The organism is Corallococcus sp. AB032C (assembly GCF_003668935.1).
Classification (GTDB): domain Bacteria; phylum Myxococcota; class Myxococcia; order Myxococcales; family Myxococcaceae; genus Corallococcus; species Corallococcus exiguus.
The window spans coordinates 1-57342 of the sequence record NZ_RAWP01000063.1 but is presented as its reverse complement, the minus strand read 5'-3'; the positions used below and the strand labels follow the sequence as shown (position 1 = coordinate 57342).

Annotated in this window: 47 protein-coding genes and 1 pseudogene; 20 read left to right on the top strand and 28 right to left on the bottom strand. The window is 68.2% G+C overall.

The window, feature by feature from the left end; all coding sequences use genetic code 11:
• On the bottom strand, window positions 1-358 hold a 358-nt coding region (locus tag D7X99_RS25520; RefSeq protein WP_199756365.1), incomplete at its 3' end, for a thiamine phosphate synthase.
• A 93-nt stretch (window positions 359-451) separates the two neighbouring features.
• On the opposite strand from D7X99_RS25520, the gene D7X99_RS25515 reads away from it, so the two are divergent.
• Genes D7X99_RS25515 through D7X99_RS25505 form a run of 3 tightly spaced genes read left to right on the top strand, consistent with a single transcriptional unit; the run spans window position 452 to window position 1730 of the window.
• Window positions 452-763 (top strand): hypothetical protein, encoded by a 312-nt coding sequence (locus tag D7X99_RS25515; RefSeq protein ID WP_121780049.1) that lies wholly within the window; start codon window positions 452-454, stop codon window positions 761-763.
• Window positions 760-1071 carry a DUF1844 domain-containing protein gene (locus D7X99_RS25510; RefSeq protein WP_121780048.1) on the top strand — a complete coding sequence of 104 codons (312 nt, stop codon included), beginning with the start codon at window positions 760-762 and terminating at the stop codon, window positions 1069-1071. The genes D7X99_RS25515 and D7X99_RS25510 overlap by 4 nt, the downstream gene beginning before the upstream one ends.
• Complete coding sequence (locus D7X99_RS25505) at window positions 1068-1730, top strand: hypothetical protein (protein ID WP_169822750.1); 663 nt, start codon at window positions 1068-1070, stop codon at window positions 1728-1730. Before D7X99_RS25510 ends, D7X99_RS25505 begins: the two co-directional genes overlap by 4 nt.
• A 51-nt stretch (window positions 1731-1781) precedes the next feature.
• Here D7X99_RS25505 and D7X99_RS25500 read toward each other — a convergent pair whose 3' ends face one another.
• Window positions 1782-2327 carry a hypothetical protein gene (locus tag D7X99_RS25500; RefSeq protein ID WP_233613716.1) on the bottom strand — a complete coding sequence of 182 codons (546 nt, stop codon included), beginning with the start codon at window positions 2325-2327 and terminating at the stop codon, window positions 1782-1784.
• Between the two features lie 228 nt (window positions 2328-2555).
• Here D7X99_RS25500 and clpB point away from each other — a divergent pair, with 228 nt between their 5' ends.
• Window positions 2556-5180 (top strand): ATP-dependent chaperone ClpB, encoded by a 2625-nt coding sequence (gene clpB / locus D7X99_RS25495; protein ID WP_121780046.1) that lies wholly within the window; start codon window positions 2556-2558, stop codon window positions 5178-5180.
• Between the two features lie 68 nt (window positions 5181-5248).
• Here clpB and D7X99_RS25490 read toward each other — a convergent pair whose 3' ends face one another.
• The 3 genes from D7X99_RS25490 to D7X99_RS25480 are packed head-to-tail and all read right to left on the bottom strand — an operon-like array spanning window position 5249 to window position 10186.
• Window positions 5249-5989 (bottom strand): glutathione S-transferase C-terminal domain-containing protein, encoded by a 741-nt coding sequence (locus tag D7X99_RS25490; protein ID WP_121780045.1) that lies wholly within the window; start codon window positions 5987-5989, stop codon window positions 5249-5251.
• Window positions 5990-6020: 31 nt separating this feature from the next.
• The gene (locus D7X99_RS25485; protein ID WP_147476260.1) at window positions 6021-9287 is read right to left on the bottom strand and encodes a serine/threonine-protein kinase; all 3267 of its coding nucleotides are present in this window, start codon (window positions 9285-9287) and stop codon (window positions 6021-6023) included.
• An 8-nt stretch (window positions 9288-9295) separates the two neighbouring features.
• Window positions 9296-10186, bottom strand: a complete 891-nt coding sequence (locus D7X99_RS25480) for an RNA polymerase subunit sigma-70 (protein ID WP_158627067.1) — start codon at window positions 10184-10186, stop codon at window positions 9296-9298.
• A 278-nt stretch (window positions 10187-10464) separates the two neighbouring features.
• Between D7X99_RS25480 and D7X99_RS25475 the strand changes: the two genes are divergently transcribed.
• A complete protein-coding gene (locus tag D7X99_RS25475) occupies window positions 10465-11163 on the top strand; it encodes an NADPH-dependent F420 reductase (protein WP_121780042.1) in 699 nt (232 codons plus the stop codon).
• A gap of 45 nt (window positions 11164-11208) precedes the next feature.
• Window positions 11209-11733, top strand: a complete 525-nt coding sequence (locus tag D7X99_RS25470; protein WP_121780041.1) for a 2'-5' RNA ligase family protein — start codon at window positions 11209-11211, stop codon at window positions 11731-11733.
• Here the strand turns inward: D7X99_RS25470 and D7X99_RS25465 are convergent.
• Window positions 11714-12133: an arginine repressor gene (locus D7X99_RS25465; RefSeq protein ID WP_121780040.1), complete on the bottom strand. Its 420-nt coding sequence runs from the start codon at window positions 12131-12133 to the stop codon at window positions 11714-11716. The two genes, D7X99_RS25470 and D7X99_RS25465, sit on opposite strands and share 20 nt — an antisense overlap.
• A gap of 180 nt (window positions 12134-12313) precedes the next feature.
• On the opposite strand from D7X99_RS25465, the gene D7X99_RS25460 reads away from it, so the two are divergent.
• From D7X99_RS25460 to argC, 7 genes are read left to right on the top strand one after another with little or no spacing between them, the layout of a single operon-like run.
• Entirely contained in the window at window positions 12314-13318 is a 1005-nt protein-coding gene (locus D7X99_RS25460) for an N-acetylornithine carbamoyltransferase (RefSeq protein ID WP_120577888.1), read from the top strand.
• A 60-nt stretch (window positions 13319-13378) separates the two neighbouring features.
• Window positions 13379-14305 (top strand): acetylglutamate kinase, encoded by a 927-nt coding sequence (gene argB, locus D7X99_RS25455; RefSeq protein ID WP_120577889.1) that lies wholly within the window; start codon window positions 13379-13381, stop codon window positions 14303-14305.
• Window positions 14302-15363, top strand: coding sequence for a M20/M25/M40 family metallo-hydrolase (locus tag D7X99_RS25450; RefSeq protein ID WP_121754624.1), 1062 nt, complete (start codon window positions 14302-14304; stop codon window positions 15361-15363). Before argB ends, D7X99_RS25450 begins: the two co-directional genes overlap by 4 nt.
• Window positions 15356-16705: an argininosuccinate lyase gene (gene argH, locus D7X99_RS25445; RefSeq protein WP_169820821.1), complete on the top strand. Its 1350-nt coding sequence runs from the start codon at window positions 15356-15358 to the stop codon at window positions 16703-16705. The genes D7X99_RS25450 and argH overlap by 8 nt, the downstream gene beginning before the upstream one ends.
• 40 nt (window positions 16706-16745) lie before the next feature.
• Complete coding sequence (gene argG, locus D7X99_RS25440; RefSeq protein WP_120596252.1) at window positions 16746-17933, top strand: argininosuccinate synthase; 1188 nt, start codon at window positions 16746-16748, stop codon at window positions 17931-17933.
• A 4-nt stretch (window positions 17934-17937) separates the two neighbouring features.
• Complete coding sequence (locus tag D7X99_RS25435; protein WP_121780039.1) at window positions 17938-18999, top strand: DUF1611 domain-containing protein; 1062 nt, start codon at window positions 17938-17940, stop codon at window positions 18997-18999.
• A complete protein-coding gene (argC, locus tag D7X99_RS25430; protein ID WP_120577894.1) occupies window positions 18996-20066 on the top strand; it encodes an N-acetyl-gamma-glutamyl-phosphate reductase in 1071 nt (356 codons plus the stop codon). The genes D7X99_RS25435 and argC overlap by 4 nt, the downstream gene beginning before the upstream one ends.
• Before the next feature lie 55 nt (window positions 20067-20121).
• Here argC and D7X99_RS25425 read toward each other — a convergent pair whose 3' ends face one another.
• From D7X99_RS25425 to D7X99_RS25355, 15 genes and pseudogenes are all read right to left on the bottom strand, one after another.
• Window positions 20122-20802 (bottom strand): hypothetical protein, encoded by a 681-nt coding sequence (locus tag D7X99_RS25425; protein ID WP_121780038.1) that lies wholly within the window; start codon window positions 20800-20802, stop codon window positions 20122-20124.
• Window positions 20803-20824: 22 nt separating this feature from the next.
• Window positions 20825-21622 (bottom strand): tRNA pseudouridine(38-40) synthase TruA, encoded by a 798-nt coding sequence (truA, locus tag D7X99_RS25420; protein WP_120596249.1) that lies wholly within the window; start codon window positions 21620-21622, stop codon window positions 20825-20827.
• 22 nt (window positions 21623-21644) lie between these two features.
• Complete coding sequence (locus tag D7X99_RS25415; protein WP_121780037.1) at window positions 21645-22865, bottom strand: serine/threonine-protein kinase; 1221 nt, start codon at window positions 22863-22865, stop codon at window positions 21645-21647.
• A 33-nt stretch (window positions 22866-22898) separates the two neighbouring features.
• A complete protein-coding gene (locus D7X99_RS25410; RefSeq protein ID WP_121780036.1) occupies window positions 22899-23885 on the bottom strand; it encodes a class I SAM-dependent rRNA methyltransferase in 987 nt (328 codons plus the stop codon).
• A 14-nt stretch (window positions 23886-23899) separates the two neighbouring features.
• The gene (locus D7X99_RS25405) at window positions 23900-25228 is read right to left on the bottom strand and encodes an amidohydrolase family protein (protein ID WP_121780035.1); all 1329 of its coding nucleotides are present in this window, start codon (window positions 25226-25228) and stop codon (window positions 23900-23902) included.
• Window positions 25229-25327: 99 nt separating this feature from the next.
• Window positions 25328-25741 (bottom strand): Imm70 family immunity protein, encoded by a 414-nt coding sequence (locus tag D7X99_RS25400; RefSeq protein WP_121780034.1) that lies wholly within the window; start codon window positions 25739-25741, stop codon window positions 25328-25330.
• An 18-nt stretch (window positions 25742-25759) separates the two neighbouring features.
• Window positions 25760-26224 carry a hypothetical protein gene (locus tag D7X99_RS25395; protein WP_147476259.1) on the bottom strand — a complete coding sequence of 155 codons (465 nt, stop codon included), beginning with the start codon at window positions 26222-26224 and terminating at the stop codon, window positions 25760-25762.
• A 211-nt stretch (window positions 26225-26435) separates the two neighbouring features.
• Window positions 26436-26867, bottom strand: coding sequence for a hypothetical protein (locus tag D7X99_RS25390; RefSeq protein ID WP_121780032.1), 432 nt, complete (start codon window positions 26865-26867; stop codon window positions 26436-26438).
• An 842-nt stretch (window positions 26868-27709) separates the two neighbouring features.
• A complete protein-coding gene (locus tag D7X99_RS42405; protein WP_147476258.1) occupies window positions 27710-28057 on the bottom strand; it encodes a hypothetical protein in 348 nt (115 codons plus the stop codon).
• Between the two features lie 200 nt (window positions 28058-28257).
• A complete protein-coding gene (locus D7X99_RS25380; RefSeq protein ID WP_121780031.1) occupies window positions 28258-28713 on the bottom strand; it encodes a hypothetical protein in 456 nt (151 codons plus the stop codon).
• An 82-nt stretch (window positions 28714-28795) separates the two neighbouring features.
• Window positions 28796-29083, bottom strand: a pseudogene (locus tag D7X99_RS25375) (amidohydrolase); the annotation flags it as partial.
• A gap of 48 nt (window positions 29084-29131) precedes the next feature.
• Complete coding sequence (locus D7X99_RS25370) at window positions 29132-29596, bottom strand: hypothetical protein (protein WP_147476257.1); 465 nt, start codon at window positions 29594-29596, stop codon at window positions 29132-29134.
• A 9-nt stretch (window positions 29597-29605) separates the two neighbouring features.
• Window positions 29606-30244, bottom strand: coding sequence for a hypothetical protein (locus D7X99_RS25365; RefSeq protein WP_147476256.1), 639 nt, complete (start codon window positions 30242-30244; stop codon window positions 29606-29608).
• Window positions 30245-30392: 148 nt separating this feature from the next.
• Window positions 30393-35984: an RHS repeat-associated core domain-containing protein gene (locus tag D7X99_RS25360; protein WP_121780028.1), complete on the bottom strand. Its 5592-nt coding sequence runs from the start codon at window positions 35982-35984 to the stop codon at window positions 30393-30395.
• Window positions 35981-36730 carry a PD40 domain-containing protein gene (locus D7X99_RS25355; RefSeq protein ID WP_158627066.1) on the bottom strand — a complete coding sequence of 250 codons (750 nt, stop codon included), beginning with the start codon at window positions 36728-36730 and terminating at the stop codon, window positions 35981-35983. The genes D7X99_RS25360 and D7X99_RS25355 overlap by 4 nt, the downstream gene beginning before the upstream one ends.
• 807 nt (window positions 36731-37537) lie before the next feature.
• On the opposite strand from D7X99_RS25355, the gene D7X99_RS25350 reads away from it, so the two are divergent.
• Together D7X99_RS25350 and D7X99_RS25345 are read left to right on the top strand one after the other, a co-directional pair.
• On the top strand, window positions 37538-38743 hold the full coding sequence (locus D7X99_RS25350; protein ID WP_121780026.1) for a hypothetical protein: 1206 nt from the start codon (window positions 37538-37540) through the stop codon (window positions 38741-38743).
• Window positions 38744-38759: 16 nt separating this feature from the next.
• Complete coding sequence (locus D7X99_RS25345) at window positions 38760-40238, top strand: hypothetical protein (RefSeq protein WP_121780025.1); 1479 nt, start codon at window positions 38760-38762, stop codon at window positions 40236-40238.
• Window positions 40239-40300: 62 nt separating this feature from the next.
• Here D7X99_RS25345 and D7X99_RS25340 read toward each other — a convergent pair whose 3' ends face one another.
• Both D7X99_RS25340 and D7X99_RS44530 read right to left on the bottom strand, forming a co-directional pair.
• Entirely contained in the window at window positions 40301-40564 is a 264-nt protein-coding gene (locus tag D7X99_RS25340) for a hypothetical protein (RefSeq protein WP_120581294.1), read from the bottom strand.
• A 174-nt stretch (window positions 40565-40738) separates the two neighbouring features.
• A complete protein-coding gene (locus tag D7X99_RS44530; RefSeq protein ID WP_304997788.1) occupies window positions 40739-43588 on the bottom strand; it encodes a fused MFS/spermidine synthase in 2850 nt (949 codons plus the stop codon).
• A gap of 76 nt (window positions 43589-43664) precedes the next feature.
• Here D7X99_RS44530 and D7X99_RS25330 point away from each other — a divergent pair, with 76 nt between their 5' ends.
• From D7X99_RS25330 to mrpC, 3 genes are all read left to right on the top strand, one after another.
• Window positions 43665-44651, top strand: coding sequence for a sensor histidine kinase KdpD (locus tag D7X99_RS25330; RefSeq protein ID WP_120581292.1), 987 nt, complete (start codon window positions 43665-43667; stop codon window positions 44649-44651).
• A 7-nt stretch (window positions 44652-44658) separates the two neighbouring features.
• Window positions 44659-46122: a sigma-54 dependent transcriptional regulator gene (locus D7X99_RS25325; protein ID WP_121780023.1), complete on the top strand. Its 1464-nt coding sequence runs from the start codon at window positions 44659-44661 to the stop codon at window positions 46120-46122.
• A gap of 265 nt (window positions 46123-46387) precedes the next feature.
• Entirely contained in the window at window positions 46388-47134 is a 747-nt protein-coding gene (gene mrpC, locus D7X99_RS25320; RefSeq protein ID WP_014395195.1) for a Crp/Fnr family transcriptional regulator MrpC, read from the top strand.
• A 97-nt stretch (window positions 47135-47231) separates the two neighbouring features.
• On the opposite strand, the gene D7X99_RS25315 is transcribed toward mrpC, so the two are convergent.
• Window positions 47232-48140 (bottom strand): hypothetical protein, encoded by a 909-nt coding sequence (locus tag D7X99_RS25315; RefSeq protein WP_147476255.1) that lies wholly within the window; start codon window positions 48138-48140, stop codon window positions 47232-47234.
• 233 nt (window positions 48141-48373) lie between these two features.
• Between D7X99_RS25315 and D7X99_RS25310 the strand changes: the two genes are divergently transcribed.
• Window positions 48374-50212: a DNA mismatch repair protein MutS gene (locus D7X99_RS25310; protein ID WP_121780021.1), complete on the top strand. Its 1839-nt coding sequence runs from the start codon at window positions 48374-48376 to the stop codon at window positions 50210-50212.
• A gap of 53 nt (window positions 50213-50265) precedes the next feature.
• On the opposite strand, the gene D7X99_RS25305 is transcribed toward D7X99_RS25310, so the two are convergent.
• Complete coding sequence (locus tag D7X99_RS25305) at window positions 50266-51438, bottom strand: thiolase family protein (protein ID WP_120597852.1); 1173 nt, start codon at window positions 51436-51438, stop codon at window positions 50266-50268.
• Between the two features lie 81 nt (window positions 51439-51519).
• Window positions 51520-53910, bottom strand: coding sequence for a 3-hydroxyacyl-CoA dehydrogenase/enoyl-CoA hydratase family protein (locus tag D7X99_RS25300; protein ID WP_121780020.1), 2391 nt, complete (start codon window positions 53908-53910; stop codon window positions 51520-51522).
• Between the two features lie 128 nt (window positions 53911-54038).
• Between D7X99_RS25300 and D7X99_RS25295 the strand changes: the two genes are divergently transcribed.
• Window positions 54039-55793 carry a M1 family metallopeptidase gene (locus tag D7X99_RS25295; RefSeq protein ID WP_121780019.1) on the top strand — a complete coding sequence of 585 codons (1755 nt, stop codon included), beginning with the start codon at window positions 54039-54041 and terminating at the stop codon, window positions 55791-55793.
• A gap of 6 nt (window positions 55794-55799) precedes the next feature.
• On the opposite strand, the gene D7X99_RS25290 is transcribed toward D7X99_RS25295, so the two are convergent.
• Both D7X99_RS25290 and rpmE read right to left on the bottom strand, forming a co-directional pair.
• Window positions 55800-56678, bottom strand: a complete 879-nt coding sequence (locus tag D7X99_RS25290; protein ID WP_120580810.1) for a site-specific DNA-methyltransferase — start codon at window positions 56676-56678, stop codon at window positions 55800-55802.
• A 231-nt stretch (window positions 56679-56909) separates the two neighbouring features.
• Window positions 56910-57158 (bottom strand): 50S ribosomal protein L31, encoded by a 249-nt coding sequence (gene rpmE, locus D7X99_RS25285; RefSeq protein ID WP_120580811.1) that lies wholly within the window; start codon window positions 57156-57158, stop codon window positions 56910-56912.
• Window positions 57159-57342: the final 184 nt, after the last annotated feature.

Genomic DNA, 57342 nt, shown 5'->3' with positions numbered 1-57342 from the left:
CTTCCGTCCCCCGCGCCGTCACGCCCACGTACCGGCCAGGACCCAACAGCTCCCGCGCCGCCTCCGGAGGCAGGTCCTCGTCCCCCACGTGCACCCCGTGCGCGTCCGACAGGAGCGCCAGGTCCACCCGGTCGTTGATGAGACACACCGCGCCTGCCCGCCGGCACAGAGCCACCACCGCTCGGGCCGCCGCCAATGCCTCCCGGGGAGGGGTGTGCTTCATGCGCAGTTGGAGCATCCGGGCACCGCCCTGAAGCAGCTGGCCGGCCTTGTCCACCAGGGGCAGCTCCGGGCGGATGCTGTCGTCGCACAGCAGGTACGGGCCTTGGGGAAGCGGGGGGCGGGGCGAGACGTTCATCGGTTTCCGGGCCTGGGGACACGAGCGTTGACAGGCGCCCCTCCTGCTATAAGGTGCCGCGCTGTTTTCCAAGCAATTCCGAGGATTTGAATCATGGCTGAAGGCATCAACCCGAAGCACCTCGACAAGCGCACCGCCGATCGCTACCAGCGCAGCGGCCAGGTGGACGAGGACGCGTACAAGAAGCACCTCGAGGAGCTGCCGGACGTGGCCGACAAGTCCGTCCCCATCGAGACGCTGATGGATGGCGACATCGAAGACGACTTCGATGACGAGGACGACGACGAGGACACGGACGACGACGCCTCCGACGAGGATGAGTCGGACGACGACGAGGCGGACGAGGACGAGGACAAGGACGAGGCGGACGAGCCTGCTGGCGAAGAGGACAAGGCGTCCGAATGAGCCCTTCGGAGAAGCGGGGTGAGACCTTCGTGATGACGGGGGATGCGAGCCCCGCCTCCGAGGAGTCCCTGTCGTTCAGCACCTTCGTCGTCGGACTGGGTTCCGCCGTCCTCATCCACCTGGGTGGGGCGCCGAACCCGGAGACGGGCCGCATGGAGAAGGACCTGCCTTCGGCCCGGCAGAACCTGGACCTCCTGGCGATGCTCCGCGAGAAGACGCGCGGAAACCTCACCGCGGAGGAGGAGAAGCTGGTGGACAACCTCCTGTCCGACCTTCGCATGCGCTACGTGGAGGCAAGCCGGAAGTGAAGCCTCGTGAAGTCACCCGCCCGGGGGGATTGCCCCGGGGCGTGCGGATCGCCGCAGGGCTGTGCCTGATGCTCTCCACCCTGACGGGGTTCCTCGCCTGCAGCGAGGCCTCCGTCATGATGAACTTCGAGGCCCACCGCGAAGCGCAGCGGGAGCACACCCCCACCATTGCCCTGCTGGGCAAGGACCCCGCCGTCACCCAGGCCATCATGGAGGCGCAGCTCTCCGCGCTCTCCCCCATGCGCGAGTCCCGCGCCCTGGTGCTGACCGGGCTGACGGTGGCCTGCACCCTGCTCTTCTTCGCCTCCAGCCGCATGCTGCGCTCCCCCGACGGCGTCCCCCGGGATGGCTTCCGGCAGCTGCTCGGTGGCGCGGGCATCTTCGCCGCGCTGATGCGCACCATTGACGGGGCCCAGTGGACCGTCGTGGCCCGCCACACCAGCCAGGCCATGGTGGAAGGGCTCAAGGGCCTGCCCGAGTTCCAGGACCCGGCCACGGCGCAGCAGCTCTACGCGCTCGTCCCGTCCCTGATGACCCTCAGCGCGGTGCTCCCCACGGTGCTCGTCGCCGGTGGCTTCGCCCTGCTCGCCCAGTACTTCCGCAGCGAGGGCGTGCGGGACGCCATCGTCACGCTCGACGGGCCGACGGAAGAGCCCTGAAGTCCGGACAGGGCTGACGCGGCGCGGCGCTGAAAGGCCGTCCGTGCTGCTTCAGCCCGCGTCCGTCTCCGCGCGGGGCAACGCGGGCCCCAGGAGCAGCGCCTCCAGGGCGGCCATCGCGTCCGCTTCGGAGCCGGCGGCCGTGCCCTCCAGCGGCAGCACGCGGGCCAGCGGGGCCTGGGGGATGCGCAGGAGCTCGTCCCGCGTCAGCCCGAACACGTACGCCAGGTGCCCCATGGGCCAGCGGGACTGGAGGCGGGCGAAGGCCTCGTCGTCCAGCTCCTCCAGGGGACACGGCAGCTCCGCGTCCTCGTACACCACCTTCTCCCCACCCACCCGGCGGCCGTTGCCGTAGGCAATCACTTCCTCGCCCTCGTCCGCGTCGTACACGTAGGCGTGCACGGTGGCGTTGGCGGCGGCGGACAGGAGGCGGGCCAGGGCGTGGTGCGCCGCGTACCAGTGGGCGCCCTGCCGGCCCTGGGAGAAGGGCCCCAGGAAGGCCAGGCGCACCACCTTGCGGCGGCGGTTGATGGTGACGCGCAGCGCCGTGGCGCCCGGGGCGCTGTCCAACGACAGCGCCTCGCGGGCCAGACGCACGAGCGCCAACCCGGAGAAGGTGTCGAGTCGAACGAGATAGCCGCCGTGCGCGTCCAGAGTGAAGCCCCCGAGGATGGGCGCCGCCTATAACCGACCCCCCCACCCCCTGGCAACTTCGCCACCACGATTACCCGGCCGCTTCCAGCGGCTCAAAGTATTCCAGGGAAATCGCCGGGCATACGGGCAGTGTCGCCTTGCCAAGGGGTCCCCGGCCCTTACGTTGAGGTCATGCGACTCGACAAATACACGGTGAAGGCGCAGGAGGCGATCCAGGAGGGTCAGTCGCTGGCCCGCCGGGCCGACAATCCCCACTACGAGCCGGAGCACCTCGCCGCGGCACTGCTGGGGCAGAAGGACGGCATCGTCGACCCTCTTCTGCGCAAGATTGGCGTGGACGTGAAGCTGTTCGCGGGCCGGCTGGGCGAAGCGCTCCAGAAGCTCCCCCGCATCCAGGGCGGCGAGAGCGCCATGCTCAGCCAGCGCCTGATGAAGACCTTCGACAAGGCCGAGGACGAGGCCAAGGCGCTGAAGGACGAGTTCACCTCGTCCGAGCACCTGCTGCTCGCGCTGACCCAGGACAAGGGCGCCGTCGGCGAGGCCATGAAGTCCTCCGGCGTGACGCGCGAGCGCGTGCAGGCGGGCCTGAAGGAAGTGCGAGGCTCCTCACGCGTGACGAGCGCGGACGCGGAGTCCACCTACCAGGCGCTGGAGAAGTACGGCCGCGACCTCACGGAGTCCGCGCGCGCCGGCAAGCTGGACCCCGTCATCGGCCGCGACGAGGAGATCCGCCGCTGCATCCAGGTGCTCAGCCGCCGCACCAAGAACAACCCGGTGCTCATCGGTGAGCCGGGCGTGGGCAAGACGGCCATCGCGGAAGGGCTCGCGCGCCGCATCGTGGACGGCGACGTGCCGGAGGGCTTGAAGAACAAGCGCCTCATCACCCTGGACATGGGCTCCATGGTGGCCGGCGCCAAGTTCCGCGGCGAGTTCGAGGAGCGCCTCAAGGCGGTCCTCAAGGAGGTCGCGGACGCGGCGGGCGAAATCATCCTCTTCATCGACGAGATGCACACGCTCGTGGGCGCCGGGAAGGCCGAAGGCGCCATGGACGCGGGCAACATGCTCAAGCCTGCGCTCGCGCGCGGTGAGCTGCACTGCATTGGCGCGACGACGCTGGATGAGTACCGCAAGCACATTGAAAAGGACGCCGCGCTGGAGCGCCGCTTCCAGCCGGTGTTCGTGGGCGAGCCCACGGTGCACGACACCATCAGCATCCTGCGTGGCCTGAAGGAGCGCTACGAGGTGCACCACGGCGTGCGCATCCAGGACTCCGCGCTCGTCGCGGCGGCCACGCTCAGCCACCGGTACATCGCGGACCGCTTCCTGCCGGACAAGGCCATCGACCTGGTCGACGAGGCCTCCAGCCGCCTGCGTATCGAAATCGACTCCATGCCCACGGAGATCGACGACATCCGCCGCAAGGTGACGCAGCTGGAAATCGAGCGTGAGGGCCTGCGCAAGGAGACGGATCCGCACTCGCGTGAGCGCCTGGCCACCATCGAGAAGGAGCTCGCGAACCTGAACGAGAAGTTCAACTCGCTCAAGGCCCACTGGGACGCGGAGAAGAAGGCCATCGCGGCCCTGCGCTCGCTCAAGGAGAAGCAGGAGAAGGCGCGCAACGACCAGGCCGCGGCGGAGCGTCAGGGCGACCTGAACCGCGCGGCGGAGCTGAAGTTCGGCGTCATCCCCTCGCTGGAGAAGGAAGTCACCGCGCAGAACGAGAAGCTGGCGGAGCTTCAGAAGAACCAGAAGTTCCTCAAGGAGGAGGTGGACTCCGAGGACATCGCCTCCGTGGTGGCCAAGTGGACGGGCATCCCGGTCTCCAAGCTGATGGAGGGCGAGATGCAGAAGCTGGTCAAGATGGAGGACCGGCTCGCCGAGCGCGTGATTGGCCAGCGCACCCCGATTGAGGCCGTGTCCAACGCCGTGCGCCGCGCGCGCAGCGGGCTGCAGGACCCGAACCGCCCCATCGGCTCGTTCATCTTCCTGGGCCCCACGGGCGTGGGCAAGACGGAGACGGCGAAGGCGCTGGCGGAGTTCCTCTTCGACGACGACACGGCCATGGTCCGCATCGACATGTCCGAGTACATGGAGAAGCACGCGGTGTCCCGGCTCGTGGGCGCGCCCCCGGGCTACGTGGGCTACGAGGAGGGCGGCCAGCTGACGGAGGCCGTGCGCCGCAGGCCGTACACGGTGGTGCTCTTCGACGAAATCGAGAAGGCACACCACGACGTGTTCAACATCCTGCTGCAAATCCTCGACGAGGGCCGGGTGACGGACAGCCAGGGCCGCACGGTGGACTTCCGCAACGCGGTGCTCATCCTCACGTCGAACATCGGCTCGCAGGCCATCCAGGAGGGCATGGCGGGCACGGACACGCTCAACGAGAAGACTCGCGGCGAGGTAATGGAAGCGCTGCGCAGCCACTTCCGGCCGGAGTTCCTCAACCGCGTGGACGAAATCGTCATCTTCGAGCCGCTGCGCAAGAAGGACATCTACCGCATCGTGGACATCCAGCTGGGCAAGCTCCAGAAGCTGCTCCAGGCCAAGCGCCTCACGCTGGACCTCACGGAAGGCGCGCGGGAGTTGCTGGCGGAGCGCGGCTACGACCCCACGTACGGTGCCCGGCCGCTGAAGCGCGCGGTGCAGAAGTACCTGTTGGATCCGCTCGCCATCAAGGTGCTGAACGGCGAGTTCGCGCCGGGCGAGCACATCCAGGCGGACGCGGGCCCCGACGGGCTCACCTTCGCCAAGGTGCTGGTGGACAACTCGAAGGGCGTGAAGCAGGCGGGGTAGCCGGCGGCACGCACCGGTGATTCACGGCGGGCCGCCTTCCCTCACCGGGAGGCGGCCCGTGGTGTTTTTCAGGTGCGGCGGTGCTTGTCGTAGAGCGCGTCGCGCCACGCGAGCAGGTCCGGGAAGCGGGCGGCGAGCCCCGAGTGGGTCCACACCTCACGCGTGCCCGGCCCCATGGGCAGGTGCCGGTCCGCGGGCGGCCCCAGCAGCACGAGCATCGCCGCGGTGGTGATGTCCGCGTAGGTGAAGCCCGCGTCCAGCAGGTAGGGCCTGCCCCCCAGCGCGGCGCGCAGCTTCTCGTAGGAGGGGGCGACGGCGGCCTCGATGGCCTCCGGCGAGCTGTCCGCCACCTGGTGCTTCTTCACCACGTAGCGCATGCCCAGGCGCGCGGAGGGCGCGAACACCGGGCGCAGCCAGCCGGGGACGAACTTCGGCAGCATCTCCGCCTGGGCGCGGGAGTTCGTCAGCATGCGCGGCATGGCGTAGGCGCGCGCCAGGTCCAGCACGTGTTCGCTGGTGTCGTTCCACGCGGTGATGGCGTCCACCTGCGCGGCCGGGAAGAGCGGGCTGCCCTGCCCCACTCCTTCCGCGTGCTTCGCGATGGCGAACGAGCCGTGCGTGGCCGGCTGGGGCGGGTCCACGAGCAGCGGCACGGAGGGCTTCACCCCGGGAGCCACCTGCTTGCGCAGCCAGCGCTCCTGGATGAGGGGGACGTAGTCCTGGTAGCGGTAGGCGACGCGGTGGTGGTCCAACGCCCACCGGGCCTTCTCCGTCCAGCCCGACGAGGTCAGTCCGACGAGGATTCGCATAGGGGGCGGCACCCTAGCAGCCCCGCGCGCCTCAGCGCTCTCGCAGGAACGCGTCCAGTTCGGAGAGCTTGAGCAACCGGGGTTCGGCGGTGGGGAGCACGGCGTCGCGGGCTGCGGTGGCCAGGGCCCGGGCCCGCTCCGGCTCCAGGTGGGCCTTGCGCAGCGTGCGGGCCAGGATGAAGCGGATGTTGGCCATCTCCAGGGGCGGGGCCGCCGTCTGACTCCAGGCCTCCAGGGAGCGCTCCCCCCACTTACGGGCCTCGTCCACCTCACCGCGCGCCAGGGACAGCTCGGCCATCATCTCCTCCATCTCCATGGGAGGCCGGGTCTCTTCGCCCGCGAGCTTGTGGTGCAGGGCCAACAGCTCGCGCGCCACGTCCCGGGCCTCGTTGAGCTGCTTCGCCCGGGTGAGGGTCACGGACAGGACGCGCAGCGATTCTCCCAGCTCGGTCTCCCCCTTGAGCTCCCGCACGATGGCCACGCTGCGCTTCGCTTCCGCGACGGCGCGCTCGGACTGCCCCAGCCGCATCCAGGATTCCGCTCGGCACCGCGACGGCGCCGCGAAGATGGGATCGCTGCGGCCATCGGCCCGGGCCGCAGCCACCTCCTCTTCCATCTCCTGGAGCAGCACCTGGGCGTCCGCCACCCGGCTCTGGTTCATGAGGATCTGGGACAGGTTGGTACCGGAGCGGATCCGGAAGATGGAGCCCTTGGGGAACAGCTGTTTGTAGATGACCCGGGCTTCCAGCATGCGGCGCTCGGCCTCTTCGTAGCGCCCCATGCGGAAGGCCGCCGCGCTCAGGTTCGCCCGCAGGCCGGCGACGTAGCGCTGGGGCTGGTGGTCGGGGCCGTAGATGCGCTCATAGCGGCGCAGGGTCTCCAGGAAGGCCTCATACCCCTCCTCGTAGCGCCGCAGCTCCACCAGGGTCCCGCCCATGTTGTTGATCGTGATGGCGACCTTCGGGTGGTCCGGGCCGTAGGCGGCCTCCAACACCTTCCTGGCGCGCTGGATGGTGGCGAGCGCCTCCTCCGCGCGCCCCATCGACCGCTGGGTGGAGGCCATCGTGAGCAGCGCGCGGGCGAGCCGTGGCGAGTCGCGGCCGTGCAATCGCTCCTGGAGCGCCAGCGCCTGCTGAAGCACGGGCAGCGCCTCCGACGAGCGCGACTGCTGCTCCAGCGAGTTGCCCTCGTACGCGAGCAGCTGGGACTCCAGCTCCAGGTTGCCGCCGGACCGCGCCAGGAGCGCCCGGGCCTCGTCGGCGTGGGCCTTGGCCTGCTCCGGGCGCTGGGTCACCTCGCCGTCGACGAAGACCTGGTAGACGACGGCCTCCGCGGCGCGCAGGTCGTCGCGCCCTGACAGTGACGCCAGCATCGCGCGGCGCAGCGCCGGTTCCGCGGACTCGTCGCGCAGGAAGGCGCGGGCCTCGCCTTCGATGAGCAGGGCCTCACCCAGCAGCGGCTTGTAGCCCAGCGTCTCCGCCTCCTTCACGATGGGGGCGACGCGGTCCACGGCGTCCTGCCACCGGTCCGCGCCCAGGCGGGCCCGCGCGTCGTCCAGCTTCGCGTAGGCGGCCTTCACGCGAGCGGCGACCTCCGGCCGCTCCGGTGGGGGCACCGGCTGGGACAGGGCCTCCACGTCCGCGCAGCGCGACAGGGGGCTCAGTGCCTGCGCGGCTTCCGGAGCGCTGGCGACGCCGACCCGGTCCGCGGAGAAGAGCACCTCCGTGAGCGCGGTCAGCTCCCGGCGGCGACGCTCCAGGCAGTGGGTCCGCAGGTCCAGCACCGCGGTGGACTGCGTGCCGTGTTCGTGCGTGGCCAGGCAGGCCTCGCGGCGGTTGTCATTCCAACCGGAGGCATAGGCATCCAGCGTCCGGGCGGTGGCCTCGTAGGCGGCAATGGCGTCCGGCGCGCCCGTGGCCTGGAAAGCCTTGAGCAGCGCCGCCTTGCGGTCCGCGTCCCAGATGTCCTGGAGCCGCGTGGGGTCATCCGCGCAGGGCGACGGGCCCCGGGCGAACACCACAGCGGCCGCGATGGCGAGCAGGCCCGCTCCCACGCCTGCGGCTGCCATCTTCGCGCTGGTGCGTGGGAAGGCCGCGCGCTCCAGCGCGTCGAGCAGGACCGTCATGGAGGGATGACGTGCCCCGGGCTCCGGTGACAGTCCGCGCACGATGAGCGCGTGCACGGAGCGCGGGACGTTGCTCCGGTTCGCCAGGCCGCCGGCCTCAGTGGAGGAGGGCTTCTGGCCGTGCAGCCCTTCGTACAGCGAGACGCAGAACGCGTACTGATCCGACCGCGCGTCCGCGGGCGCGCCCGTGAGCACCTCCGGCGCGATGTACCCTGGCGTGCCCGCGACGCTGGTGACCAGAGGGGCGCCCTTCGGCGGCGCGGCGTTGCCAGGGCCGACCATCGGAGACGCGGCATTGCCAGGGGTGTCCTTAGGCGACAAGGTCTCGCCCGGAATGGCTATCGGCGACGAGGCCTCGTCCGGGGAGCCCTTGGGCGACGCGGCATCTCCTGGGGCGCTCCTGGGCGACGTGCTCCTGCCGGGTCCCAGCGCTGTGGCATCTGCTTCTTCGGAGGACTCCAGGCGGGCCAGCCCGAAGTCCGTCACGCGGGCGCGGCCCTCCTTGTCCACGAGCACGTTGTCCGGCTTGAAGTCCCGGTGCACGACGCCCGCCGCGTGCGCCGCCGCGAGCCCCCGGCCAGCCTGGAGGTAGAGCCGCACCACGTCGCGCCACGGTCGGGTGGCCGCCAGCAGGTGCTGGCGCACGGTGCCGCCGTCCACCAGCTCCATCGCGATGAAGACGACGTCCCCGAACGTCCCCACATCGTGCACGGCGACGACGTGCGGGTGGCGCGTGCGCGCGGCGGCCTGGGCCTCGCGCAGGAGCCGCTCTGTTCCCCCCTGGGAGCCGCTGGCGGAGGTCGGCGCGCGCAGGAGCTTCAGTCCGATGCGACGGTCGAGGCTTGGATCATACGCCGCGTGGACGACGCCCATGCCTCCCGCGCCCAGCCGCTCCAGCACCACGTAGCGGCCCAGCAGCGTCCCCTGCGCGAGCTGGGGGATGCGCGACTTGACGGAGCGGGTGAACGGCTCCGATACCGCCACGGCCGTGCGCGCGGCGTGCACGTCCGGCGCGGGGACGGCGCGCACGCGCAGGAAGTCCGCCAGGGCCTCACGGCAGGACGCGCAGGTGTCCAGGTGGCCTTCGGCGCGCTCGCGCAGGGACTGGGACGGGATGCCGTCCGCGAGGTCGAGCAGCTCGACCTCATCGAGGTGGGCGGTGGACTCGGGCATGGAGGGAATCACCCTTCCTTCAGGAGGGACGCGAGGCTGATCTCCAGGCTGCCGTCGAGCACGCGCAGCAGGCTGTCCAGCTGGGAGGTGTTGAGCGCGAGCCGCCGGGCAAGACCCTGCCGGGTCTGCTCCAGGAGCCCTTCGCGCGCCTTCGCCATCCACCGCGACACCGTGGAGGCATGCACCTGATGCAGGGCGCCCAGCGACTCCACGCCCAGGCCCTGCACCAACCCCATGCGCAGCAGGTTGCGGTCGCGCGGCGCGAGCGCGGCCAGTGCCTCCGTGAAGGCGGCGCGGAAGGCGGGACGGTAGCGATGGCGGATGTGCTCCAGCTCCGGATCCGTCGCGCCCAGGTCCGCGGCGATGAGTGCGTCGTCCAGCGGCGTGCTCCGGTCCGGCTTGCGCTTGAGCGACAGCGCGATGCCCAGCGCCACGGCCTCCGCCCACCGCCGCAGCGGCCCCCGGCCCGCGTACTCCGTGAGGCGCGGAGCACGTCCGCCCTCCTCCACCAGGAGCCGCAGGCGCGTGAGCTGGAGCACCTCGTCCACGAAGGCGTCCGAGTCCTCCACGCGGCGCACCGCTCGCCCCGCGGGCACCAGCACGGCGGACTCCAGCACATCCAGCGCGGCCCGCTGCCCCTCCACCGCCGCCAGCGCCAGATACAGGTCCTCGCAATGCAGCGCGGCCAGGGCCTGCGCGAGGGGCTCGCTCGGCGGCGTGTGCAGCCCCAGATGCGCGACGAAGGCCTTGGGCTCAAGCCTGACGCCAGGCCAGGCTGCCTCGCAACGCTCGAGGATGCCCATCAGGATGGGCGCAAGCGCCGTGTCCTCCTCGGAGGACAGGGTTCGCGCGGCGGTCCCCCGGAAGGCCGCGACCAGCTCGGATGGAATGTGGGCCATGGCAGCAGGGCGGGTCTCCCAAGGACCAGCCCGGACCGGAACGTTAGCGAATGCCCGGGTCGGGGCGGAAGGCCCCCATCCGCTCACACGCCCGGCAGGAAGGCGTCGGACCCAGGCCCCAAGCGTTGACGCCGGAACACCCGGAGCAGGAAGTCCACCCATCAGGTCGTCCGCACGCGGGTCCGGTGGCAATCCAACAGGACCGCGAATCACGCACGCGGGCCGCGCATCCGACCGGCGCTTGCAGTCGTGGGACTCACTTTCCGGACGAGGACGACATGAAGATCGGAATCATTGGCGCGGGATTCATCGGTGGAACCCTGGCTCGGCGGTGGACGCAGCTGGGCCATGAAGTGTCCATCGCGAACTCACGCGGACCGGACACCCTGCGCGACCTCGCGAAGGAGACGGGCGCGAAGGCCGTCACGGTCGAAGAGGCGGCGAAGGCCGGCGAAGTCGTCGTCGTGACCATCCCCCAGAAGGCAATCCCTGACCTGCCGAAGGGCCTGTTCGCGAACGTGCCGAAGGACGTCGTGATCATCGACACGGGCAACTACTACCCCGTGCGCGACGGCAGCATCCCAGAGCTGGAGAACGGCAAGGTGGAGAGCGAGTGGGTCGCCTCGCTCATCGGCCGCCCCGTCATCAAGGCCTTCAACAACATCTTCTTCCAGAGCCTCCTGGAGAAGGGCCTGCCGAAGGGCACGCCCGGCCGGGTGGCGCTGCCCATCGCGGGGGATCCGCCCGAGCACCGCGCGAAGGTGCTCAAGCTCGTGGAGGAGCTGGGCTTCGACGGCATCGACGCGGGCAGCCTCGCTGACTCGTGGCGCCAGCAGCCCGGCACGCCTGTCTACACCCACGACTTCGATGCGCCGGGCGTGAAGAAGGCCCTCGCCGATGCAGAGCGCTCGCGCCTGCCGGAGTACCGCAAGAAGGCCGACGACTCGCTGCGGGCCTTCTTCGCGTCGCAAGGCTGAGCGCCTCTTGTGCCTCTGGGGCTTCGGACGGAAGGTGTGCGCCGCATGGCCGCCCTCCCCGAAGCCCCGCTGCTCGTCACCGCTGAGCTGGAACCAGAAGCCTTCACGCGCCTGGACGGCCTGCGCCGCCGCTACTTCCCTCCCGAGCGCAACGTCATCCCGGCGCACGTCTCCCTCTTCCACCACCTGCCCGCGCATGAGCAGGACGCCGTGGAGGCAGCGCTCGAAGTCGTCACCGAACGCCCCGCACCCACGCTGAGTTTCACGAAGCTGCGGAGTCTGGGACGCGGCATGGCGGTGGACGTGGAAGCCCCCGGACTCTCGCCCGTGCACCGCGAGCTCTCCCGCGCCTACGTGGAGTGGCTCACGCCGCAGGACCGTCAGCCCTTCCGGCCCCACGTCACGCTGATGAACAAGGCCACGGTGGAGGAGGCGAAGGCCGCGCTCGTGGAGCTGGGCGCGAGTTGGTCCGCCTTCGACTCGCACGCACCCGCGCTGCTGCTCTGGCGCTACCTCGGCGGCCCGTGGGAGTCCGTGCGCCGGTTCCCGTTCACGGGCCGCGCTGGATGAGCTCCTCCACCGCCTCGCGCACGTCCCGCAGGTACGACGGATCCCTCACCGCGATGAAGATGGTGTCGTCGCCCGCCACCGTGCCCGCCAGACCCTCCACCGCCTCGCGGTCCAGCGCCAGCCCGAAGATCTGCGCGTAGCCGGGCGCCGTCTTCAGCACCAGCATGTTGGGCGGCGCTTCGATGATGGACACCCTGGGCGCGAGCGGCACGGTCACCACCGGCGGCTCGGCGCGCTGGTAGCGCCCGTTCACCTTCTGCACGCTCAGCTTCTTCAGCCGCCGCGACAGCGTGGACTGGCTGGGCGTGTGCCCCGCCTCTTCGAGCAACGACTGCAGGACGAACTGATCCGGCACGTCCTGGAGGGAGATGAGCTGAAGGATGGCGTCGTCCAGGTTCATTCACATTCACCATGCATGCGGCTGAATACGCACGCAAGGCGCATGAAAAATCCCAGTGAATGTTCTTGCGCGCTGCGCCGTTCTGCATAATATCCGCGCCTCCTCAAGGAATATGCACGAATTCAAGTGCATATTCAGCAGTCCCCATCCATCCGGCGCGGCCGGGGGAGCACGAAGCCCATGAAGCATGTCACCCGCATTCAGGACCTGGGCCCGGAAGGCGTCGAGGCGGTCCTCTCGCAGGCGGCCGCGTGGAAGCTGAAGGATCCGGGCCACATCTTCCCGGGGAAGCTCCTGGGCATGGTGTTCTTCAACCCGTCGCTGCGCACGCGCACGTCCTTCGAGGCCGTGATGCTGCGCGCGGGCGGGCACGCCATCGTGCTCGACGTGGGCTCTGGCGTGTGGAAGCTGGAGGACCGGCCCGGCGCGGTGATGAACGCGGACCGCGCGGAGCACATCAAGGAGGCGTCGCCCGTCCTGTCGCGCTTCGTGGACATGCTCGGCATCCGCACCTTCTCCCAGGGGGGCGGTGACGAGGAGGACGAGGCCGACCCCGTCATCAACGCCTTCCGCAAGTGGGCCACCGTGCCGGTGGTGAGCATGGAGTCCGCGCGCGAGCACCCCTGCCAGGGCCTGGCGGACGCGCTCACCCTGCGCGAGACGTTCGGCACCACGAAGAAGCTGCCGGTGACGCTCACCTGGGCGCCGCACATCAAGCCGCTGCCCAAGGCCGTGCCCAACTCCTTCCTCCTGTCCGCGGCGGCCGCGGGCTGCGAGGTGCGCGTGGCGCATCCTCCGGGCTTCGACCTGCACCCGGCCGTGCGCGCGGAGGCGGAGGCGTACGCCAAGGCCACCGGCGGCAGCATCACGTACACGCACGACCAGGACGAGGCGCTGGTGGGCAGCCGCGCCGTGTACGCGAAGTCCTGGGGCCCCACCGCGCAGACGGCGAGCACGCCCACGGACGTGGCGGCGCTGCTCGCGTCGTACTCGGGCTGGATGCCCACGCGCCGGCACATGGGGAAGGCCGCGAAGGACGCGGCGTTCCTGCACTGCCTGCCCGTGCGCCGCAACGTGGAGGTCGCCGACGAGGTGTTGGATCACGCCAGCAGCCGCGTCGTGGATGAGGCGGGCAACCGCTACCACGTGCAGCGCGCCCTCCTGGCCTGGATGCGCGGCGGCTGATTCACACGGCCCGCCGCCCCACCCTTCTTCCGTCCCCTTTTGCATTTCCAGAGGTCCACCGTGCCTTTGTCTCCCGACCCGTACGCCGCGCTTCGCAACGCGGCGAAGTACGTGAAGCAGTTCCGCAGCAAGACCTTCGTGGTGAAGCTGGGCGGGGCCGTGCTGACGGATCCGCGCACCCGCAAGACGGCATGCGAGCAGATCGCACTCCTGTGGGCCTTCTCCATCCGCCCCGTCGTGGTGCACGGCGGCGGTCCGGAGCTGGACGCGCTCTGTGACGCCCTGCACCTGCCCATCGAGAAGGTGGCCGGCCGCCGCATCACCTCCGCGCCCGTGCTGGACGCGGCGAAGATGGTGCTGGCGGGCAAGCTGCACACGGACCTGCTCGCGGACCTCCAGGCCGCGGGTGTGCCCGCGGTGGGCCTGTCCGGCGTGGACGCGGGCCTCATCAAGGCGCGCAAGCGCCCGCCCGTGCTGGTGACGGAGCCCGGCGAGACGCAAGGCCGCATGGTGGACTACGGCCTCGTGGGCGACATCGAGTCCGTGGACACGCGCGTCGTGGAGCACCTGCGCTCCGCGGACTACGTGCCGGTCATCGCCCCGCTGTCGGGCGGCCAGGACGGCGCTGTCTACAACACCAACGCGGACACGGTGGCGGCGGCCCTGGCGGCGGCGCTGCATGCGGAGAAGCTGTTCTTCATGGTGGAGGTACCGGGGCTCCTCAAGGACGTCTCCGACCCGTCGTCCCTCATCTCGCTGGCCACGCTGTCGGACCTGGCGTCGCTGGAGGCGGAAGGCCGTCTCACGGGCGGAATGCGTCCCAAGGCGCACGCCATGCGCCACGCGCTGGTGGGCGGCGTGGGCAGCGTGCACCTGGTGAGCGGCAAGCAGTCCGATGCGCTGTTGGAGGAGGTCTTCACCAACGAGGGCAGCGGCACCATGGTCGTGCGCGAGCACCCCGTGAAGCACGGCGAGGCCAAGGGTTGAACCCCGCCGAGCTGCTCACCGCGCTGGTCGCCACGCCCAGCGTCTCCGGCGACGAGGCCCGCATCGCGGACCTCGTCGCGGGCCATGCGGAGTCCTGGGGTGCCCGCGTGCACCGCCAGGGCCACAACGTGTGGTTCAGCGTGGGCAGCGGGCCGAAGCGCCTGCTCGTCAACTCGCACCTGGACACGGTGAAGCCGTGCGCCGGGTGGAACACGGAGCCGCACGAGGCCGTGTGGAAGGACGACACGCTCTACGGCCTGGGCGCCAACGACGCCAAGGGCTGCGTCACCGCCATGCTCCTCACCGCGAAGGCGCTCCTGGAGGAGGGCGCGCCCAAGGGTGTGGAGTGCGTCTTCGCGCTCACCGCCGAGGAGGAGACGGGCGGCAAGGGGCTGGGACCGCTCTTGTCCACGCTGGGGCCGCTGGACGCCGCCATCGTGGGCGAGCCCACGTCGCTCAAGCCCTGCACGGCGCAGCGGGGCATGCTGCTCTTGCGCTGCGTGGCGCACGGCAAGAGCGGTCACGTGGCGCACGCGCACACGGGCAATCTGGACAACGCCATCCTCAAGGCGGCCCGGGACATCCAGGCCGTGTCCGCGCTGCGCTTCCCCGCGCACCCGCTGCTGGGTGAGGCGCGAGCGCAGGTGACGCAGGTGTCCGGAGGCCTGGCGCGCAACCAGGTGCCGGACCGGTGCGAGTTCTTCGTGGACCTGCGCACCACGCCGGGCATGGACCACGCGAAGGTGGCGGAGGACGTGGGGCAGGCGCTGGAGAGTGAAGTGGTGGTGCACTCCGCGCGCTACCTGCCGAAGGGCACGGACGCGTCGCACCCGCTGGTGCGCGCGGCGGTGGTGGCGTCGGGCCAGGACACGGTGGGCTCCAGCACCACGTCCGACTGGGCGTTCCTGGGAGACATCCCGGCGGTGAAGGTGGGCCCAGGCGACACGCTTCGGAGCCACCAGGCGAACGAGTACCTCACACGCGCGGAGCTGGAGGCGGGGCTCGCGTTCTATCGACGACTGCTGCACGGCTATGCCGGGGAGGTGTCGCGTGGCTGAGACATTGTGGGGCAAGGGCCAGCCGCTGGACGCGGCCATCCACGCCTTCACCGTGGGCGATGACCCCGTGGTGGACCTGTCGCTGGTGCCGCACGACGCGCTGGGCAGCGCCGCGCACGCGCGCATGCTCGCGCACGTGGGCCTGCTCAGCCCGGAGGCCGCCACGTCGCTCGTGTCCTCCCTGCACGCGCTCCACGACGAGGCCCGCGCGGGCCGCTTCACCATCCGCCCGGAGCAGGAGGACGGTCACACCGCGCTGGAGGCCGCGCTCGTGGAGCGCACCGGCGAGGCGGGCAAGCGCATCCACCTGGCGCGCTCGCGCAACGACCAGGTGCTGCTGGCCCTGCGCCTGTTCATGCGTGAGGAGCTGCTCGCGCTGGGCGCGCGCACGGCGGAGCTGGCGGGCACGTTCCTGGACTTCGCGGAAGCGCACGCGGACCTGCCCCTGCCCGGCTACACGCACCTGCGCCGCGCGATGCCGTCCACCTTCGGCCTGTGGGGCATGGCGTTCGCGGAGGGACTGCTGGAGGAGCTGGAGGCGCTGAAGGGCGTGTGGGGGCGGCTCGACCGTTGCCCGCTGGGCGCCGCCGCGGGCTTTGGTGTGCCGCTGCCCATCGACCGTGAATATGTCGCGCGGTTGCTCGGTTTTAGTCGAGTTCAACGCAGCCCCATCGACGCGCAGGACAGTCGGGGGCGGCATGAAGCGGCGCTGCTCACCTGGGCGTGCTCGGTGGCGGGCACTCTGGAGAAGTGGCTTTGGGACGTGCAGCTCTACAGCATGGACGAGTTCGGCTTCCTGGCCCTGCCGGATGCCTTCACGACCGGCTCGTCCATCATGCCGCAGAAGAAGAACCCGGACGTGGTGGAGCTGGCCCGGGGCCGCTGCCGCGAGCTGCGCGGTCTGGCGCATCAGGTGGAGGCGGTGGCCGGAGGCCTTCCCTCCAGCTACCACCGTGACTTCCAGCTGCTGAAGCGCCCCACCCTCCAGGCTCTCACCAGCGCGAAGGCGCTGCTGGACGTGCTGGCGCGGCTGGTGCCCGCGCTGAAGGTGAACGCGGAGAAGGCGCGCGCGGCGTGCGATGACACGCTCTACGCCGCGCACCACGCCTACGCGCTCGTGGCGAAGGGCCAGCCCTTCCGCGACGCGTACCGGGAGGTGGGCCGTCAGCTCAACGACGGCAGCTTCCAGCCGGACCGCGGCGCACTGACGGCCACCCACCTGGGTGGCGCCGGCAATCTGGGCCTCGCCACCGCGCGCGAGGAACTGGCGGATGCGCGCGACTGGCTCACGCGCACCCACGCACAGCAGGCACAGGCCGCTTCGCGCGTCTGGGCCCCCTGAAACCTTCCTCACCCCCTTTCGCAGCAACAGGAGTCCGAAGATGAGCAAGAAGTCCGTGGTGCTGGCGTTCTCCGGCGGCCTCGATACCGCCTTCTGCACGGTGTACCTGCGCGAGCAGGGCTGGGACGTCACCACCGTCACCGTGGACACGGGCGGCTTCCCGCCCGAGCAGCTGGAGCGCATCCAGGCCCTGTCCCAGAAGCTGGGCGCGGTGGCGCACCACACGGTGGACGCGCGCGACACCCTGTTCCAGGGCTACCTGCGCTTCCTCATCGCCGGCAACGTGCTGCGCGGCCAGCTCTACCCGCTGAGCGTCTCCGCCGAGCGCGCCTGCCAGGCCGTGGAGGCCGTGCGCATGGCGGAGAAGCTGGGCGTGCAGGCCGTGGCCCACGGCAGCACCGGCGCCGGGAATGATCAGGTCCGCTTCGACGTGGCCTTCCGCACGCTCGCGCCGCAGCTGCAGCTCATCACCCCCATCCGCGACCTGGCGCTCTCCCGTCAGCAGGAGATCTCCTTCCTCGCGGAGCGCGGCTTCCACATGCCGGCGAAGACGGGCACGTACTCCGTCAACGAGGGCATGTGGGGCACGTCCGTCGGTGGCCGCGAGACGCTGGACTCGTGGAGCACCCTGCCGGAAGCGGCCTTCCCCGGTGGTGAAATCCCCACCGACCTGAAGCCTCGACCGCTGATCATCTCCTTCGACAAGGGCGTGCCGGTGGCGCTCGACGGCAAGGCGCTGTCCGCGGTGGACGTGGTGGAGCAGCTCAACGCCCTGGGCCGTCCGTACGGCATCGGCCGGGGCGTGCACCTGGGCGACACCATCCTGGGCATCAAGGGCCGCGTGGGCTTCGAGGCCCCGGCGGCACACCTGCTCATCGCGTCGCACCGCGAGCTGGAGAAGCTGGTGCTGTCGGGCAAGCAGCTCTTCTGGAAGGAGACGGTGGGCAACCTGTACGGGTCGCTGCTGCACGAGGGTCACTTCTTCGACCCGGTGGTGAAGGACCTGGAGGCGTTCCTCGCCTCCTCGCAGGACCGCGTGACGGGCGAGGTGAAGCTGGTGCTCACCCCGCGCGCCCACGTCGTGGAAGGCGTGCGTTCGCCGCACTCGCTGATGGACGCGAAGGTGGCGACGTACGGAGAGGCCAACGTGTTGTGGACGGGGACGGAAGCGGCGGGGTTCGCCAAGCTCTACGGCGTCGCGCAGATGCTCTCTCAGAAAGCGAAGTGACGACATGAAGATCCACGTCGACAAGGTGGGCAGTGTCACGCGCAACCTCCAGGTGGGGCGCACGGTGCACCTCACGGATGAGGTGAAGTGCGAAGAGGGCGCCGTCATCGCGGTGCGCATCCACGGGGAGAAGAGCGTCTACAACCAGCTGGAGGACGTGAACGGCCGGCTCGTCACGCTCCACGCGGGCGACATCGTCGTGGGCGCACTGGGTCACCGCAACGCGCTGCACGGCTACGAGGGCATCGTGCCCGCGTCCGTCACGGTGGGCGACAAGCTCAACATCCTCAACATGGGCGGCGTCATCGGGAAGTGCACGTCGCACAACCCGGGCGTGGGCCCGCCGTTCGAGGCGGAGGTGCTGGGCCAGGTCCTCACCTTCCCGGAGTTCCAGTCGCGCGCGGGCCAGCACGCGCACATCTCCACCGGCGCGCTCAAGGGCACGTCGAGGGCGGTGACGTGCCCGGTGGTGTACGTGGTGGGCACCTGCATGAACGCGGGCAAGACGTACGCGGCCAGCGTGGTGGTGCGCAAGCTGTCCCAGGCGGGCTACCGCGTGGGCGGCGCGAAGCTCACGGGCGTGTCGCTGATGCGCGACACGCTGTCCATGCAGGACAGCGGCGCGGACGTGGTGATGGACTTCACCGACGCGGGCGTCGTGTGCACCGGCGCGCGCACGGCGTCCAAGGTGGCGCGCATTGTCTTTTCGGAGATGGTGGCCCAGGACGTGGACGTCATCGTCGCGGAGACGGGCGACGGCATCATGGGCGAGTACGGCGTGCAGGCCATCCTGGCGGATCCGGAGCTCAAGGCGCTGGGCGGCGCGTTCATCCTGTGCGCGAACGACCCGGTGGGCGCGGCCGGCGGCGTGCGGCACCTGCGCGAGGTGTACGGCATCGAGATGGACATGGTGGCCGGGCCCGCCACGGACAACGCGGTGGGCGTGCGCTTCGTGGAGCAGGTGGTGGGGCTGCCCGCTCGCAACGCGCGCGCGGATCCGAACGCCCTGGGGAATCTCATCGTGGAGAAGCTCGCGCCCAAGCTGGGAGCGGGGAGGAAGTCATGACGTCGCCTGCGAACATCTACATCCTGGGGGCCTCCGGTTTCGGCGGAGGCGAGCTGTTGCGGCTGCTCTCGGGCCACCCCGGCAACGCCGGCATCCGCGTGGTGTCCCGGCACCACGCGGGTTCGCCCATCCACAAGGTGCATCCGCACCTGCGCGGCCTGGTGGACGGCCGCTTCGAGGCGGAGCCCGACTGGCGCTGGCTGGCGGACTCGCAGCGTCCGGTGGTGTTCAGCGCGCTGGGGCATGGCGAGCTGGCGTCGCAGTTCGCCGGGCTGGAGAAGCAGTGGGCGGACGCGGGCCTCACGGACCGGATGCTGCTGGTGGACCTGTCGTCCGACTTCCGCCTGGACCACCCGGGCCGGTACGCGGGCGCCTACGGCCGGCCGCACCCGTCCCCGGACCTGCTGGGCACGTTCACCTACGGCCTCACGGAGTGGAAGCGTGAGCAGGTGAAGACGGCGAAGCGCATCGCCAACCCGGGCTGCTTCGCCACGGCGGTGCAGCTGGCGCTGTTGCCCATCGCGGCCACGCCGGGGCTGGGGCTGCTGGCGGTGTCGGGGGTGACGGGCTCGTCCGGCTCCGGTTCGCTGCCGGGCGAGGGCACGCACCACCCGACGCGCGCGCATGACTTCCGCGCGTACAAGCCGCTGGAGCACCAGCACGAGGCGGAGGTGGAGGTGATGCTGGTGGCGCACGGCGCGCAGCGGCACCGTCTTGCCTTCGTGCCGCACTCGGCGCCCATGGTGCGCGGCATCTTCGCCACGGTGCAGTTCGAGTGGCCGGAGCACGGCGGCGCGGTGGTGACGCAGTCGCTGACGGAGAAGTACCGCCGCTACTACGAGGGCTCGAAGTTCGTGCGCATCGTGGAGGGCACGCCGCGCGTGGCGGCCGTGGCGGGCAGCAACTTCTGCGACATCTCCGTGGCGACGAAGGGCCGCTCCGTGGCGGTGATGGCCGCGCTGGACAACCTGGTGAAGGGCATGGCCGGCCAGGCCGTGCAGAACTTCAACGTGGCCCTCGGCTTCCCCGAGGACACCGGCCTGCGCCAGGCCGCCTGCTACCCGTAGGCTGTTGAACCCGAGGCGGCTTCGGCGCGGAGCCGGAGCCGCCTTTGTCGTTTCCTCAAGCCGCGGGCGTCTTCGGCACGTCGCTCGGGGGCGCGGGCGTCTCCCCTGCGCTGCTCGCTTCACCCGCCGGAGCGGTCGCGGCAGGTGCGTTCCCGGAAGCGGCCGGAGCTTCGGCGGCGCCACCCTCGCGCTGCTCCAGGCGCGCGCCACCTGCTTCCGCGGCCTTGAGGAACTCGTCGTACTCCGACTTGCGGGCGACGGCCTTCGCCTCGGCGTCCGCGGAGCCCTTCTCGGCGGCGGCGCGGCCCGCGCGGATGGCCCGGGCGCTCAGCAGGATGCCTCCCACGAAGGCCACCCCCCGCAACGCCGACGCGACCGTCCAGCCCGTGGTGAAGCTCTCCATGCCGTCGCGCACGAAGTTGAGCGCGAGCACGAAGACGCCGCCGGACAGCGCGGCCCCCACGGCGGTGGTCCACGTGCGCAGCGCGACGATGCGGGCGGCGCCGTAGCAGAGCGTCGGCAGCACCGCGAGCACCCACAGGTCCTCCAGCGCCACCGCCACCGGGATGCGCAGGAAGTCGGACGGCAGTGCGCTCACCCGCGCGTGCAGGCGCAGCACCAGCGACACGCTGAGCATGGCCCCCACCACCAGCGACAGGAACCCCAGTCCGACGATGAACTGGAAGCGGCGGACGCGGACGCGCAGGGGCTCGAGGGCACTGGGTTTGGAGCTCACGGCCCGAAAGCCTACCGCACTCTCACCCTTCGTCCTCTTCCCCGACAGCCGAGTCCCCCGCCGAGCGAGGGGGCGGGCCGTCGCCGTAGAAGACCTCCTCCATCACCAGCCCCTGCGGCGGCGCGGTGGCCCCGGCCAGCTTGCGCTCGCGCGAGGCCAGCACTTCGGCCACCCAGGCCTCGGGGCGGCGGCCCTTGCCCACCTCCACCAGCGTGCCCACCAGGTTGCGCACCATGTGCTTGAGGAAGGCGGTGCCCTCCACCACGAAGGCCACGGTGTCGCCGGACGTGCCTTCCACGCGCACCTGCCGGATTTCGCGCACCGCGTGCTTCGCCTGGCAGTCCGCGGCGCGGAACGCGGAGAAGTCATGGCGGCCCAGCAGGGCCTGGGACGCGCGGCGCATGGCCTCCACGTCCAGCGGGGCGAACACCTCCCAGTGCGTCGTGCGCAACAGGGGGGACCGCATGCGCCGGTTGCTCACCCGATAGCGGTAGCGCTTGCCGCGAGACCAGCGGCGCGGGTCGAACTCCGGCGACACCTCCTCCGCGGCCACCACCGCGATGTCCGGCGGGAGGATGCCGTTGAGGCCCATGGTGTAGGCCTTCATCGGAAGCACGCGCTGCGTGTCGAAGCTGGCCACCTGCCCCGTCGCGTGCACGCCCGAGTCGGTACGTCCGGCGGAGGCAACGAAGACGCGTTCCCCCAGGAGCTTCTGGAGCGCGTCCTGGAGCGTGGACTGGATGGAAGGGCCATTGGGCTGCACCTGCCAGCCCACGTACCGGGTGCCTTCGTATTCGAGCGTCAGCTTCAGCCGGGGCATGGAGTGAGCAAAGGCACGCGGATCAACGCGACTTCAGCCATCCCTCCAGCACATCCGCCGCGAGCTTCGCCAGGGAGACGTTCGCCTTGCGCGCCTGGGCCTCCAGCTTTTCATACACCGCCGGGTCCACCGTCAGCGCGAGCAGGCGCGGCTCGGTGGCGGGGAGGTCGTCCAGGTGCATGGCCTCCGTGGGCGGGCCGTCCACGGACGCCGCCACCTCCGACAGCTCCAGCGCCATCTCCGACGTGGGCGCGGAGGACTGGCGCGTGGACAGGCGCTTCAATTCCTGCGGGCGCTCGTCCTCGAAGAGCTGCTTGACGAAGTTGGCCAGGTGCAGCGGCGAGGGCGTGAAGTCGTAGGACTCCAGGAAGGCGTCCAGGTCGCGCTGCATCTCCAACGCCGTCTGGTAGCGGCGCTCGCGGTCGCGGGCGAGCGCGCGCATCAGGATGGCCTCCACGCGCTCCGGCAGGTCCTCGCGGAAGTACGACGGCGCGTAGATTTTTGCTTCCGTGATGCTGCGCATGACGGCGACGTCGGAGTCCCCGGTGAAGAGCTTGAAGCCGGTGAGCCACTCGTAGAGGACGGTGCCCAGCGAGAAGATGTCGCTGCGGCAGTCCAGCGGCCGGCCCAGGCACTGCTCCGGGGACAGGTAGCTGAGCTTGCCTTTGATTTCCCCCGAGCGCGTCTCCTCCACCTGGTTGGCGGCCTTGGCGATGCCGAAGTCGAGCACCTTCACCGAGCCGTCGAACGCGACGACGATGTTCTCCGGCGTGACGTCGCGGTGGACGATGTTGAGCGGGTTGCTGTAGCGGTCCTTCTTCTGGTGCGCGTAGTGCAGGCCCGCGCAGACGCAGGAGGCGATCTTCAGCGCGTACACCATGGGGAAGGGAATCCCCAGGGACTCGGCCTTGGGCACGACGCGGCGCATGTCCCGGCCGGACACGTACTCCATGGCGATGAAGTAGCTGTCGACGATCTTCCCCAGGTCGTGGATCTGCACGATGTTGGGGTGATTGAGCTGGGCCGCCAGCCGCGCCTCGTTGAGGAACATCTTCACGAAGGCCGCGTGCTTGGACAGATGCGGGCGGATGCGCTTGATGACGATGGGCGTCTCTTCGCCGCTGGCATCCATCTGGTGCGCGAGGAAGATCTCCGCCATGCCCCCCACGGCGATCCGATCGATGAGCCGGTAGTTGCCGAAGCGGAACGCATCGCGCGGAGGCGAGGAGGCGGCGGGAGCCATGGAAGCAATGTAGCCGCGCCCCGCCCGGAGGCGCTAACGAAGTTGGACGACGTGCACCTTGAGTGCCGGTTCCTCACCTGGAGGTGTCGGAAAGTCGAGCCCCGAGGGACCAAGCGACCCCACTGTCTTCCCCGCCCTGCCAGCCCGCGTCACACCTTCCAGCACCATGGTTTCGAAGCGGCGCGAAGGCAGTCCCGCCAGGTTGCAGCAGGCGACCAGGCGGCCCCTGGGAGCGACCACCTTCGCGGCGGCTTCCGCCAGCCGGGCGTAGTCGCGAGCGGCGGAGAAGCGCGTCGTCTTGGTGGTGGAGAACGACGGAGGGTCCGCGACCACGACATCGAAGGACTCCCCCTTCTTCGCGAGCCGCCCGAGCCAATCGAAGACATCGCCAGCCACGTAGTCGTAGCGCTCCACGGATTGTCCGTTGAGGCGCGCGTTCTCCTCGCCCCATTCGAGCACGCGGCGGCTGGCGTCCATGTTGAGCACGCGCTTCGCGCCCCCGGCGGTCGCGGCGACACCGAAGGCGCAGGTGTACGCGAAGAGGTTGAGCACGGTGAGGCCGGAGGCCTGGGCCTGGAGCCACGCGCGGGTGTCGCGCATGTCCAGGTAGAGGCCCACGGAGAGGCCCTGTCCGGGGCGGATGTGGAAGGACAGACCGTTCTCCTTCGAGACGAAGTCCTCCACGGATTCGCCCCGCGCGGCGGACTCCGGAGCGAGCGCGTCCTTCGCCACGTTGGCGAGCACGCGCGCCTCCCGGGGACGGCGCTTCAGGTAGACGCTCCGGGGCGTCCACGCGGAGACGGCGGCGTCGAGCAGTGTGACTTCCTCGGCATCCGTCAGGTCGCGGTAGAGGCTGACCACGACGACGTCGCCGAAGAGGTCCGCCGTCACGTCGGGCACGCCGTCCGCGGCGCCGTTCAGCAGGCGGAAGGCGGAGGTGGCGGGGTCCGAGAGCAGCGGACCCCGGCGGGCGCGGGAGGCGCGCAGCAGGTCCACGAGGCGGGGAGGCAGGGCACTCACGCGCCCCTTCTACCCTACGAACCCAGCCGTGCGCGGGACCAGACGCGGCCGAGCGCGGCGGCGGCGTCCCGGGCCAAGTCCACGAAGTCGCTGCCCAGCAGCTGGCCCTCGCGGACGCAGACGCGGCCATCCACGATGGTCCACGCCACGCGGGCGGCGGTGAGCTGCCCCAGAAGGAAGGGCGCGTAGCCCGTCTCCGGGTCCGCGGCGGGGATGGCGTCATAGACGACGAGGTCCGCGATGCTGCCCTCGTCCACGCCGCCCGACGGCTTGCCGTACAGGCGGGTGCACAGCTCCGCGGGGCCGCTGACGAACAGGTGCGCCAGCGAGTCATCCAGGTCCGGCATGCGGCCGGAGCGCGCCAGGGACAGCATGCTGACGAGCGCCCCCGCGAGCTCCTCCTGGAGGGTGCCATGGCCGCCGGTGCCCAGGCCCACGAGGTGGAGGCTGGACAGCGCGCCGTCAGCGGATTCGGCCGCGCGGTCCATGGAGCGGGTGGCGCGGGGCGTGAGGGCGATGAAGGTGCCGGAGGCGGCCAGCCGCTCGGACTCGGAGCGCTCCACGGCGCGCGGGTAGCCGGCGATGGCGTGGGGGCCCAGCAGGCCCAGCACGTCCAGGCGCGGCACGACGCGGCGGCCGTGCGTGGCGTAGGTGGTGGAGAGGTCGTCCTCGTTCTCCGCGATATGGAACACGACGGACGCGTCCAGCTCCTTGCGCAGCTCCGCGATGCGGGACAGGAGCGGATCCTCGCAGGTGTAGGACGCGTGGAAGCCGAGTGCGCCACGGACGCGGGGGTGTTCGCGGTAGCGGCGGACGAAGTCCGCGTTGGCGTCCGCCTGGGCATTGGCCACGTCGGCGCCATCCAGGCTGTGCGTGGAGTGGGACGTGACCAGGCGGATGCCCAGGGTGTTCGCGGCGCGGGCCTGGGCCTCCAGGCCGCCTGCGACGTCGGTGGGGCACGACAGGTGGTCCACGACGAGGCTGACGCCATCGAGCAACGCGCGGGCGGCGGCGAAGCGGGTCAGGACCTCCACGTCCTCGGCGGTGAGGAGGTTGGCCACCGAGCGCATGCGCTCCAGGCGCGAGCGGGGCTGGCGCAGGAGGAAGTCGCCATTGGGGGGCAACAGCTGCCCGTTGACCATGTGCGAGTGACAGTCCACGAGCCCGGGGGCGACGAGGCGGCCTCGACAGGCCACTTCCCAGTCACCGGGGAGCACGGGCACCTCGGCGTCCGGGGCGACGCGGCGGATGATGCCTTCTTCGACCACGACGGCCATGCCGTGGCGGACGCGACCGTCCGCACGGAACACGGCGCAGTTCTTCAGAAGCAGTCGGCCTTCCATGGACCTTCCCGTTTTAGCACGGGGTGGGTGGAGGATGAACCCCGTCTCCTACGGAGAGTCCTCGAAGGGCGGATCCATGCAGGCCGCCGACCCGGGAACTCACTGAAACGAGATGGGGGCCCGGCGCTCGAGCGCGAATTCCACCAGGCCCTGCAGGGCCTCCACCAGGAAGCCACCACTCACGGCGAGGAACGACTCGAACGCGTTTCGAGGCACGAGCCCCATGGAACCCGCCTCGCTTCGTTGCCACTCCGACGCAAAAGCGACCGGCGGGCGCGCCTGCATCTCCCCTGCGATGACCGCCAGTTCCTCGCGCAACCGCTCGCATTCGGGAACGGACCACTCGCCATCACAGTCCGAGTGCACGATGAGCACAGGGAATCGAGAGCCCGGCTTCCCGGCCTCCAGCTCGCGAGTGACATAGTCACGTAACGCGTTGAAGTCCGAGTAACCGCCAACCGCGACCTCCTCCACATCCTCATCACCTTCATGGACAACAAGACACAGACCCACGCGGGCTCCGACCTCTCTTCAATCAGAGTAGATACAGCGCATCGTCACCGGATCGAAGACCGCATTCTGTCCTTCTCCGAAATCGACCACCAGATACGGAGGGTTGGTCCTCCTCAAGTGAATCCTGACGGGCTCAGGCTCCGTCTCGAAGCGGAAGGTGGAGGGCTGCTCCATCCACCACGACTGCGCCCGCGCGTACTCCTCCTCCGACAAGACACCATCCGCCCGGCTCGAGAATGCACGGACACGGGCCTCGTTGTCGTGAAGAGCGGCCTTGAGACGGCCCCATTCACCCCAATGTCTGCCAGCAATCTGCGCAAAGACTGGCAGCAGCACGAGGAACGACACCAGGGTCAACGGAAGCATCACCCATCGCCAGAACTGGACGATCTGATCAGACTCCCTCCGGGCGACAATGAAGCACCCATGGCCCACCATGAGGAGAAGCCATCCAAAGAGCGCGACCTCCGCGAGCATGTCCACGGGTGGGTCACCAGGGAAGGGGTGCGGATCCCCCAACACGGTGCTGCCAATTCCCAGGGCACACAGTCCAACCGCGATGCCCACCGACGGCACGAAGCCACACACCAATCCAACGATTCCCAATCGTGGGAGCCAGCGGGCAGACACGCTCATTTCTGTTTTTCAGCGCTCAAACCGCTGCCTCCAAGCCCAGACCACTCGAATGACCGTCCTACAGAATGGGTGTCCCCTGCATGAGCAGTGACCAGGCAGCAGGTGCCATGGGCTCGCCTACCAGTTCATACGTCTCATGCTTCTGTCGCGCGGGAGCAATGCCCAGGCCCTGGAAGAATCGCTCGTTTCCCCAGACGGTGCCAACCCCCTCATGGCTGCAGACGAACACCTTCAGCCTGGGGCCTTCGAACAACTGGAAATCATCACAGCCGTCGATTCCCCTCCAAACGGTCTCGTCGTTCAGAGGCAGGCGCACGCCAGCGTCCGTCCGACACCGCACCCACAACGCGGCGCTGGAGCCTCCCCTCGTCCCGGGCCACGACGAAACCCACCGCGACTCCACCGCCGCCATCCGGATCCGCTCGAAGTCACGCTGAAGCCGCTTCAACTCCGGCGTGGGCACGACGACATCCGCACCATCGACCCGCATCCGTCCGCCGGATGAGCGCGAAGTGCGTCGACGACCGCCACGCACGCTCCAGCACTGGCGCCAGGTGCTGCGTCCTGCCCAGCTGCAGGCAGCACTCCCCAGCCACGTCCAGGACTTCTCTTCTCACGGAGGCCATGATCGTCGTCCTCACCGCGCAGGAGCCCGGCGCTTCGCAAACAGAAGCAACGGAAGCCCTACACCCCACAGAAACAGGAAGACTGGACTTTATCCAATGACCGCGCTCACCGCCCCGGCGCCAGGTGGATCTCGGTGCCGTTCACCGGCTCCGGACCGAGGGCCAGTCCTGGCGGGACATCGCCCAGGCCCTCAGGGTGACTGTCCGGACCGTCAGGAGGTCATGGCAGCTGTGGCCAAACCCAGGGGTCGGATTCCTGGCCTGAGCCCCCTCTGGGAACGTAGGTGGGGCAATAGGTGGAGGTTGTGCCAGTGGGGCATGTTTGAACGCATCTCCATTAATCGACGCCCGGAGGCGTGCAAAAAGACCCCGGCGAATCGGTAAACGCTCTGCTGCCGCACAGCTGTCCGCTGGGGCATTCCGAAGTCTCTTCGCACGGCCGCTGACAGGTACCTGCCGACCCCGGTGTTGTCCGCAGCCAGAACATGCATTCCAGCTCCTCCTCGCAGTCGGCGCTACTCTTGCAGTTCCCTCCCTCTTGAACATGAACTGGGGCCATCTTGGGACTATGGCTAACAGCGCAGGAAGCAGGGAGGATCAGCAGCACCAGCAAAGGCCATTCGGGTTTCATGTTCTCACCTATCAGTTCATGCGTCTCGGGCTTCCACCGCGCGGGAACAATCTTCAGGAAGCTCCGTGGCGGCAATCAGTCCCACTCCAGGCTGACTCCACCGTCTGCGTTGACGGTCGCGACTCCTTGCAATCCGAGCAGCGGATTCACGAACGCACCTGTTTCCAATTGGACCTTGCCGCCATCCGTGAACTCGAGGTCAACGGACAGGTCTCCATCCGCGTTCGCGCGTCCCTGACAGACGACCCGGCCATGAACAGGGACCTTCTCAAAAGCGCATTCCTCGCCAGGAATCCGAGCAGTCAAGACACGCAACTCGCTCCCGGTCTCATTCACGAGGACGATTCGCGTTCTTCCCGACACATAGATGGCAAGCGCGGGAATCACCACGATGACCAGCAAGCCTGCCGCCAGGGTCCACACCCAACTCCTATCGATGGCTCACCTCCACTCCCTCTGGCAAGACGAATGATCTGGCCCTGACTGAGTCAACATGCAGACCAGAGCTTGTCTACAGGAAAATGCGAACCCAGAGCATCCACCGTCCAAGGCCCACCGATAGTCCTCTCACAGGAACCATCATCCCAAGTGGCTTTCGCCCTTGTCCACGCCGGCAGCTCGGCTCAAGGGAGGACGTCATCGAGGTCAGGCCTTTCAATGATGCGGTCAGAGGTCCGCAGATAGAGGACCTCCTCATCGACACCCCAGAAGGTCTTGAGTTCCACCTCGACCGCGAAAACGCGTCCTGACTCGAAGGTGACGTAGACCTTCGGATACCGCCGAACCTTCGCAACCGGCTTCGCGTAGTCCCAGGAGAGCCTTCCCGATGGCCTCACCTCCCGAGCCAGAGGCATGCCCAGGCGTTGAACCACCTCATCTTCGGACATCCTCAGAGACACGGAGCGGACCTTCTCCGCGCTGAGTCCCGGCGCCAGTTGGCTTCCAGACCAGGGGACCCCGAAGCCGGCGTAGAACAGCGCTGCGCCCGTCGACACCAGCCCCAGGAAGAGCCGGTCCCACCAGGCCTGGGGCCTTCCCATCGAAGCGCGAAACAGAACGGGTGCCTCTGGCGCGTCCATCAGGCCAACCCCTCGGTGCGCTGGCCATTCTCGCTGCAGAAGCAACGCTGTTCTTCCTCTACGCCGACCACTCCATCCACATGGCCACCGAGCGCATGCGCTCCAGACGCGAGCGGGGCTGGCGCAGGAGGAAGTCGCCATTGGGGGGCAGGAGCTGCCCGTTGACCATGTGCGAGTGACAGTCCACGAGCCCGGGGGTGACGAGGCGGCCTCGACAGGCCACTTCCCAGTCACCGGGGAGCACGGGCACCTCGGCGTCGGGGGCGACGCGGCGGATGATGCCCTCTTCGACCACGACGGCCATGCCGTGGCGGACGCGACCGTCCGCACGGAACACGGCGCAGTTCTTCAGATGCAGTCGGCCTTCCATGGACCTTCCCGTTTTAGCACGGGGTGGGTGGAGGATGAACCCCGTCTCCTACAGAGAGTCCCCGAGGGGCGGATCCATGCAGGGCGCGGGCTTCAGGAAGTAGGGGCCGTCATGCTCCACGACCATGAACCACTCCATGGACTCGGGGCAGATGGCGCACCACCCAGGGGATCCGTGGCGTGGAGACGCCCAGACCATTGCCTCCAGGATGTTCAGGGGTGGTGGTGACGCGGCCTCGATGCGAAGGACCGGGAGCAAGGGCTCCGATACGACGTGGAACACACCGCCCTGCTGCTGCCGGGAGTAGTGCACCTCCGCTTTGAGCATCATCTTCACCTGGACCGTTTTGGCGAAGACGAAGATGGACTGGCCAATATCCCTGGCTATGAATCCGGGCAGGAAGGTCTGCCACCACTGGTCGCATATCTCCTGCGACACCTCCGGGCCGAGCACCTTCAGACCCGAAACAACGCCGGCCAATGCCTCAGTAGGCCAGGTCCAATCTTTTCTCATCGACACCTCTCAATCCGAATAGATGCAGATCATCGTCACCGGATCGAAGACCGCATTCTGCCCCTGGCCGAAATCGACGCCGAGGTAGGGAGGGACGGTTCTCCTCATATGAATCCTGACGGGTTCAGATTCCGCATCAAAGTGGAAGGTGGCAGGCTGCGTCAGCAACCACGCTTTCGCTTGCGCGAACTCCTCCTCCGACAAGGCACCATCGGCACGGCTTGAGAATCTACGAACCCGGGCTTCGTTGTCCTGAAGCATGGCCTTGAGCAGACCCCATTCGCCCCAATGTCTTCGGCCAACCTGAGCAAGGGCCGACGACATCGCGAGGAATGATAGCAGGATCAACGGGGGGATCACCCTTCGCCAGAGCCGAAGAATTCTATCGGATTCTTTCCGAGCAACGAAGAAGGGAACGTATCCAACAAGGATGAACAACCATCCACTGAGCGCAATCTCTGTGAGCATGTCTGCGGCAGGTGGATCACCGGGAAAGGGATGCGAATCAGACAACAGGAATTCGCAAAACCCCAAGACGCTCAACACGAGCAAAACGCTTACCGACGGCACGAACCAGCACAGCAGACCAATAATCCCCAACCGGCGAAGCCAGCGGGTGGATGTTTCCATTTCAGCGACGCGGTTCATTGGCGGAAGACGATCCGGTTCCTAGCCCAGGCGAACTTGTGCTGCATGGCGAATGGGGGCCAGTTCATTCTAGGAGCAGCGGTTCATATGCCGGTCGGCCCCAGGGGGAAGACTCAACATCCCCCTGGAACACATTCAAACCAAACCGCTATTTCCCACCCCCACACATCGATCCACTCGGACTGTTGACATTGGGATTGTCCGCCCACTTATTTCGGACAGGGAAATCGTCGTCTTTGGGACCGCCCGTACGCTCCCTGAGGCCGAAGGGCAACAGGTGCGGTCCCACGCTATTCTCGCCAAATCCCTGCACAAAGCGCGACAAATCAGGCCCATCAAATGTATTAATCGATCCATCAGGATCAATAACAATGTTAACGCCATTGTTTGTTTTGTACACTCCCTTGCGCCCCGAATAAACACCATCCTGGTTGCCATAGAAAGTATCACCAGGCGCCAAGTAGTATTGCTCGCCGTGTTCCCCTGAAATCCAAACACCATCGTTTGAGTTGTTCTGAACATCCAGGCCCGTTGAATCAAACCATGAAATCGGATTGTTCCCAGCATAGAGGTAGGCCAGCGCAGGAACACCACGCAGCACCTGCCTTTCAATCCACTTTGGATTCTGCTGAAGAAGCTCTGGCTGAAGGTACCGCCCCGATGCCGGATCATAAAACCGGTTCCAATTCTCGAAGAGATCGGTCTCCGCGTCATGGTACTGGCCGGGGAAGCCAAGCGGAATCCAGAGGGCCTGAGCCCCGGCCTGGTACCGCTGGTACTCGTACCCCTCGACCGCGACGCCCTGATAGCTGGTCAAGCCACTGGCGTTCGAACTGAATCCCACGGTCAGGTTGCCATTGGACGGCACCACCCATGCCGTTGTCACTTGCCCCCGGCGCTCTCCCGACTGGCTGTCTAGGACACTGCTCGTATCCGGATCCACCAAGCGCACGAAATCCGCCCCCAGCTCCGTGTCCACAACATGGTAGCGCGCGCGCATCCGTACTTGAACTGAGGTGCTCTCCTTGGGCTGGGAGAACATCGCCAGCGTTGCGGACGTGCTGTGCGCGTAAGGGTGCGCGGTCTCCGCGTGGTGCGTCACCCGGTTCACGTGCCCGAAGGGGTCCGTGTCTGCGGCCCCTGTCACCCGTCGCGAAGCGTCCAACATGATCACCGGCTTTCCAATGTGGTCCGTCACCGGGAAATACACGCCACACGCCACTGACTCGCCATCACGAGAACAATCCCCAGTGCCGTCTGGCTGCCGCGCCCACGCCGCGCTGAACTTCCCACGCACGAGCGCAACCGGACGCCCCGCCAACCATACATAGTCATCCAGGGTGAAGTGGCCAATCGGAGTGGCCAAACCATTGTTGCCCCGGTCCGTCAGCATCCGGTTCGACACCGAGTGGAAGTACTCGTCCGTCGTTCCATACGGGTTCGACTTCAGCCGCCGGCGGCCCAGCGCATCATAGAAGTAGTTGTAGTAGGCACCGTTGACGTTGACCGCCCGGAACACGGTCTCCGTGGCCACGCCTACTGTCTGTCCATACTCGAACCCCAGCGTGTAGACAGATCCACCTGACATGGTCGCCGCCCACCGCTTCTGCGTCACTCGGCCGTCTTCGTCATGCGACAGGGTGTATTTCAGCAAGCTGCCACTGGCCGATGAACCCCACCCCGTCAGCTGGTCCACCGCTGGGGCTGTCCCAGCGGTCAGGTCGTAGATGAATCCATCCTCTTCCAGCTGGGTCCGGTTGCCGCGGCCATCATACTGATACGTCCGCGACTCGAACGCGCCACCCGTCGCCTCGAAGTTGCCCGTCGGCCGGCCGGCCCCCACCAGACGCAGCGTGCGGTCATAGGCATACGTCTCCGTCCGAGGCGTCGTCGCCCCCAGGAGGCACGTATCCAGCCGGGCCACCTGATCGCCCGTCCACGTGTATCCACGCTGATAAATGTCACCACTCCCCGAGCCCGGCGAGAACGAACCGGACGACACCCGCAGGGAACGCAGGCGGCCCGTCATGTCTCCCGAGGAGAGATTTGGCACGGCCGTCGGGCACGCGGAGGGCTCCACCGACGTGTTGTCCCCGACCATGAACTCCATGGCGCTGTTGTTTGAAGTCACCGAGTGGTTCATCTGGTAGCCACGCAGGCCGCCGTACGGCTCCCAGGCGACGCCCTCGATGACACGCGTATCCGTGTAGCCCGTCGTCCCGAAGAGCCGGACGTCAATGGCCTGGGTCCGGTTCAGCTTCGCTCCCGACCCATAGACGTAGGTGACCACGCGCCCATGCGGATATGTCACCGTCTCGATGTTGCCATTCGCCGTGTAGGTATAGAACGTGTGCGGATGGGCATTCACCGTGCCCGACGAGCAGCTCGTCTCGCCCTCGCGTAGACGGATCTCTCCGGCCACCCGACCAAACGCATCGTACTGGTACCAGGTGCGTCCGAAGGAATCGTGGCGGTAGCGCAGCCGCCCGGCCGTCTTCGTGGGCTGTGGGCAACTCGAAGGGGGCACACTGGTCGCGTCGCCAGAGTCATTCACGTCATACGACAGGGCGAAGAGGTTCTCCGCTCCCGTGGCGGGCGTGTTGTAGTGCCGCACCGAGCGCAGGATCCGGCCCAACAGGTCATACTCATACGAGAGCCACTCCCACGCATCCCGCATCGCCGGCGTCTCCTTCGCCGTCACCTGGCCCCGGGCGTCATAGGCATAGCGGGTGACGCCTGCGCCACCAGCGCCGTCACTCGTATGAGGCAGGGACACCGTCACCAGGTTGCCGAAGTCGTCGTAGCCGTAGGTGGACGCAGGGACAGACGCACTGCACGTCGAGCAGTCATTCGATCCCGACGCCACCGCGCAACCCGCCCGCACGGAGGTGACGTTGTTCTGCACGTCGTGCGTGAAGCACGTCCGCTGGTTGCTGCTGGACGTGGGGAACTCATCCACCTTGGTCAGCCGATTCAGCCGGTCATAGCCCATCGCGGTGCAAAGGGTCGAAACCGGCGAGCCGTCTGGATTCACACCGCCGCAGACCGATGGCGGCGCATTGGAGGGGAAGCCCAGCCCTGTCAGATTGCCATTCGAGTCAAACACCCGTGCAGTCTGGACGGGCGAGGGCGAGGTCCCCATCCCCTCGTAGGTCGGATGCTTCCGAGCGTCCGCTGCGTAGGTTTTCACCCGGCGCGTCTGCGCGGTGCTCCCCGTCCACGTCTGGAACGTTTCAGACTTGAGCGTCTCGTCCGGCCAGTAGGTGTAGTCCACCCGCTCCGACCAGGATGAACCCGAGGCATCCGCGGCGGTCGCCCTCCACTGCAGCAGCTTCGTGAGTGTCCCGCCCGAGCAGCCCGACGTCGTCCCGCTTCGGTAACAGAAGACGTCGTGGTTGCCTTGGGGATGCTTGATGGCCTTGAGACGCCCCTGGTCGTAGATCAGCTCCGTCGTGGTGGTTGTCGCGCCATCCACCACGCTCTGCTTCGCGAGCAGGTCCTGGTTGAACTCCCGCGTGACAATCACACCGTTGGAGTCCTGGATGCGCGTGGCATTTCCGAAGACGTCGTACTCCAGGTATTGCGTATCCAGCGACGTGCTCCCTCCACATCCACCCGGGAACACCGACTCCTTCTTGAGCTTGTTCCGACGGTTCTCCACGTCCGTCCGCGGCCAGTACTCGTACTTCATCACCGGGAACGGCGTCGTGGACGGGCAGTCCGTAAGGGTGGAGACGTCCGCGACGCTCGCGTCGACGAGGCAGGGACCGTGCACCTCCAACACGCGGCCCTCGGGATCCTCGGGCCCCACGCCGCCGCACTGAGTCGCCCGGAAGTTGAAGACCGCCACGCGGCGCTTCTGCACCTGCCAGTTGCCCGAGCTGTCCCGCACCTGCGTCCACCCCGTGCGGAACGTCGCGTTCAACCGGTTCGTCACGGAGTCGTAGACGTACTGCGTCCGTGCATTGGGGTCCGACTCGCCCGTCGGAGCCAGGACGCTCGCGGTCTCCTTCCGTTCAAGCAACTGTTCGAAGGCGCGCAGCGGCTGCCCGGCTCCACCATAGGTATAGCCATACCGCAGCTGAGCAAGGCTTCCCGTTCCACTGAGAGAGTCAGCGCCCTCTGTGATCGTCCTGAGTTCCTTGATGTGTTGCAGCGGAACACCCTGGGCTGCGGCGACACCCGCGTCCGGCCTGGCGTGGGAGTAGAGCGTCCACACATCCCGCAGGTCCTTATGTGCCTTGGGCAGCGCGGGAGGAGATGTCCCGTCAGCAATCGAGCATTCGTACTCCCACCGCTCGGTGCCGGGAATGATGCCAGGACATGAGGTCCCATCGCACCGCTCCTTGCGCAAGTGCAATCTCCAGGTCTGCTCGGAATCCTCGGCAGGCCCGGAAACGAACCGATTCGTAAACGTCGTTGCTCCCGCTGCGCCTGTGCCCAAACCCACCAAGGAGTCCGCGAACTCACTCGTCACCTGGTTGGATCCATTCCGGGCGACGGAACATGCGTCCCTCTCCGCGACATCGTTCGCCAGCCGTGTGATGACATAGTCGTGCCCTCCCGCCTCATCATGGTGCACGTCGAGATCGGTCGTGTCCCAGGTATGCTTCGAGGACAGGACTCCATTCGAATAGACGTTGAAGGTGGCATTCGAACCGGACCTCGAATAGGCGTACTCTCGGCTCTGACCTGATTGGGGATAGACCGCCGCCGTAAGCTCATTGCTGTTGGCCGCATAGGAATACTCGACCAACCGCTGCTCCGAGACTCCGCCGTCGGAGGAGTCTTCCAGGGTGATATAGCTCAGGACGCATACGAGCTTTCCGTCGGCAGTCCCCTTGACCTTGGTGTAGTAGAAATGAACCTTCGCGCCATCGCGCGTGGTTACCGTGCGCAGATACGGCACACCAGGATCCGAGCCCGGTGCTCCCTCGATGCAGCCCAGTTCTACGGGGACGCCAGCGTCCAGGGTCATGGGCTGGGCATACTCCAGCAAGGCCCGAGGAACTTCCACACCCCCATCTGGAGCGTACTGACTGTCTTCAATCCGGCTCAGGAAGTAGTGGCGGTAGCCAGCATCCAACTGTGAATCCACCCAGACCGAATCATAGACATAGCGGCCACTCCCTTCTCTGAAATACACGAACTCCTGGGGCCACCCTCCATCCGAGGTATCCTGCCAGAGCCTATCGCGGCTGCCCGCGTTGTTACCATTCTCGTACCACTTGCCAGAAGGTGCGGACTTCGAGCTCAAGACCATCTTGTTGAGATATCCATCAACGTCACGGATATTTAAATCGATCTCGCCAGGCGAAGCTTTATAGACAGAGCTGTAGAAGTTGTGCCACCAGTTGAGACTGCCACCCGATCGGTGGGGACCGAACGGACGACCCAGCCTTTCCGTAGGCAGGAAACTTCCGTACCCCCCCGTACCAGAGAGATTGGCGTAGTTGTACGAATTGGAGTTCGCGGCGTGCATCCGAATGAACGGGAGGCTGCCTTGGCTGAGCGGCAGTTCGAAGTCCACTTCTCGCACGTAGCTGTAGCGATCCGCGACACTGACGGGATCGCCGTAGAATCCGATGCCTCCAGGCGCTTTGGGAGACTGCGGTCCAGACGCAGGATCGCCTTGCGTTCCATCACAGCGGGGGAGGACGTTCACGGGGCAGTACTGGGCATGGGCCGTGGATGCGCCCGACACAGCGATGAGCAGCGTGAGTCGAATCAGCATTCTCATGGGACGTCTTCCATGGAAAAGAGTCGGGTGACCTTGCGGCCCACGAGCCGCGAAACGGATTCAGCGTCCTGGAAGTAGAGCTCCTGGGCCTTCGCGCCGAACTGGACCCGGGCACTGAGCCCCTCTCTCAGACGGAGCTTGTGAAGGATTCGCGGAGGCCGCTCCGCGGACGTCCGCTCCTTGAGCAGGACATCCGCGCCATCGCGCTCCACGAAAACCAGGCTCTTCCCATCCGGCGAGTAAACGGGCTCGTTCAGATCTCCGGACGCCAGCGGCCCGGAGGCAGGTTGTCCTGCACGCATCAGGTGGAGGGTTTTGGTGTTCACGCTGCAAGGCGTATGGACGTAGATGACGTCTCCATCCGGTCGGATGGAAGGCCGCAGATGGCATCCGAGCTCGTTCGTGAGCGCCGTGAGTTGGGTGCCGTCCATTCGCACGCGATACAACTGCGCATTCGCCCGTTCCTCATGCTGCCCGGGAGGACCGCCCTTCTTGGGATGGTGCGCGAAGTAGACCCATTGGCCATCAGGACTGACAGCCGGGTCCGCATGGAAGCCCTCTGCATTCCCAATCCGGACAGGGGGCGACTTCGCCTTCCAATCCCACCGATACAGCAGGTCATTGAGCGCCCCCTGATCATACGCCGTGTAGACGATGTGCTGTCCATCCCGCGAAACCGTCAGGGTGGTGGCAGGGTAGGTCGAGGGAACGCGGATGCGTTCAGGTTTCCCCGTGGAGACGTCCAAGGCGATCCAGGCCCCGTCGTGACTGAAGACAAGGTAACTGGGAGAGGGCGCACGAGGGGTCGCTGGTGGCGCCGCCACCAGGAGGAGCATCAAGAGATGTGCAAGCATTGAACGGGCCTATCGCTCTTGAGCAGGACGCGCGGACCACCCCTTCGGGGGCACGCAGAAGGAGGCGCCTGCGTTCGGATGGACCGAAACGCATTGCCAGTCCACGGGGCAGTTCGCTTCCGCCTGGCATTGCCGTGAGCAGATCAACCCCTGGCCTGGGGCTGGCTGGGTATGAAGGCACAGATTGGAGCGACAGGCGGACGCACCTTGCGCGGCACAGTCCTCCCCCACTTCCTTTGTCGCCGCAGCGGCCAGGGTCTGCGGGTGCTCTCCGAAGACCTTCCCTGAAGGTGCCGCTACCTCCTCCGCGGCGCCAACTGGAGGTCGCGACTCATTGCACGCCAACAGCAGGACTCCTCCCGCCAGCGCTCCCCACACCCATGACCGGAAAGACAATCGCCCCTCACTCTTGGAAGAGTCCCCTCCCGGTCAGCGATGCCCGGGAATATCCATACCCTATCTTTTGTCGGGAACTCACCACAAGACATAGCCTTGCATTTCAGTGACCGCGAAAATCAACACTTACGCCACTGCAAGTCCTATCGGCAGCGTGTGTATTTTCCGCCCTGGGTTTGCCACGACCGCTCCCCCGTTCCGCATTTCATGGAGGCAGCGTCACAGGCTCGTGTCGTTCTCCCGCCTGGCAGGCAGGGTGGCTCGGGTTCTGGCCCCCTGGAGACCCGGTATACTCCCCGTCCCATGACACCGCTGAGCCCCGGAGTCGCCACCGCCACGGAGCAGGACACGCCGGCCGCGCCCGGCAGCCTGCGCTTTCGCCGCCTGTGGCTGTTCTCGCCCCGGGCCGACCTGGCCATCCTGGGCGTCCCGCTGGCCCTGACCCTGGTGGCCGCCGTCGCCAGTGCGTTCCTCGCCCCTGCCTCCGCGGACAACGCCCACCGGATGCTGAGCTGGACCGCCCAGAACCTCCTGGGCAACGCCACGCACGTCATCCTCACGTTCCTGCTCTTCGGCGTGCACCGCGACGTGCTCACCGCCGCGCCCAACCAGCCGCGCACCATCCTCGCCGGTGCGCTGGCCATGCTCGCCGTGGGCGCGGCGCTGTTCGTCACCTTCTACGCCGACCGCTCCATCCACACCTTCGCCGTGGCCGTCATCTTCAACGTCTTCGGCATGCACCACACCCTGTCCCAACACCGGGGCCTGTGGTCCCTGCATGGCCTGCGCGGCGGACAGGCGGGCCTCCCCGCGCCCTCCCCGCTCGAGCGCAAGCTCCAGCAGCTCTATGTCCCGCTGCTCCTCTCCGTCCTCCTCGTCCGCATCTTCTTCGTCGCCGAGTCCGCCGCCCCGAACGCCCCCGCCTACCTCGACGTGGGCCAGGGCGTCGTCCTTCCGTGGCAGACGCTGCCCGTGCTCATCGCCATCTGGCTGGGCTTCTTCCTCCTGCTCTTCCGCGCCGTACTCCGCTCCGGCACCGCCAGCGGCCCCAAGGTGCTGTACCTCCTGGGCATGGCCACCGCGACCGGCCTGGCGCTCGTGGCGCCGTCCTGGGGCTACGTGATGCTCCCGGGCATGCACGGCCTGGAGTACTACCTCCTCAGCGCCCGCATGCTGGAGCCTCGCGAAGGCGACGCGCCCCGCTTGAGCCAGAAGCTCATCTGGCCCGCCATGGTCGTCTCCATGCTCCCGCTGTTCGCGCTGGGCGTGGTGCATGGCTTCCTGCTGGATGGCCCCATGCGCGGCTCGCTGGGCATTGGCGGCGGCGCGCAGGCGCATCCCCTGCTGCGCGCGCTGACCTCGCTGGGCTTCGCTTGCGTGCTCGCGCACTACTTCGCGGACGCCTTCATCTTCCGCTTCCGCATCCCCTCCATCCGGCAGGTCATGCTGCGCCGCCTGGGCTTCTCCGCCGCCCCGAGGCCGCCCCTGCCCGCTCCCGGCGCGCAGTAGGCCCCACCCGAACACCATGCGGCTCCGCGCCCTCCTGCCCGCCCCGGCGGCCCTGTTCACGTTAGGGCTCATCCTCTGGCTGGGGTTCCTTCCCCTTCGCAACTACGACCTGTTCTTCCACCTGGCGGGGGGCCGCTACGTGCTGGAGCACGGCTTCAACCCCGTGGACCCCTTCAGCGTGACGGGCACCGCGGGCTGGGTACCCCACGAGTGGGGCTTCGGCGTGCTCTGCGTCCTGCTCATCAAGGCCCTGGGCGCCGCCGGTCCCTCGCTTCTCGTCGCCTCACTTGTCGCGGCCAACGTGCTCCTGCTCTGGGTCGCCCTGCGGCGCGCGGACGCCCAACCCTCCCATCTCCTCGTCCTCGCCTGTCTGGGATTGATATCGGGCGTCCAGGCCTCCACCTGGATCCAGGAGCGTCCCTTCCATCTGGGACACCTGCTCTTCGTCCTCGCCGCCCTGGGCGTCCAGGCCTGGCGCCATGGCAATACGCGGGTGCTCTGGGCCTTCCCGCTCCTGGGACTCGCCTGGGCCAACCTGCACGGCAGCTGGCTCCTGGGCCCGGCGCTGCTCGCTTCCACCGCGATGGGCACGGCCCTGGATGACCGCACGCCCACGTCCCTCCGGCGCTGCGGAGCCGCGCTCGCGGCGGCGCTCGCGATGTTCCTCGTCGCGGGCCTGTCGCCGGACGGCCCCCGCATCTACCTGTATCCGCTCCAGCACTCGCTGCTTGCGTCCACCCAGCACATCAACGAGTGGCGCCCGCTGGACCTGGATGCAGGCTGGAGTTGGGTCTACCTCTTCCTCTTCGGTGCGTGCCTCTTCGTCATCGGCCGGGCCCGAGTGCGGCGCGCCGCGGCCCTCCTGCCCACGCTCGTGCTGGGCATCGCCGCGCTGAAGGTCCAGCGCCATGCGCCGTTCGCGTCCGTGCTCCTCGCCCTCACGCTGGTGGAGCACGCGCGCACGAGCGACGCGCCCGCCCTCCCCCGCTTCCTGTCGTGGCTGGAGCGCCCCATCGCCACCTGGAGCACCGGAACGTCCCTGGCTCTGTGGCCCACCGTCCTGCTGGCCGGCCTGTTCGCGCTGAACGCGGGCGCGCCCCGCCCCGTGGAGAAGGGCACGCACCCCAACATCCCCCTGCCCGTGCTCCAGACGCTGAGCCAACAGCCTCCGGGCCGCGTGCTCAACCGGTTCATCATGGGCGGCCCCATCTCCTACTTCGCGGGTGCCCCGTACAAGGTCTACATCGACAGCCGGAATGATCCGTTCCCCGCCGCCATCCACCAGGCCTATGAGCGGCTCGTGTGGTCCGAGCCCGGCTGGGAGCAGGCGCTGGAGGCCTATGATCCAGACTACGTCGTCTGGGACACGGAGAACCCGGGCAACCTCCTGCTGGATCACCTCCAGAAGCGCGGCGGCTGGCGCGAGCTGGCGAAGGCGAACGGCTGGGTCCTCTGGGCGCGGGAGCGCACGAGGACGACCGCTTCACCCCCCTGAAACACGAATGGCAGGCCCTTCCAGTTGGAGGGACCTGCCATTCACCGAAGCCCGGAAGCGGCTCAGTAGGTGTTGTTCTGACCGAAGGACTTCATGGTCTTCTTGTTCAGCGTGTCGTTGGACACCTGGCCGTCGTTGGCCACGTTGTCGTTACCGGCCAGGGCCGCCGCGGAGGCGCCGAACAGCTTGCGGATGTTGTCACCGAACAGCGTGATCACGCCGATGGCGGCGATCGCGATCAGGGCAACGATGATGATGTACTCGGTCATGCCCTGACCACGGTTCTTGCGGAACTGCTTCTTCGGGGCCTTCGCGATCGCGTTCATGGGAAACTCCGGGGGTCGTTGCAGCGGTGGAAAGACACACCCTGCGGGAAGTCAGGGTCGATACGGACAGTACAACGGGCGAGCAAGCACCTCCATCCGTCAACGGGAGGATGGGGGGGCCGGATCAAGGAATATCGCGGGTCTGGACCCACTCAAGGTTTCATCCCCCCTGTTTCAGGGCGCTCCGGGCGCCGCCGTGGGCATACGGGAGGTCCTCCCGCAGGCGTCCGGCGGCAGGGCCTCGCAGTACGCCTTGAACGCCTTCTGCAGCTTCGCGTCCTGGGGGTGGAGCGCCGCCGCCTCGCGGCCCACCGCCAGCGCCCCGTCCGCGTTCATCGGCGTCCACACTGTGCGCGAGGCCCACGTCCGGGCCGTCACCAGCTTCAAGTACTCCGTCACCAGCTCCGGAGAACGGCCACCCCGCGCCACCTCCGGCTCCAAGAGGGACGCCGCCAGGGTCAGGTCCCCCTGCGCCAGCACCGCCCGGCCCAGCGCGAGCGCCGACGCGGGATCCTCCGGCGCCAGTGAACGCCACAGCGCCGCCACGCCCCGGACGGTCGGATCCTTGTCCGAGTGGTAGCGCTCCACGTTGCGGTACAGCCCCGCGGCCTGCTCGGCGGTGGGCGGATAATCGCGCAGGTACTGGTGCAGGAGCAGCCCGGGCCCTGTCTCCGGCGACCGGCGCTCGTCATTCACGCGCACGTCCAGGTTCGCCAGGAAGAACGCCACCGGCGACGCGTACTCCAAAAGGTTGTGGTCGTCCGTGTTGATGGGCCCCTCGCCCGCGAAGTCCTTCTGTCCGGCCTCGGTGTGCACCTGCTTGGACAACAGGCCGAACAGGTCGTTGATCTCCACCCGCGCCAGGTCCGCCTTCACGTCCGGCCGGGCCATGCGCGCGGCCACCTCCGCCGCGTTGAATGACAGCGGCTTGCGGCTGGCCACCATCACCAGATCCTCCGGGCCCAGCCACGTCGTGGCGTGCGGGAAGGTGTCCTGCAGCGTGCGGATCACCAGGCGCACCAGTTCGCGGTTGCTCTCGTAGGTGTGGATCCACTGCACCATCACGCCGTCGTCCGTCAGGTGCTTGTCCACCAGTTGGAAGAAGTCGCGCGTGAAGAGGCCGGACACGCCCGACACCCAGGGGTTGGAGGGCACGCTGATGATGAGGTCGTACTGGATGGGCGCCAGCGCCATGAACGTCTTCGCGTCGTCGATGTGCACGTGCGTGCGCGGATCATCCACCGCGTTGCGGTTGTCCGCCTTGAACAGGCGCGCCGCATCGATGACCGCCGGGGAGATTTCGACCATGTCCAGGCGCTCCACCGGGTGCGCCAGCACGCTGCCCGTGGTGATGGCCGCGCCCGAGCCGATGACGAGCACGTTCTTCGGATCGCGCGGGTGGAGCAGCGCGCCCAGGTGGCCCGCCATCACCTGCGTCTCGATGTCGCTCCCGTTCGACGCGTCCGTCTTCCCGTTGATCTTCATGAAGCGCAGGTTGTCGCTCGGCAGGTCCCCCACCATCACCGTGGCGAAGGTGTCATCCGCGTAGAAGCGCGGGACGATGGCCTTCTCCGTGCTCTCCACCAGCTTCGCGTAGCTGTCCGGCGGCTTCTGGTGCGCGCGGATCGCCGCGATGTTGGACAGCCGCTGTGGCCAGCCGTGCATGCCGCCCAGCACCACCACCGCCAGCACCGCCGTCACGCCCACCGGCGCCAGCGTCCGCCACGCGGGCACCACGCTTGCGCCCTCCCCTTCCTTCGGCTCGGCCAGCGCGCGGAACGCCAGCGCCGCGGAGAGGAGGTTCGCCACCGCCCCCGCGATGAAGTTGCCCTGCATGCCCCAGAAAGGCATCAGCACCAGCCCGCCCAGCACGGAGCCGGAGAGCGTGCCCGCCGTGTTCCACAGGTACACACCACCCAGCTGGCGCCCCACCTCGGACACCTTCGCCGTGGCCACGCGGGCCGCCGCTGGAAACGCGATGCCCATGATGAACGTGGGCACCAGCAGCACCAGGCAGCAGAACGCGAAGGTGATGCCCTGGAAGACGGGCCACGTCTCCACCGCGCGCGTGAGCATCCACTCCGACCAGCGGAACAGGTGCGGCAGCCGCACGTACAGGGGCAGCGCCACGCAGAGGCTCAACACCAGCCCCACCTGCGTCCAGCCATACAGCTTCAGCGAGTCCCCGCCCTCCTTGCGCGTCATCAGCCAGAAGCTGCCCAGGCCGATGCCCAGGATGAACGCCGTCAGGATGAGCGTGAAGGCATACGTGGACGCCCCCAGCACGATGGACAGCAGGCGGATCCACGTCACCTGGTACAGCATCGACGTGAAGCCCGACAGCATCACGCCCACGAGCGCGGCCCGCACCGCCCGCCGGGGATAGGCCACGTCCTCCGCTGCCGCCGCCGCGCCCACTGTCACCGCCGGTGGGTGCCGACGGGCCAGCGCCAGCGCCGCCAGTGCGAGCAGCACGTTGATGCCCGCGGCCAGCTTCGCGGACGCGGACAGGCCCACCAGCGGAACCAGCCGCGTGCCCGCCACGTAGACGCCCACCGCCGCGCCCAGGCTGTTGATGGCATACAGCCGCGCCAGCTCCTTGCGCACCCCGGCGAGGCTCGCCGCGAAGTGGCGCACCAATGCCGGCAGCGTGCCGCCCATGAGCAGCGTGGGCACCACCAGGGACAGCGAGGACACGAGCAGGCGCGGCGCCACCCGCAGTCCCTCCGGCACGTGGGGCGCCAGGGACAGCCACAGGTGCTCCAGCGCCCCCAGGACGTACGGGAACGCCAGCGCGTACAGGCCCACGCCCAGTTCCAGCACGCCGTAGAGCGCCAGGGGGTTCTTCACCCGGTCCGCTGTCCGCCCGAAGACAAACGCCCCCAGCGCCAGCCCCCCCATGAACGTGGCCAGCACGACGGCGTGCGCCTGGCCGCTGTTGCCCAGCACGTTCCCCAGGTATTTGGACCAGACCAGCTCGTAGACGAGCGCCGTGGCCCCGGACAGGAACAGAAGGGCCGCCACAAGGTTCTTCGGAGGACGTGCGGTGCTGGTCATAAGGACAGCGCTCGACGTTACCCGGTATGTTTCAGGTCCACCAATGAACGCCCATCTCCTGCAAGCCGCGCAGCTCGCCTGGTCTCCCAACCTCCGGGTGACACGCGCCGAAGGTGACTGCGCCCAGGTGCTGCGCCGCGACGCCAAGGCGCTCGTGGGCATGTCCCTGCACACCGCGCTCGGGGTTCCCCAGGAGCGCGCCCGCGAACTGGATGCGCGAGCGCGCGAGGACCGCCGCGCGGTCGAGTTCGTCACCCTCTCCGCGGGAGGCCCCACCGGCAACCCGCCCGCCAACCACCTGCGGCTCGTGCTGGGCATGGACGGCGAGGAGGCCGCCGCGGGCGTGCTCGACCTGGGCACCGTGCTGGAGGGCGCCCCGCCGGTGCAGATCTCCAAGCTGTCCTCGTCGCTCAGCCATGAGATCCGCAACCCGCTCTCCTCCGTGAAGATGGCGGTGCAGACGCTGGCCCGGAACACCGGTCTGTCGGACCGGGACAAGCGGCGGCTCACCATCGCCAACCGCGAAATCCGCACCATGGAGCGCATGCTCTGGCTGCTCTCCGAATACGGCCGCGAGAGCGCCGCGAACCTGGACGCCCACGCCCTGCGCTCGGTCGTCCAGGAGGCGACCGCCATGGTGGCCCCGGAACTGGCCGAGCGCCGCATCGAGGTGGATGTGAAGGAAGAGGCGGACCTGCCCCGCGTGCGGGTGGATCCCAACCGGTTGAGGCCCGTGCTCGCTCAAGTCCTGCTCAACGTGGCCATGGGCCTGCCAGAAGAGGGCCGCGTCCAGGTGACGCTGCGCCAGGACGACCCCGGCCACGTCAGCCTCATCCTGGATGATCCCGCCGCGGCCCTGCCTCCGGATGAGCGGGGCACGCTGTTCGACCCCTTCGGCTCGCGGCTGGCGCGGGGCGCGGGGCTGTCCCTGGCCGCCCTGCGGCGGGTGATGACGGGTGTGGGGGGCGACGTGGCGGCCCAGGGGAGCGCGGAACCGGGGATGGTGTTCACGCTGACGTTCGCCGCCTGAGGACCCCATGGAGACCCTCCTCATCGTCGACGATGACGTGTCGCTGCTCGAAACCCTCACGATGCACTTCGAGGAGATAGAGCAGGACGACGGGCAGCCGCGCTACCAGGTGGTGACGGCCACCAGCGCGGCCGCGGGCCTCAAGGCCGCCCAGGAGAACATGCCCAGCGTGGTCATCCTGGACATGATGCTCCCGGACCGCACGGGCCTGGAGATCATCGAGGAGATGAAGGGCCTGTGCGGCGACGCGCGCATCATCCTCGTCACCGCCTACCACGACATGGAGACGACCATCCGGGCCATGAAGGCCGGTGCGTTCGACTACATCCACAAGCCCTTCCCGGATCCGGCCGCCCTGGACCTCGTCGTGGAGCGCGCGCTGGAGTACCGCCAGCTGTCGCGCCGCGCGGATGAGGTCCACCGCGAGAACGCCGTCGTCCGCCTGGGCGACATCGTGGGCACCAGCCCCTCCATGCAGCAGCTGGTGAAGGAGATTGGCAAGGTCGCGAGCAGCACCGCGACGGTGCTCATCAACGGCGAGAGCGGCACGGGCAAGGAGCTCATCGCCCGCGTCATCCACAACTACTCCTACGACGAGCCACGGCCCTTCATCGGCATCAACTGCTCCGCCATCGTGGACACGCTGCTGGAGAGCGAGCTGTTCGGCCACGAGAAGGGCGCCTTCACCGGCGCGGTCGCCGGCAAGCCCGGCAAGTTCGAGCTGGCCGAGGACGGCACCGTCTTCCTGGACGAGATTGGCGACATGTCGCTGATGCTCCAGGCGAAGCTGTTGCGCGTGCTCCAGGAGCGCGAGTTCGAGCGCGTGGGCGGCGTCAAGCGCGTGAAGCTGCGCGCCCGCGTCATCGCCGCCACCCACCGCCACCTCGCGGACGAGGTGGACCAGGGCCGCTTCCGCGAGGACCTCTACCAGCGCCTCAAGGTGATCACCCTCGTCATCCCGCCTTTGCGTGAGCGGCGCGAGGACATCCCCCCGCTCGTGAAGCACCTGCTGGAGCGCATCAACGAGAAGGTGCACAAGCGCGTCACCCGCGTGCCCCACGAGGTGATGGAGCGCCTCACGCGCCTGCCCTGGCGCGGCAACGTGCGCGAACTGGAGAACGTCCTCACCCGCGCCGTGGTGCTCGCGCCGGGTGACGTGCTCCGGGGTGACGACCTGCCCGCCCTGGAGGCGACCCCCTCAGGCCCCATGGACCCCCACCGCGCCCCCGGCGCCGCGGGCGGCATGTTCGCGGCCCCCGCAGTGGACGACGTGAGCCTCATCCCCACCCTGGAAGAGGCCGAACGGCAGCTCATTGCCCGGGCCATGGCCGTCACCAAGGGTCACAAGGGACGCACGTGTCAGATCCTGGGCATCAGCCGTCCAACGCTTGAACGAAAGCTTCAAAAGTTCGGTCTTGCACAGGGGCAGGGTCCACAGGTGCACCCTTATCCGGTGAAGGATGCTTCCTGACAGTGTCCCAGCCCGGACAAACCGGTGTGCCTGTTTAACGTTTCGTTCAAAGTGATCAGACTGTTTGAACGTTCTGTTTCAGGTTTTGGACACAGTGGGGGGGGCCGAACCGGGGTGTAGCGCTAAGTACCCGGCATTCCTCGAACTGTTCCCCTGGGAATAGTTCAAGTGCTCATGGCACGCCTCTTGGAAAGGGCAAGGTCCGTCCGCAGCAGCAGCAGCGACCAACCTTCCCCATCCCTTTCCGCCTTCCCAGGAGTCTCCCATGCACGGCTTCAACCGCCCCCTCGGCCCCATCGGTTCCAATGTCGTGGCGCCGCTGCAGGCGACGTCGTCCGGCATGATGGTGACCGCGAACAAGCTGGTCCCCGGCCAGGAGGCCATCGACTTCAAGGGGTACTTCAAGGTCGAGTCCTTCCCGCACAACTCGACCATCTACCGCCCCGGCGACACGTCGGACCGCGTGTACCTGCTGAAGTCCGGCCGCGTGCGCCTGATGCGCATTGGCAAGAACAGCACCCGCTCGGTGGTGTCCATCCTGCGCCCGGGCGACCTGTTCGGCGAGCTGTTCCGCCCGGAAGGCACGCCCATCGAGGAGATGGCCGTGGCGGCGGGCGAGGCCGAGGTGTGGAGCATCGAGGGCCGCGACTTCCGCGCCCAGCTGGAGGCCCGTCCGGCCCTGGCGGTGGACGTGGTGCGCGCCTACGCGGACCGCGTGCGCTCGCTGCGCAAGCGCGTCCTGGGACTGACCTTCAAGGAGGTCCCGGCCCGGCTGGCGGACACCCTGCTCACGCTGGTGGAAGCGCACGGCGAGCGCTGCCCGCACGGCGGTGAGACGGACCTGCGCGGGATTACGCAGCAGGACCTGGCGGACCTGGTGGGCGCCTCGCGCTCCTTCGTGTCCACGCTCATCAACGAGATGAAGCGCGAGGGCGTGCTCGGCAACGTCGGCCGCATCCTCTGCGTGCGTGACCAGAAGGCCCTGCGCAAGCTGGCCTCCAAGGAGAAGTAGACCCCACGTCCCTTCAAGGGGACCGTGACGTCCAACGGGCCTGACCGCGAGAGCCTCCGCGGCCGGGCCCGTGGTGTTTTTGAGCGCACCGCGCTGTTCAGAACGTGAAGCCCAGGCCGAACTCGGGGGTGAAGCCGAGGGCCAGCCCCAGCGGGGCCACCTCGGAGTCCAGGGCGAGGTAGCGCGCCCCGCCGCGCAGCATGAGGCTGCCCAGGTGCAGCGCCAGGCCCGCGCGCACGTCCGCCTGCTGGTAGGGCCCGGGCGTCATCTGCAGGCGCGCCTCCACGTCCAGGGGGCCCAGGACGCACGCCTCCACGGACATGCCCAGGCTGGGGGCCACGTAGACGCGCCCGGGCGCGTCCAGGGTGGAGACGCCGGCTTCCACGCGCAGGCGGAGCTCCTCCCGGACGAGGGGGGAGTACGTCACGTGCATCTCCCCCAGGGTGCGCGTGTCGCGGGACGTCGAGCCTTCCCAGGTGCTCACCAACCGGGAGAGCCGCAGGTCCGCGCCGAAGCTGTGCGCGTCCCAGCCGACGTCGAAGTCCAAGCCGGTGCCGCCCCTGAGGGGTGTCACCAGCAGGCCCGCGCGGAAGGAGAACGGCACGGCGTGCCGCAGCGAATTGCGCTGGGGCGGCGCGTCCGGAGCCACCATGTCGTGGCCGTGGTGGGTGCCCGTGTTGGCGATGGCCTCCCCCATGCCCCGGAACAGCAGCTCGAAGACGGCGCCCAGGATGAAGGAGGCGGCATCGCTGGATGCGCTCGAGTTGAACTCGTAGCTGTCATCCGTGGAGGACACCGTGGTCCTCTTGCTCTTGGACGAACGGTTCTTGTTCTCGTCGTCCTTCTTCGAGTCGCCGTCCCGGTCCGAACCGATGGCGGTCGCCTCGTGGACGGGCTTCGACGATTCGGTGGAGTCCGAGCGCTTGCCGAAGCGGGCCTCGGCGGGAGGCGCGGCGAGCAGGCCCACGAGGAGCCCTCCGCCCAACACAACCTTGGGTAACGACATGGGGTGAGCCCCCTCGATGAGGCACGGCCGGCCCGACCGTCCCTCACGGGCCGCATTCAAATCCCGGGGGCCCCATGGGAGTCAACCGCGAGCCCGCTCGACGCTGGAAGCCGGGTCCAGGCCTCCTGCATCGTGTCCCCGTCCAACGGCTGTTCTCGACTGGCATCGAAGCGTGACGGGGCGCGTTGAGCGCTTGCCCTCGGACGGGGGGCCGCACAGCATGCGCGACCATCGTGCCCGTCCCGACCGAGTCCCAGAGCCCGCATCGCACGTACACCGACCGCCGCGCCGCCGCCCAGGCGGACCTGACGGAGCTGGACCGCGTCAGCGCGAGGTACGCCAACCTGCGCACCGTGGCCTTCGTGGCGGCGCTGGTCATCGCAGCGCTGACCCTGATGGGCCGGCTGCCCAAGCCCTGGTGGTGGGCGGCGGCCGGGGCGCTCGCTGTCTATGGCCTGCTGGCGGTGCTGCATCACCAGGTGTTCCTCAAGGAGCAGCGCGCGCGCCTCTTCGTCTTGCTCAACGAGCGCGGCCTGGCGAGGCTGGAGGGTGGCTGGCATTCCTTCACGGACAAGGGTGAGCGGTTCCTCTCCCCCAACCACCTCTACGCCACGGACCTGGATGTCTTTGGCCAGGGCAGCCTCTTCCAGCTCATCAACGAGACGGCGACGCGCGCGGGTGAAGAGCGGCTGGCCGCGTGGCTGTCCTCCCCCGCCACCGCGGAGACGGTGGTGACCCGGCAGGGCGCCGCGCGCGAGCTGGCCCCGCGCGTGGACTTCCGCCAGGACCTCTGCGCGGACGCCCGCGTGGTGGCGAAGGACAAGGCGGACCCGGCCCTCTTCATCGAGTGGGCGGAGGCGGGCCCGTCCCTGGACACCATCCGCTGGGCGCGGCCCCTGGCCATCATCCTGCCCCTGATAACGCTCACCCTCTTCATCCTGGGTACGGTCGGCGTGATTCCAGACAGCACCGTCTGGGTGGGGCTGCTCGCGCAGTTGGGCATCGCCATGGCCACGCGCCGCACGCTGCGGCAGATGGACGAAGGCGTGGAGCGCGGCGAGCGCGGCTTCGTGCGCTACGCGTCCCTCTTCGAGCGCGTGGAGAAGCAGACCTTCGAGCACCCGCGCCTCAAGCAGCTCCAGTCCGGCCTGACGGCACGGAGCAGCCCGGCGGTGTCCGTGCTGTTCCAGCGCTTCAGCCGGCTGTTCTCGCTCATCGAGTTCAAGCGGCACCAGTTCCACCCCCTGGTCCACTGGCTCACGCTCTGGGACATCCACGCCCTCTTCGCGCTGGAGAACTGGCGCGCCGCCCACGGCCGCGACGTGCGTCAGTGGTTCGAGGGGCTCGCGGAACTGGAGGCCCTCTGCTGCCTGGGAGGCCTGGCCCATGACCGGCCTGCCTTCACCTGGCCCGAGTTGCACGCCCAGGGCCCGAGCGTGGAGGCCACCGCGCTGGGACACCCGCTGCTGGACGCGCCCGTCCCCAACGACGTGTCCCTGCCCGGCCCGCGTCACGCGCTGCTGATTACGGGCTCCAACATGAGCGGCAAGACGACGCTGATGCGCGCGCTGGGCGCGAACGTGGTGCTGGCGCTGGCGGGCGCGCCGGTGTCCGCGGCGTCGTTCCGGCTGTCTCCAGTGCAGGTGCTCACCAGCATGCGCGTGAAGGACTCGCTGGAGCGCGGCGTGTCGTACTTCCACGCGGAGGTGCTGAGGCTGAAGATGGTGCTGGACGCGGCGGCGGCCGCGAAGGGCCAGGCGCTCTTCCTGCTGGACGAAATCCTGCTGGGCACCAACACCCGCGAACGGCAGATTGCCTCACGCGAAGTGCTGCGGCTCCTGCTCGCCTCCGGCGCGTGTGGCGCGGTGACGACGCACGATTTGTCCCTGGCGGTGCTGGCGGACGAGCCGGGCTCGCACGTGGTGAACGTCCACTTCCGCGACCACCTGGAGGACGGGAAGATGGTGTTCGACTACCGGCTCCGGCAGGGGGTGGTGGACACCACCAACGCGCTGCGGGTGCTGCGCCTGGCGGGCGTCCCGGTGAACGACCCGGACGCCCCGGCCTCCTGACCCATCCCCTCCGCGCCCCCTGAAGCCACCAGGGGGCGCGAAGCGGAAGCGGATTACTTCGCCAGCTCCACCAGCGCCGCGGCACCCATGCCGCCGCCGATGCACATGCTCACCACGCCGTAGCGGCCGTCCCGGCGCTTCAGCTCGCGCAGGATGGTGGCCACCATGCGCGCACCGGACACGCCCAGCGGGTGGCCCAGGGCGATGGCGCCGCCGTTCGGGTTCACCTTGTCCTGGGGGATGCCCAGCTCACGGATGCAGTGCAGCGCCTGCGCCGCGAAGGCCTCGTTGAGCTCGAACACGCTGATGTCTTCCACCTTCAGCTTGTTGCGCTCCAGGAGCTTGCGGATGGCGGGCACCGGGCCCACGCCCATGATTTCGGGCGGCACGCCAGCGACCACGTAGTCCACGAAGTAGCCCAGCGGCTTGACGTTGAGCTCCTTCGCCTTCTCCTCGCTCATCACCACCGCGGCCGCCGCGCCGTCCGTCAGCGGCGACGCGTTGCCCGCCGTCACCACGCCCTTGGCGTTGAAGGCCGGGCGCAGCTTGGCCAGGCCCTCCACCGTCGTCTCCGGGCGCAGGATGGTGTCCACCGTGACGGTCACCTGCTTCTGGGTGCCGTCCTCGTCGAACATCGTGGTGGTGACGGGGAAGATCTCCTCCTTGAACTTCCCCTGCTCGCGGGCGGTGGCCGCGCGGCGCTGGGACTCGGCGGCGAACTTGTCCGCGTCCTCACGGGTGACGTTGTAGCGGGAGGCGATGTTCTCCGCCGTCGCGCCCATGGAGGTGTAGACCTCCGGCAGCTTCTGCATGATCTCCGGGTTGGCGGAGACCTTGTTGCCGCCCATGGGCACCATGGTCATGGACTCGGTGCCACCGGCCACGGCCACCTGCATCATGCCGGACTTGATGCCCTGCGCCGCCTGCGCCACGGACTGCACGCCGGAGGAACAGAAGCGGTTGATGGTCAGGCCCGGAACGGTGTCCGGCAGGCCGGCGAGCAGGCTCGCGTTGCGGGCCACGTTCATGCCCTGCTCCGCCTCCGGCATGGCACAGCCCATGATGACGTCCTCCACGTCCGCCGGCTTCAAGCCGGGGACCTGGGCGACGGCCTCCTTGATGGCAAGGGCCGCGAGCGTATCCGGCCGCGTGTCCTTGAACTCTCCCTTGTGGGCGCGGGTGAAGGGGGTGCGCACCGCGCTGGCAATCACGACTCGACCGGACATTTTAGGTGTCTCCCTGCCCGGACACCGTCCGGGCGTGCTTCGGAACTCGCGTCTGGAAAACCATTGGGTAAACGCCTCGCGCTAGTTGCGCAGCGGCTTGCCCTTCTCGAGCATGAACATCATGCGGTCCTGGGTCTTCTCCTCGCCGATGAGGCTCAGGAACGCTTCCATCTCCAGCTCCAGCAGCTTCTCCTCGGTCACCAGCACGGACGGGCTGGTGTCACCACCGGAGAGCACGCGCGCCAGCTTCTGGGCGATCTTCCGGTCGTGGGCGCTGATCTGATTGTTGAGCTGCATGTCGTACAGCATCATGTCGATGGTGGCCGCGCCGTTGGGGCCCGGCAGCCGGAAGCGCGTGGGACGCGGCGGGCGGAAGCCGCCGTTCGCCAGGCCCAGCACGCGCGACTTCGCGTCCGACAGGAGGAAGTCGCGGTTGCCCGTGATGCCGTCCTGCTGGGACAGGAAGCCCGTCTCGCGAGCCTCTTCCGCGCTGGTGGCGACCTTCGCCATGCCGATGGCGAGGAACACCTTCTTGAGGAAGGGCAGCGAGTCGAAGTCCTTGTCCGCCGCGTAGCCGCCGAACACGTTGCGCAGCAGCATCATGGTGCCGCCGCCGCCCGGGATGAGGCCCACGCCCACTTCCACGAGGCCCATGTACAGCTCCGCGCTGGCCTGCACCGCGTTGCCACCCATGGTGACTTCCGCGCCGCCGCCCAGCGTGAGGTTGAAGGGCGCCGTCACGACGGGCACGGGGCTGTAGCGCATGCGCTGGTTGGCCGCCTGGAACGCGGACGCCATCTTGCGGATGGAGTCGAAGTCCTCGCTCTTGGCCGCCATCAGCATGGCCATGATGTTCGCGCCGGCGGAGAAGTTGGAGCCGTCGTTGCCAATCACGAGGCCCTTGAAGTTCTTCTCCGTCTCATCCAGCGCGGTGTTCATCATCGCGATGATGTCATCGTCGATGGAGTTCATCTTGGAGTGGAACTCCAAGAGCGTGACGCCGTCGCCCGTGTCCCACAGCGACGCGCTGTCGTTGCCGGTGATCTTCTTGTTGCCGCGCTTCAGGTACTCCACGCGGAACGTGCGCGCGTTCTCAGACACCTGCTTCACGGACTTGGACGGGATGTCCCAGTAGGTGTCGCGGCCGTCCTGCACGCCGTAGAAGGACGTGCGGCCCTTGGCCAGCATCTCCTCCACCCAGGCGGCGGGCTTGAGGCCCAGCGCCTTCATGCGCTCCACGCCCTTCTGGACACCGTAGGCGTCCCAGACCTCGAAGGGTCCCAGGTCCCAGCCGAAGCCCCAGCGCACGCCGCGGTCCACGTTGACCAGGTCGTCCGCGATCTCCGGGATGCGGCGGCTGGAGTACGCCAGCACGTCCAGGGTGACGCGCTCGGCGAACTTGCCGGCCTTGTCGTCCGCGTTCATCACGGACGCCACGCGCTCCTTGACGTTTTCAATGTCCTTCGCGGCGCCCAGCGAGTCGAAGCGCACCTTCGCCTGCGGCCGGTACTCCAGCGTCTTCAGGTCCAGCGCGAGGATGTCCTTGCCACCGGAGGAGCGGTCCTTCTTGTAGAAGCCGCCGCCGCTCTTGTCGCCCAGCATCTTCTTCTCCACCATCTTCTGGAGGAAGTCCGGGGCGGCGAAGACGTCGCGCTCTTCGTCGTGCGTCAGCGTGTCGTAACAGTTCTTCGCCACGTGAGTGAACGTGTCCAGGCCCACGATGTCCGCGGTGCGGAAGACGGCGGACTTGGGACGGCCCATGGCCGGGCCAAAGATCTTGTCCACCTCTTCAATGGACATCTCCGTCTTCTGCATCTCGGAGATGGTCCGCATCATCCCGTACACGCCAATGCGGTTCGCGATGAAGTTGGTGGTGTCCTTGCCGTAGACGATGCCCTTGCCGAGCACCTCTTCGCCGAACTTGTGGAGGGTCTTCACGACCTCCGCGCTCGTCTCCTGGCCGGCAACCAACTCCAGGAGCTTCATGTAGCGCACGGGGTTGAAGAAGTGCGTGACCAGGAAGTTCTTCTTGAAGTCCGCGCCGCGGCCTTCCGTCATCCCCACGATGGAGAGGCCGGAGGTGTTGGAGGAGATGATGGCGTCCTTGCGGGCGTGCTTCTCCACCTTGGCGAACAGGGCCTGCTTGACGGCCAGGTCCTCCTTCACCACCTCGATGATCCAATCGCACTCGCCCAGGCGCGCGAGGTCGTCCTCCAGGTTGCCCACTTCAATGGCCGCGAGCACCTGCTCGGACACGATGGGGCTGGGCTTCGCCTTGCGCAGGTTCGCGATGGCGCCCTGCGAGAACTTGTTGCGGAACGCCTTGGAAGCGGTGTCCTCGCCCGGAGCAGCCTGGGGCGGAACGATGTCCAGCAACAGGGCGCGCACGCCGGAGTTGGCCAGATGCGCGGCGATGCCGCTGCCCATCACGCCAGCGCCAAGCACCGCCACTTTTCGGATCCGGGTCGTCATCGGAAATCGGCTCCCATAAAAGGAAGTAGGGGACTGCACAAATGTAGGCGATTGACCCGGAAGTCAACCGGCATTGCCGTCGGGTGTGCTCGCCAGGAGGTCGGCTCCCCGACTACAAGTCGGGCCCCATGGCTCGCCTCGACCCGCACTCGTACAACGACAGCACGCAGCCTGAGACCGAAACGCTGGACTGGAAGGCCCGCGTCGATTTCCGGACGCGCCGCCTGCACGCGGAGGCCACGCTGACGCTCAAGGAGGCGTCAGCAGGTCCCCTCGACCTGGACACCCGCGACCTGGACATCCGGGGCGTGGTGGATGCCCAGGGTCGCCCCTTGCCCTACATCCTCTCCCCTCCTGAACCCATCCTGGGCAGCCGGCTTCGGATTGAACTGCCCGCGGGGGTGAAGCAGCTGACGGTGCGCTACCGGACGTCACCGGAGGCGAGCGCGCTGCAGTGGCTGACGCCGTCACAGACGGCGGGCGGGCAGCAGCCGTTCCTGTTCAGCCAGTGCCAGGCCATCCACGCGCGCAGCGTGGTGCCGCTGCAGGACACGCCGCGCATCCGCATCCGCTACCGCGCGTCCCTGCGGGTGCCCAAGCAGCTCAAGTCCGTGATGGCGGCGTCGTTCGTGGCGCGCGAGGAGCACGGCGTGGAGGCGGAGGAGCACTACGAGATGCCGCAGCCGGTGCCCCCGTACCTGCTGGCGTTCGCGGTGGGCAGCCTCACGTCCAAGGAATTGGGGCCGCGCTCGCGGGTGTGGGCGGAGCCGGAGGCGCTGGAGGACGCGGCGGACGAGTTCGCGGGCGTGGACGACATGCTCAAGGCCGCGGAGTCGCTCTTCGGACCATACGACTGGGAGCGCTTCGACCTCTTGCTGATGCCGCCGTCGTTCCCCTACGGCGGCATGGAGAACCCGCGCCTGACGTTCCTCACGCCCACGCTCATCGCGGGGGACAAGAGCCTGGTGAACGTGGTGGCGCACGAGTTGGCGCACTCGTGGACGGGCAACCTGGTGACGAACGCGTCCGCGGAGCACTTCTGGCTGAACGAAGGCTTCACCGTCTTCGCGGAGCGCCGCATCCTGGAGGCGCTGGCGGGGCCGGAGGTCGCGGCGCTGCACGCGGCCCTGGGGCGCCGTTCGCTGGACGAAGCGCTGCACCACTTCCGCGCGCACCCACAGCTCACCGCGCTGCGCACGCACCTGTCCGGCGTGGATCCGGACGAGGCCTTCTCCCAGATTCCCTACGAGAAGGGTTACCTGCTGCTGCGCGCGCTGGAGGACGCGGTGGGCCGTCCCACCTTCGACGGCTTCCTGCGCCGCTACCTGGCGAAGTACCGCTTCCAGGCGCTCACCACGGAGGAGTTCGTCCGCTTCACGGAGGCCGAGCTGCCGGGTGCCCTGGCGAAGGTGGACGCGGACGCGTACCTGAACCGGCCCGGCGTGCCGCCCAGCGCGCCCCGCCCCACCTCCGCGCGGCTGGAGGCGCTGGAGAAGCTGCGCGGGACGGTGCCTTCGCAAGCGGACACGAAGGACTGGACGCCCACCGAGTGGCAGCTCTTCCTGGAGTCCATGCCGGCGGACACGTCCCAGGACGTCTTCCGGGAGCTGGACGCGAGGTTCTCGCTCACGGGCAGCCGCAACTCGGAGGTGCTGGTGGCGTGGCTGGTGGCGGCGCTGCGCGCGGGCTTCGATGCTCCGCTCGGCCGGGCCGAGGAGTTCCTCGGCGAGGTGGGCCGGATGAAGTACCTGAAGCCGCTCTACAGCGTGCTCGCCTCGTCGCGCGACCACCGCAAGGTGGCGCGCGCGGCGTTCGAGAAGAACGGGGCGAGGTACCACCCCATCGCCCGGCAGGGCGTGGAGCTCATCCTCACCCGCGCGTGAGGCGGGTTACTTGAGGGTCGCGTCCAGGCGCTTCTTGGACAGGGCCAGGTACTCCGGGTTCATGTCGATGCCCACGTAGCGGTGGCCGTGCTTCAGGGCGGCCACGCCGGTGGTGCCGCTGCCGTTGAAGGGGTCCAGGATGAGCGAGTTCTCCGGGCAGCTCGCCTCCAGGATGCGCTCCAGCAGGGCCACCGGCTTCTGGGTGGGGTGGCTGCCGAAGGCCTTCTCCTCGCCGCGCGGGGCCGTCTGCGTCCACATGCGGCCGGCGCCGTCGGCGGTGAGCTCCTCGTCACCGTTGCGCGGCAGGTTCCACACGTCGCGCATCTGCTTGCCGCCGTTCTCCGCCTTCATGCGCTGGTAGTTGAAGACGTGCTTCAGCTTGCCGCCGGACGCCGGCGAGGCCCAGATGAGCAGCTCCGTGGAGTGCGTGAAGTAGCGGCACGCCAGGTTGGGGCTCGCGTTGGGCTTGTACCAGGTGACGGTGTTGAGCAGCTTGTAGCCCAGCTTCTGCATGGCGAAGCCGGCGTTGAAGATGACGTGCTGGGTGCCGCTCACCCACAGCGTGCCGCTGGGGCGCAGCAGGCGCTGGCAGGCGGCGAGCCACTTGGTGGTGAAGGCGTGGTCCTCCTCCACTCCGCGGGACACGTCCCACTGGCCCTTCGCCACGGAGACGCGCTTGCCACCCTTGCAGGTGGTGCCGCCGTTGGAGAGGAAGTACGGCGGGTCCGCGAAGATGAGGTCGAAGGACTGCTCGGGCAGCTGGGCCATCAGCTCCAGGCTGTCGCCCTGCAGCAGCGTGTAGGCCTCCCCGCGCTTCGCGAAGACGCTGTCGTTCTGGGAGCGTCGGACAATCTTCAGGGCAGGGGCAGCAGCTTCCGCGAACATCACGCCTCCGTCTTTGGGACAGACGTCTCTGGGACGCGGCGGACTGTGCGGTCACTTGCGTGCTACGTCGAATTTCTGGCCTGTAATTGGCTGTAGCACCGAAAGCGCGCGTGAAAATTTGACGAGCGCCTGGAGCTGAAACACCGCGAGCAGGGCGGGGAGCGCCTCTGTCTTTCGAGGCCCTCCACGACCCTGCTCGTGGGGTGCTACGGATGCTGTAGAGCCGAAGGACTACGCCTTCTCGGGCTCGGCGGCCTTGGCGCCCTTCTTGGCGGCCGGCGCGTTGTTCGCGTACTTCTTCTTGAAGCGGTCGATGCGGCCGGCCGTGTCCAGCAGCTTGTACTTGCCGGTGAAGAACGGGTGGCAGTTCGAGCAGACTTCCACGCTGAACGAGCCGCGGGTGGACTTGGTCTCGACGATGTTGCCGCACGCGCAGGTGATGCGGGAGGGCGGGTAGACCGGGTGCAAGTCGGGCTTCATGGCTTCTCTCCAGTGCGCCTTGCCCCCACCCAGGATGGGAGGGAGGTCCAGCGTTGTAGTGGGTCGGGGCTTATAGCTACCGCCCCGACCTTTCTCAAGGATGCGCGTCCGGGCCGGGGGTTTCTCCCCGGGGACTCCTCCCCCGGGGCCAGCTGGCGGGCAGCCAGGGGGACGGGGGCTAGGT

What these genes read in the sequence shown, in the direction of transcription:
- D7X99_RS25515 (WP_121780049.1), top strand. Translation starts at nt 452, where the DNA reads ATGGCTGAAGGCATCAACCCGAAGCACCTCGACAAGCGCACCGCCGAT.
- D7X99_RS25510 (WP_121780048.1), top strand. Translation starts at nt 760, where the DNA reads ATGAGCCCTTCGGAGAAGCGGGGTGAGACCTTCGTGATGACGGGGGAT.
- clpB (WP_121780046.1), top strand. Translation starts at nt 2,556, where the DNA reads ATGCGACTCGACAAATACACGGTGAAGGCGCAGGAGGCGATCCAGGAG.
- D7X99_RS25490 (WP_121780045.1), bottom strand. Translation starts at nt 5,989, where the DNA reads ATGCGAATCCTCGTCGGACTGACCTCGTCGGGCTGGACGGAGAAGGCC.
- D7X99_RS25485 (WP_147476260.1), bottom strand. Translation starts at nt 9,287, where the DNA reads ATGCCCGAGTCCACCGCCCACCTCGATGAGGTCGAGCTGCTCGACCTC.
- D7X99_RS25480 (WP_158627067.1), bottom strand. Translation starts at nt 10,186, where the DNA reads ATGGCCCACATTCCATCCGAGCTGGTCGCGGCCTTCCGGGGGACCGCC.
- D7X99_RS25475 (WP_121780042.1), top strand. Translation starts at nt 10,465, where the DNA reads ATGAAGATCGGAATCATTGGCGCGGGATTCATCGGTGGAACCCTGGCT.
- D7X99_RS25470 (WP_121780041.1), top strand. Translation starts at nt 11,209, where the DNA reads ATGGCCGCCCTCCCCGAAGCCCCGCTGCTCGTCACCGCTGAGCTGGAA.
- D7X99_RS25465 (WP_121780040.1), bottom strand. Translation starts at nt 12,133, where the DNA reads ATGAACCTGGACGACGCCATCCTTCAGCTCATCTCCCTCCAGGACGTG.
- D7X99_RS25460 (WP_120577888.1), top strand. Translation starts at nt 12,314, where the DNA reads ATGAAGCATGTCACCCGCATTCAGGACCTGGGCCCGGAAGGCGTCGAG.
- argG (WP_120596252.1), top strand. Translation starts at nt 16,746, where the DNA reads ATGAGCAAGAAGTCCGTGGTGCTGGCGTTCTCCGGCGGCCTCGATACC.
- D7X99_RS25435 (WP_121780039.1), top strand. Translation starts at nt 17,938, where the DNA reads ATGAAGATCCACGTCGACAAGGTGGGCAGTGTCACGCGCAACCTCCAG.
- argC (WP_120577894.1), top strand. Translation starts at nt 18,996, where the DNA reads ATGACGTCGCCTGCGAACATCTACATCCTGGGGGCCTCCGGTTTCGGC.
- truA (WP_120596249.1), bottom strand. Translation starts at nt 21,622, where the DNA reads ATGCCCCGGCTGAAGCTGACGCTCGAATACGAAGGCACCCGGTACGTG.
- D7X99_RS25415 (WP_121780037.1), bottom strand. Translation starts at nt 22,865, where the DNA reads ATGGCTCCCGCCGCCTCCTCGCCTCCGCGCGATGCGTTCCGCTTCGGC.
- D7X99_RS25405 (WP_121780035.1), bottom strand. Translation starts at nt 25,228, where the DNA reads ATGGAAGGCCGACTGCTTCTGAAGAACTGCGCCGTGTTCCGTGCGGAC.
- D7X99_RS25390 (WP_121780032.1), bottom strand. Translation starts at nt 26,867, where the DNA reads ATGCGGGTCGATGGTGCGGATGTCGTCGTGCCCACGCCGGAGTTGAAG.
- D7X99_RS25380 (WP_121780031.1), bottom strand. Translation starts at nt 28,713, where the DNA reads ATGGACGCGCCAGAGGCACCCGTTCTGTTTCGCGCTTCGATGGGAAGG.
- D7X99_RS25370 (WP_147476257.1), bottom strand. Translation starts at nt 29,596, where the DNA reads ATGAGAAAAGATTGGACCTGGCCTACTGAGGCATTGGCCGGCGTTGTT.
- D7X99_RS25365 (WP_147476256.1), bottom strand. Translation starts at nt 30,244, where the DNA reads ATGAACCGCGTCGCTGAAATGGAAACATCCACCCGCTGGCTTCGCCGG.
- D7X99_RS25360 (WP_121780028.1), bottom strand. Translation starts at nt 35,984, where the DNA reads ATGAGAATGCTGATTCGACTCACGCTGCTCATCGCTGTGTCGGGCGCA.
- D7X99_RS25350 (WP_121780026.1), top strand. Translation starts at nt 37,538, where the DNA reads ATGACACCGCTGAGCCCCGGAGTCGCCACCGCCACGGAGCAGGACACG.
- D7X99_RS25345 (WP_121780025.1), top strand. Translation starts at nt 38,760, where the DNA reads ATGCGGCTCCGCGCCCTCCTGCCCGCCCCGGCGGCCCTGTTCACGTTA.
- D7X99_RS25340 (WP_120581294.1), bottom strand. Translation starts at nt 40,564, where the DNA reads ATGAACGCGATCGCGAAGGCCCCGAAGAAGCAGTTCCGCAAGAACCGT.
- D7X99_RS25330 (WP_120581292.1), top strand. Translation starts at nt 43,665, where the DNA reads ATGAACGCCCATCTCCTGCAAGCCGCGCAGCTCGCCTGGTCTCCCAAC.
- D7X99_RS25325 (WP_121780023.1), top strand. Translation starts at nt 44,659, where the DNA reads ATGGAGACCCTCCTCATCGTCGACGATGACGTGTCGCTGCTCGAAACC.
- mrpC (WP_014395195.1), top strand. Translation starts at nt 46,388, where the DNA reads ATGCACGGCTTCAACCGCCCCCTCGGCCCCATCGGTTCCAATGTCGTG.
- D7X99_RS25315 (WP_147476255.1), bottom strand. Translation starts at nt 48,140, where the DNA reads ATGTCGTTACCCAAGGTTGTGTTGGGCGGAGGGCTCCTCGTGGGCCTG.
- D7X99_RS25305 (WP_120597852.1), bottom strand. Translation starts at nt 51,438, where the DNA reads ATGTCCGGTCGAGTCGTGATTGCCAGCGCGGTGCGCACCCCCTTCACC.
- D7X99_RS25300 (WP_121780020.1), bottom strand. Translation starts at nt 53,910, where the DNA reads ATGACGACCCGGATCCGAAAAGTGGCGGTGCTTGGCGCTGGCGTGATG.
- D7X99_RS25295 (WP_121780019.1), top strand. Translation starts at nt 54,039, where the DNA reads ATGGCTCGCCTCGACCCGCACTCGTACAACGACAGCACGCAGCCTGAG.
- D7X99_RS25290 (WP_120580810.1), bottom strand. Translation starts at nt 56,678, where the DNA reads ATGTTCGCGGAAGCTGCTGCCCCTGCCCTGAAGATTGTCCGACGCTCC.
- rpmE (WP_120580811.1), bottom strand. Translation starts at nt 57,158, where the DNA reads ATGAAGCCCGACTTGCACCCGGTCTACCCGCCCTCCCGCATCACCTGC.